Below are 55,274 nucleotides of genomic sequence, written 5' to 3'. Positions count from 1 at the left end.
AAATAGACCTGCAGCATTCCGACATCGCCAAGCTGGCCCCGGCCGATATCACCCTGCAATTTGGCCCTGCGGCCATCGCGCAGGAGATTGACACATGGAAGGACGTGTACGGCATCGAAGAGCGTTACAAGTCGAAGCTTTGTACGGAAAGCGATGGCAAAGCTTGGCTCATGCAGGTGCTGGATGAATGGAGAGAGCTTGGGAAAGATCCTCAAGAGTATCTCAAGACGTTGGCGTTCAACACCCGGAAGCGCCCATTCAGCGACTGCAATTTCCTTAAACAGCCTTTTCTCGATGCCTGTCGAAAGAAAGGGATATTCAATGTGGAGCAAGCTGCATGAGTAGCGCAGGTCTAAACGAGTCTTCCGGTACAACCTGGTTCGTCGGGGCCAGCTTTGGCCATACCGACGACCAGAGTGCTCGCTTCCTCGAAGAGGGCATCTGGGAGGTCCGCAGCCCAAACCAGAAGGAACAAGCCCTGGTGCGATCCATGCGCCCTGGCGAGCGGATCGCCATCAAGGCGGCGTACGTGCGCAAGCGTGGGCTCCCCTTCGATAACCGCCAGCAGCCGGTGTCCGTCATGGGTATCAAGGCCACCGGCGTCATCACCGAGAACCCGCAGGACGGTGAGCGCGTCAAAGTGCAGTGGCACCCCACCGACGGCATGCGAGAGTGGTACTTCTCCACGTACCGCCCCACCATCTGGCGCGTTGTGCCCGGCGAATGGAACGCGGATGCGCTGATCGCGTTTGCGTTCGAAGGCAAGCCGCAAGACATTGAGCGATTCCGCAACGCACCGTATTGGAAGGACCGCTTCGGCACCCTGTTCCAGTGGGCAGACTTCTACGAGGCCATTGCTGAAAAGCTGCTGGCCTACGCAAGCGACCGCACACCCCTCATCCAGGGGATCCACCAGATTGCTCAGCGCGTCCAAGGCCTTGGCTATCTTCAGGACAAATTCCCTGACGGAAGCAACGGCCCGCTGCAGGACATCTGCCCGTTCACGGCGATGGGGACGTTCAACCGAGGCATGACGGACGCCAACCGCAAGCTTATTGCCGCAGAGCTCGCGAAGCTACTTGGTGTCACTGTCCCTGTGCCCGCAACGTTCGAAGGCATCCCCGTGCTCAACAACCAACGGTCCTGGTTCTTCCGCTACGCAGACAAGCGAGGAGCGGGAGACATTGATGCCCTGTGGCGTGTCTTCGCTGCGGGGCAGGCACTGGTTGAAGACGACGGACCAGGCACCCGCGACGAGTTCATAGAGGCCTATGATGCCGCCACTCGGGTCTGGGGTGTGGCGTGGAATCTATCCACTGGTTTGTATTGGGCTGCTCCCTGGGAGTTTCCGACGCTGGACAGCCAGTCGCGGCACTACATCCAGAAGCGCCTCGGCGTCCCGATCACCACACCAACGCCGCAAGCGCCTTGTGATGCGACCACGTATTTGCAACTTGCCGACGACTTACGTACGCGCTTCGCGGAGGACGACTACCCGGTGCACAGCTTCCCGGAGTTATCCCTGGCATCTTGGCAGTTCAAGGACGCAACGCCTCCACTTCAAGAGGATGACGCCACGCCGGGCATGCCCCACGATAACTCCGGCGATGAGCCTGCCGCCGAGGTCCTCCAGTCTCCGGCGCCCATCGTTCCCTACACGCTCGGCGACATCACGCGTGATGGCTGCTTCGTTTCGGAGCCAGAGCTTGAGCTGATGCTGGATCGACTGCGCACCAAGAAGAATCTGATCCTGCAGGGGCCGCCTGGCACCGGCAAAACCTGGCTGGCCAAGCGATTGGCGTTTGCCTTGATGGGGCAAAAGGACGAGAGCAAGGTCAGAGCCGTTCAGTTCCACCCGAATCTTTCGTATGAGGACTTCGTGCGTGGCTGGCGGCCTACTGGCGAGGGCAAGCTGACGCTCGCCGATGGCGTCTTCATGGAGGCCATCAAGGCTGCGAAGAAGGAGCCCGCTGCCAAGTTCGTCGTCGTCATCGAGGAGATCAACCGAGGCAATCCGGCCCAGGTGTTCGGTGAATTGCTGACGCTGTTGGAGGCAGGCAAGCGCACCCCCAGCGAGGCGTTGGAGCTGTGCTACCCGGATGCTGACGGCGTACGGCGGCCGGTTCACATCCCCGAGAACCTTCATGTGATCGGCACCATGAACATCGCTGACCGGTCGTTGGCGCTGGTCGATCTGGCGTTGCGGCGCCGCTTTGCGTTTGTTGGCCTCGAGCCTCGCCTCTGTCCAGCATGGCGAAGCTGGGTGGTATCTGCCTGCGGTGTGGATGAAGCGCTTGCGTCAGACATCGAGCGACGCATGGCCGAGCTGAACGAGCAGATTGCAGCGGATGCACGCTTGGGCAAGCAGTTCCGAATCGGTCACAGCTACGTCACACCTGTGCATCCGCTGGATGCGGGCAGTACCCAGCGATGGTTCCAGCAAGTCGTGGAGACGGAGATCGGCCCGCTGCTGGAAGAGTATTGGTTTGATGCCCCAGAGGAGGCACGTCAGGCCACATCACGGTTGTTGCAGGGCTGGTAATGGGGCTGATCGCTCCACCGGTTTCCCCCGAATCAGGATTCACGCCCGGATTCGTGGGGCGTATTCCGGTCCGGAACCTGTGGCTGTTGATGCTGTATGCGTCCGACCTGTTTCGATCCGGCGGCACAGCCCATGTGAAGGTCGAAGAAAGCCCAGATGAATTGCCCGACCTGGTGGCAGAAGTCTTGGCCCATGCCGTTGAGACTCGGCTGCACCGTCAGCTGAGCCTGGGCTACCGATCTCGGGAACAGTGGCTCAACCGCGTTCGTGGGCGCATCGATGTACTGACCACTGAACGGCGCCAATTGTTGGATCGCGGCTTGGTAGCCTGCCGCTTTGCGGAACTCACCATCGACACGCCACGGAATCGTTTTGTCCGCGCAGCATTGGAGTTCGTTGCCCGCCTGGTCAAGAAGCCCGCTGTCGCCCACCGGTGCCGCTCTCTCGCAGCAGCGATGCGGGCCCGCGGCGTCGCAGGCCAACCGCCGACCCGCGCACAAATGAGCGCTGATCGCTTCGGACGCCATGATGCGGACGATCAGTTCATGGTGGCAGCAGCCCAGCTTGCCTACGACCTGGCGCTACTCACGGAATCCGCCGGTGGCAACGTGCTGGCGATGCCCGGCCGGGAGGAGACCTGGGTTCGTCGTCTTTTTGAGCGCGCCGTTGGCGGCCTGTATGCCGTGGCGCTCAGTCCACTCGGGTGGCATGTGCGTTGCGGCGCCACGCTCCAGTGGCAAATCTCGTCCAAGACGGAAGGTATTGACGACATCTTGCCCGCCATGCGGACCGACGTGATGCTCAACCATGGTGGCTCGGGGCGACGCATTGTCATCGATACCAAGTTCACCTCTATCGTCACGGCGGGGTGGTATCGGGAGCAAAGCCTGCGCAGCAGCTACATCTACCAGATGTATGCCTATCTGAGGTCACAGGCCGGCTGCCGCGATCCACTGGCGGACTCGGCAAGCGGCTTGCTGTTGCACCCATCTGTTGGAACGATGATCGATGAGACGGTCGTCATACAGAGGCACTCGATACGCTTTGCGACCGTGGACTTGGCGTCCATGCCTGCCGAGATTCGTGCGCAGTTGTTGAGGTGCGTTGAAGTGTGATGCAAATGCCAGAGCCGGGTGGGCGTTCAGTCCAGCTTGATCTGGCTCGAATCACATTTGATGGCTGCCCTTCCGCACAGTTGTCACTGCGCACCAAGGCTTCGAGAGTAAAACTGGCGCTCACGTCGAGTCCGCGGCGCAGCAGCTTCCACGATGATCTCCCGTCGAGTGAATGGGTCATGAAGATGCGCCTCCTCGATGTACCTGCCCACGAGTGACCACGCTGGTGATGTCACCTCTCGCTGTCCAGAAGAATGCCTCCAGCGTCCGCTCCTCCTGACAGCCGTCATCTATCCGCAGTCGGTTGGATGACTGAATCCGTCTTCGGCGGACTTCCCACCACGCTCCCACTCCACAACAATCCTCGCGAAAACTAACCCCTTTCGCCCAGGCATCTCCTACCCCCTTCACGCCACCACCAACGGCAACGTCAACCGCGCCTCCACCCCCCCACTGCGCCGGTTCCGCAACAACAACTCCCCCTGCATCGACCGCGCCAACCTCCGCGCAATCGCCAGCCCAAGCCCAGACCCAGGCTTGTCCTCCTGCCCCTGCCGCCCCCGCACCCACGGCGCGAACACCGCATCGATCTGCGCCGGCTTGATCCCCGGCCCCGAATCCACCACCGCCAGCACCAGCCGTTGCGCATCGACGTGCGCGCACACCCGCACGTCGCTGCCATAACGCAGCGCGTTGTCGATCAGGTTCGCCAGCACGCGCCGCAGCGCGAGCGGGCAGGCGACCACCGGCTGGCCGATGCGGCCGTCGAGTGCGATGGCGCGGCCGGCGTCGCGGTAGCCGCGCACGAGGTTGTCGAGCAGGCCGTCGGCATCGACACGCTGCAACGGCTCGGCCACGCTGCGCTGCATGCGCGCGCTGGCGACGCTGGCCTCGACCAGCTCCTGCATCTCGGCGAGATCGCGCTGCATCGCCTCGCGGAGTGCGGGGTCGTCGAGCATCTCGCAGCGCAGGCCCATGCGGGTGAGCGGGGTGCGCAGGTCGTGGGCATAGGCGGCCTGCACGTCGAGGTGCTCGGCCTCGCGCTCGACGCGGCGGCGCCGGCCCTTGTTGATGGCACTCGCCAGGCGCGCGATGGCGCGCGGGCCGCTCTCGGGCAGTTCGGGCATGCGGGCATCGCCGCCGTGCGACTCGAGGGCGCGGGCGATGCGCACGGCGCCGGCGCGGTAGGCCAGGACCTCGAGGCCGAGGCAGGCACCGATCAGCGCGAGCACGACGAGCACCGATACGCCGAGGATCCACAGCAGGCCGTCGTCGATGCTGCAGACCATGGGCGCGAGCGTGGCGGCGTGCGTGTTCTGGCCGAGGGCGGCGAGTGCCAACGCGCGGGCGGCGTACAAGACCAGGCCCTGCGTGCGCGGGATCGCCTTGGCGGGTGTTTCGGATACGAGGGCGATGGGTGTCTGAAGGCTGCGGGTCATCTGTAATCTCCTGTCGCCGACGCACCGGCCGGCATGGAAGCGATGACATCACGCGAGGTGGGCCGCCCACCATCGCACCAGCGTTCGCCCAACCCCTACGAAGGTTTGCCCCGGGCATGCGCGCGGCTGGCGCGAGAAGAGACGATGGCGCGGGCGACGCGCCTCAGCGCCGCGCCTCGGCGTCGTGCAGGGCGTGCCGGATCCAGGCCTCGAGCTCGGCGGCGTCGATCGGCTTTTCGATCAGGCACAGCGCGGTGCTGGCGCGTACGCGCTCGCGCGTGTGCGCCGAGGCATAGGCGGTGATGAACAGCGTGGGTACGCGCAGGCCGTCGCGGTCGAGGCGCTCGAGCAGCTCGATGCCGTCCATGGCCTCCATGCGGATGTCGCACACGAGGCAGCGGGTCTGCCGCTGCAGGCCCGAGGCCAGGAAGTCCGGGGCCGATTCGAACGCGCGCGCCTCCCAGCCGAACGAGCGCACCAGGCTGCTGGTGGCGGCGCGCACGAAGGGGTCGTCGTCGACGATGGAAACGAGATCGATGGCTGACAGGGACAAGAGGCTTCCCGTTCTCTACCGGGCTTGGGACGAAGGCGCAGGACACGCGGGCACGACCCGGGCTTGCAGAATACCGGCGGCACGGCGCGGCGTCATCATCTCTAGGTATGGTGCGCGACGGCCGGCTGCGCGCGCGGCAGTCCCTGCACGACGCCGAGCGCTTCCATCTTGCGCACCAGCTCGGCGACCGAGCGCGATTCCATCTTGCGCATGGCCTGGCCGCGATGGATCTTCGCGGTGATCTCGGCAATGCCCATGCGGTCGGCGATCTGCTTGTTCATGAGGCCCGAGGCCACGTGCTGCACCACCTCGCGCTCGCGCGGCGTGAGCAGGGCCCAGCAGTCGCGCGCGGCCTGGAGCGCGCGGTCGATGTCGATCCGCCTGGCATCGGCATCGAGCGCGGCGGCCACGGCGTCGAGCATGTCCTGGTCGCGAAAGGGCTTGGTGAGGAAGTCGACGGCGCCGGCCTTCATGGCGCGCACGGTCATCGCGATGTCGCCATGGCCGGTCATGAAGATGATCGGCATGTGCGGCCGGCCGGCCTCGCGCAGGGCCTGCTGGAACGCCAGGCCGCTCTGGCCGCGCAGGCGCACGTCGAGCACCAGGCACGAGGGCCCGGGCGCGCGCGGCGCGGCCTGGAACTCCTCGGTGGTGGCGAACGCGCGCACCTCGAGGTCGACCGAGCGCAGCAGGCTGCCGATGGCGGCGCGCACCAGGTCGTCGTCGTCGACGACGAAGACCACGCGCGCGTCGCCGGCCAGCGGGGCGCCCGGGGATCTGGCGGGAAGGTTGTGGGAAGAGGTCATGGGGCGGGGCCGGGTTCGGACAGGGGCAAGGTGAAGACGGCACGCGTGCCCGCGGGCTCGCGCCGCGACAGCGACAAGGTGCCGCCATGCGCGTCGAGGATCGACTTGCAGATCGCCAGGCCCATGCCCATGCCGTCGGCCTTGGTCGTGAACAGCGGCTTCAGCAGGTGCTCGCCCGCTTGGTCGCCGATGCCGGTGCCGGCGTCGTCCACGGCCACGCGCACACGGCCCTCGCCACCCCCACGCTCTCTGCCGCAGCTCAGGCACAGCGGACGCGGGCCCGGCGGCAGCGAAGCCATGGCCTCGGCGCCGTTCATCAGCAGGTTGACCACCACCTGCTGCAGCTGCACGCGGTCGCCATGCACCAGCACGGCGGCCTCCAGGCCGCGCAGCTCGAGCGCCACGCCGAGCGTGTCGAGCGGGCCGGCCACCAGCACGGCGGCTTCGCGCAGCGCCTCGTTGAGGTCGAAGGCCGCGAGCCGCGGCTCGGCATTGCGTGCCTTGGCGCGCAGGGCCTGGATGATGCTGCGGGCGCGCAGCGCGCTCTTGCCGATGTGGGCGAGCATCTCGCGCGCCTCGGCGATGTCGGGCGGGCTGCGGTCGAGCCAGCGCAGCGCGGCGCTCGCGGAGGTGTCGACGGCGGCGATCGGCTGGCCGACCTCGTGCACGATCGAAGCGACCAGCTCGCCCATGGCCTTGAGCCGGGTCGCGCGCTCGAGGTCGGTGAGCGCGCCGCGCAGCTGTTCCTCGGCACGGGCGCGCTGCCGGTTCTGGTCGAGCAGCTCCTCGTACAGGCGCGCGTTCTCGAGCGCGAAGGCGGCCTGCGAGGCGATCACCTCGAGCACCTCGGCCTTGGCCGGCGTGAACACGTGCGAGGCGAGGTTGTTCTCGAGGTAGAGCACGCCGACCAGGCGCGCATGGCGCATCAGCGGCACGCACAGCACCGAACGCGGCCGGCGCCGGCGGATGTAGTCGTCCTGCGCGAGCGAAGCGTTCTCGCGGGCATCGTCGATCACCATGTGCTGCTGGGTGCGCGCGACGGCCTGCACGATGCCGAGCGGCAGAACCTCGGGGCCGAAGGCCGCGGCCTCGTGCGTGACCGCGATCGTGCCGTCGACCACCGAGGCCCGGGCGCGCAGTTGCCAGGCCTCCTCGCGCAGCAGCGCGAGCGTGCCCTGCTCGGCACCGGCGTTCTCGAGCGCGGTGCGCAGCAGGGTGTCGACCAGGCGCTCGGGCACGATCTCGCTGGCCAGCGCGTTCGAGATGCGCAGCACGGCCTGCGCATCGAGCGCCTGCAACCGGCTGCCGGCGCCCACCTGCTCGTCGCTCTCGAACAGGCCCGGGTACTCGGCCTGCAGCAGCCGCACCTTGGCCATGGCGCCCCAGCGCTGCCAGGCGCCGCGCGCATGCCGCAGGTTGCCGTAGGCCGACAGCTCGTCGCCGCGCGCCGCATGGAAGGCACCGGCGCGTTCGGCCGCCAGCGCCTCCACCTGCGTGAAGCCGTGGCGGCGCGCATGCGTCACGGCGCGCGCATAGGCCTCGACCGCGGCCGCGGGATCGCCGTCGATGCGCAGGCGCTCGGCGCGCACCAGTTCATGCCGCGCGAGGAAGTTGCCCGGGCAGGCCAGGGCCCAGGTCTCGAGCTGGGCCAGGTCGCGCCGCAGCGCGGCCTGTTGCGCGGCGTCGCGCTCGGGCAGCGCGAGCAGTGCCAGCGCGCCGTAGAACGGCAGGTCGCCGCTCTCGGCGAAGGTGCGGGCCGAATCGGCGCAGGCCTCGGCGCGGCGGCGCGCCTCGAGTGCCTCGTCGAGCCGGCCGAACAGCAGCGCGGCCTGCAGGCGGTAGACCCAGAACGCGAAGTCCACGAGCGTGGCGGGATCGCCCTCGCGCGGCACGCGCGGCTGTGCCTGCGGGTCGCCGTCGCTGCCGTCCTGCAGTTGCGACAGCAGCTGCTTCTGCGCGAGCAGCGCGTCGATCACGAGCTGGAAGTTGGCGTCGCGCGCAATCGCCAGACCGCGCTCGACCGTGTCGCGCACGTCGCCCAGCAGCTCGCCCGCGAACAGCATGCCCGTGGCCTGATTGCGCCCGCAGTAGATCGCGAAGGTGTGGTCACCGCTCGCCACGGCGAGCTCGTAGGCGCGCCGGATGTAGTCGCGCGCCGCGCGCGCGGGCTGCGACCACGGGACGACCATGGTGCCGAAGGTCATGTAGACCCGGCCGCGGTAGCGTGCGAGGCCGCGCTCGTCGACCAGGTGCAGCGCGAGCGCGCCGAACTCGCGCGCCGTGGCGTAGTCGCCGTAGCGCACGCCGAACACCTGCGTCATGCAGACGTAGCCGTCGGCCGAGGCATCGGCGTGGCCGTGCGCGATGCCCAGCCGCGCCATGTGCAGCAGGATCAGGTCGACCAGGTTCTGGTCGGTGTAGAGCGCGGGCGGAATCAGGTCGGCAAAGATGTCGGTGATGGCGCGGCGCAGCGGATCGGCCACGATCGGCAGTTGCCGGAAGGCGGCCATGCCGTGGCGCTCGATCCAGGTTCGCAGCGCCGCATGCTCGCGGTCCACCGCGGCGGCATCGGGCTGGCGCGGCAGCTCGATGCCGGCCTTGCGCAGGAAGGCCAGGCCGACGTCGAGCGCGCGGTCGAAGCGGCCGAGCGTGGTGTAGAGCGCCGCGCGAAGGCGCGTGAGATCGGCGCCGAAGATGCCCTCGCCCGCGACCTGCTCGAGGGCCGCCAGCCGTGCCTCGGCCAGCTCGAGCGCACCGGTCATGAACTCGGCCTCGCCGCACAGGGCGCGTGCGTGCAGGCCATCTTCGCTCGCGTCGTCCTCGCCCAGGAAGGCCAGTGCGGCGCGGAAGAAGCCGAGCGCCGAGTGATGGGCGGTGGCGGCCTTGGCCTGCCGGCCGGCCTCGAGGTTGAGCCGCGCGAAGGCACGGCGCTCCTCGGGCGCGTCGACGGCCGGGCGCGCGAGGCTGGCCTGCACGGCGAGCGTGAAGCGCTGCGACGGCGCGCCCTGATCCGTGCCCTGGTGCGTGCCCTGATGCGCGAGCTGGCGGCGCACGATCCGCAGGTGCAGGCCCGGACGCTCGCCGGCCGCGAGCGAGAGGTAGGCAGCTTCGCGGATGCGGTCGTGCCAGAACACCCAGTCCTCGCCCTCGCGGTGCACGCTGCCGGCTTCGAGCGCGGGTTCGAGCACCGCATCGAGCGCACGGGCCGACTCGGGGCCGGGCGCCAGGCCCATGGCCACCGCGAGCGACTCGGCCGAGGCGCGGTGGCCAAGGCAGGCCAAGACGCGCAGCGCCGATTGCGCGGACGCGGGCAGCAGCTCGAAGCGGCGCGCCATCAGCTCGGCCACGTTGTCCACGCCCGGGTGCGAGGCGAGGCGCTCGAGGCTCCAGCGCCATGAGGCGCTGTCCGCGTCGTAGACGAGCACGCCGTCGTCGGCCAGCAGGTGCAGCAGGTGGTGCGCGAAGAGCGGATTGCGCCCGGTCTTGTGACCGATGGCGCGCGCCAGTTCGTCGACCTCGCCGGGTGCCTGCTGCAGTGCCTGCGCGATCATCTCGCGCAGCGCGGCTTCGTCGAGCGGGCCGAGTTCGATGCGCGCGGCGCCGGGCACCTGGGCCAGCGGGCCGGCGCGCAGCGGATGGTCCTCGGCCACCTCGCCCGCGCGGTAGGCACCCACCAGCAGCAGGGCCGCGTCCTCGTGCTGGTGCAGCAGGCGCTCGAGCACCTGCAGCGTGCCGGCATCGGCCCATTGCAGGTCGTCGAGCAGGATCACGAGCGGCCGCGCCGAACTCGCGAAGCAGGCGAGCAGCCGCGCCATGCCCTGCAGCACGCGTTCGCGCTCGAGGCCGGGGGCGGCGTCGGGCGCATCGGGTGGCTCGGGCTGCGCGCCGAGCACGACGGCGAGCGCGGGCAGCAGTCCCGCGAGGGTGCGGTCGACCGGCTTGGCCGCGGCGGCGATGCGGCGGCGCCAGAGCGCGAACTCGTCCTCGGCGCAACCGAGCACGAACTGCAGCAGCTGCTCGAGCACGTCGACCACCAGCGCATAGGGCCGGCCGCGGCGCCCCTCCTCGCTCTTGGCCGTGGCCAGCAGCGGCGCGCACGACTGCTGCATGCGCAGCATGGCCTCGCGCAGCAATGTCGACTTGCCGATGCCCGAGTGGCCCGAGACCCAGGCCACGCGCGAGCGCGCATCGAGCGCAACGCCGCGGTAGAGCGCGAGCAGCGCCTCGAGCTCGGCATCGCGGCCCAGCACGCGCGTGAGGCGGGGCAGCCGGCGCAGCGCCGAGTGGGCATCGAGCGCGAAGCGCGGGATGCCGCCGCGCTCGCGCAGCAGGGTGTCGCAGCGGCGCAGATCGGCCAGCGCGCCGGCGGCGTCGGCGTAGCGCTGCTCGGGCGCCTTCTCGAGCAACTTCATGATCAGCAGCGAGAGCTGTTCGGGCACATCGGCCACCAGCTCGCCGGGGGCGCGCGCGGTGCGGGTCGCATGCGCATGGACGCGTGCCGCGGCATTCTCGCCCTGGAACGGCGGGCGGCCCGTCAGCAGTTCGTAGAGCACGCAGCCGAGCGAATAGAGATCGGCGCGCGCGTCCACGCGCAGGTTCATGCGCGCGCCCAGCTCGGGCGCCATGTAGTGGAAGCAGTCCTCGTCCCAGGCGACCTCATCGTGATCGGGCGCGGCCTCGGCGTCCGACATCGTGACGGCATGGCCGAAGCCGGTGAGACAGGCCCGGCCGTCGGGCGCGAGCAGCAGGCGGTCGGGCGTGATCGCGCGGTGCAGCACGCCGGCCGCGTGCATCGCGCCGACGGCGGCGACCAGGCGCAACGCGAGATCGAGGAAGGCGGCCGGGTCGCTGACGCTCACGCCGCTGCCGCGCAGGGTCTCGCCGCCCGGATCGCGCAGCACCAGCAGCGCGCCTTCGCCGTGCGGCATCAGCGCGACGGGGAGCGCGGCCCAGTCGTCGCGCAGCACATGGCGCAAGCCGTACTCGCGCTGCAACAGCGCGGCCGCGGCCGGCGTGGCCTGGCCCCGGCCCGCGACCAGCGAGGTGGGCCCGGCGCCCGCGCGCGCGCGTTCGAGCCGCGGCATGCCGCCGCTGAGCTCGCGAAAGTCCTGGAACCGCATCGCCGGCGGATGGGCCGGCCCTTCGGGTGGATCGGACGCCGCCGCGCTGTCACGTGTCCCGAGTTCCTGATCCTGCATGGTGTGAGCCTCCTGCCGGCTGCTTCCGACTGACGGCTTCGATTGGAACCGCGCTGGCCGCGCGAGAGCGGCGGCTGGCGTTGGCGGGTGTTAGGCGTTGTTAGGCGACGGCGCGGAAGCGGGTTTTTGTCGTCGCGGCATGAAAAGTAATGTGCTCATGGGCGGCCTGGACACACAGGCATACAGAGGCCGGCGGGCCCTCGTGGTGGCGCCCCTAGATTCAGCGCCATCGGCCGATGCCGACCACCCTCCTCCCACTTGTCGATCAAGGAAAGACACCATGAACCCGATCTCCCGCCGCCTCGGCGCCCCCCTCCTCGCCGCCGCCTTCGGCCTCGCCGCCCTGGCGCCGCTGGCCACCTTCGCGCAGCCCGCGCCCGGCGCGCAGCCGCCCAAGCCCACCATCGTGCTGGTGCATGGTGCCTTCGCCGATTCCTCGAGCTGGGACGGCGTGGTGCGCGATCTGCAGAAACGCCACTACCCTGTGATCGCGGCCGCCAATCCGCTGCGCGGTCCGGCTTCCGACGCGGCCTCAGTGGCCGCCGTGGTCGACTCGGTGAAGGGGCCCGTGGTGCTCGTGGGCCACTCGTACGGTGGCTCGGTGATCACGGCGGCCGCCAACGGCAAGCCCAACGTGAAGGCACTGGTCTACGTGGCGGCCTTCGCGCCCGAGGCCGGCGAAACCGCGCTCGGCCTCACGGGGCAGTTCCCGGGCAGCACGCTCGGCCCGACGCTGGCGCCGCCGGTGCCGCTGGCCGACGGCGGCAAGGATCTCTACATCGAGCAGGGCAAGTTCCCCGCGCAGTTCGCCGCCGACGTGCCGCTGGCGCAGGCGCGCCTGATGGCCGTGGGCCAGCGCCCGATTGCCGAGGCCGCGCTCAACGAGCGCGCGCAGACGCCGGCCTGGAAGTCGGTGCCCTCGTGGTTCGTCTACGGCGACCGCGACAAGAACATTCCGCCGGCCGCGATGGCCTTCATGGCCGAGCGCGCGCATGCGAAGAAGACCGTGGTGGTCAAGGGTGCCTCGCATGTGGTGATGACCTCGCAGCCCGCGGCGGTCGCGCGGGTGATCGTCGAGGCCGCGGGCGGTTGAGAAGGAGCACGGCATGAACCACATGAATAACACAAAAGACACTAACGGTGTGAAGACGGCACTGGTCTTCGGCGGGGCACGCGGCATCGGGGCCGCCGCCGTGCAGCGCCTCGCGGCCGACGGCCATGCCGTGGCCTTCACCTACGTGTCGCGCCCCGACAAGGCCCGCGAACTCGTGGCCACGGTGGAGGCCGGCGGCACACAGGCGCTGGCGATCGAGGCAGACAGCGCCGATCCCGCGGCGATCCGGCAGGCCGTGGCGCACGCGGTCGAACGCTTCGGCGCCATCGACGTGCTGGTGGTCAACGCCGGCCTGCTGCGCATGGGCACCATCGACACCGTGAGCCTCGAGGACCTCGACCGCATGCTCGACGTGAACGTGCGCGGCGTCTACCTCGCGATCCAGGCGGCGCTGCCGCACCTGCGCGACGGTGCGCGCGTCATCACGATCGGCAGCAACGTGGCGATTCGCACCGGCCTGGCCGGCGCGAGCGTCTACCAGCTGACGAAGACCGCGGTCGCTGGCCTGGTCAAGGGCGTGGCGCTGGATCTCGCGCCGCGCGGCATCACGGTCAACAACGTGCAGCCCGGTCCGACCGACACCGACATGAATGCCGGTGCGATCGAAGCACTGGCCGGCATGAGCCCGCTCAAGCGGGTCGCGCAGCCGCGCGAGATCGCGGGCCTGATCGCCTACTTGGCGAGCGACGAAGCCCGCTATGTGACCGGCGCGAGCTTCACGATCGACGGCGGGCTCACGCTCTGAAGACCGCGGCGCGACTTCATTCGAGCTGGATGTCGGCGCGCTTAATCAACGCATTCCAGCGCGCCTCCTCCGCCGCGATGTGCGCGCCGACCTGTGCCGTGGTCGCGGGCCGCGACAGCTCGACGCCACCCACGGGCTTGACCTTGCCGTAGAAGGCGTCGCTCGCGACGACCTTGTTGGCGGCGGCATTGAGCTTGGCGAGCACGTCGCTCGGCGTCTTCTTCGGGCCGACGAGCACGAAGTTGACCGTGGCCTTGAAGCCGGGCATGCCCGACTCCTCCATGGTGGGCAGCTCGGGATAGGCCGGGTCGCGCTGGCTGGCGGCCAGGCCGAAGGCCTTGAGCTTGCCGGCGCGCACGTAGTCCATGGTGCCGGTCGGCAGGAAGGCGTAGGTCACGCGGTCGCTCATGAGGTCGAGCTGGACCTGGTTGGCGCCCTTGTAGGGCACGTGCAGGGTCTTGACGCCGAGCTCCTTGTTGAACATCTCGGCCATCAGGTGGATCGGCGTCGAGATGCCCGAGGAGCCATAGGAGTACTTCGACGGGTCGGCCTTGAGCAGCGCCATGAACTCCTTGAGCGTGGTGGCCGGCACGTGGGGCGCGGTCACGAGCATGAAGCCGATGGTCAGCACGTCGGACACCGGCGCGAAGTCGCCCACGCCCTGGTAGGGCAGGCTGGCGCGCAGCGAGGGCGCGACCACGGCCGGCAGGTTGGCGAAGAACAAGGTGTAGCCGTCGGGCGCCGCGCGCGACACGTAGCTGCCGGCGATGGTCTGGTTGGCGCCGGGCTTGTTGTCGACCAGCACCGGCGTGTTGAGCGCGAGCGAGAACTCGCTGGCGAAGGCGCGCGCGACGATGTCGGTGGGGCTGCCCGCCACGAACGGGACCACGAGGGTCACGGGCTTGGCGGGAAAACCCTGGGCCAGCGCCGCGGCGGGCCCGAGGGCCAGCGCGAGCGATCCGGCCAGCCGTCGAAGGAAGGTCTTGCGCGAAATGAAGGGTGGCATGTCGTCTCCGTTGTTCTGCGATGTCCGCGGCGGGCTTGCCCGGGCCCTGCGCAGAATATCGAGCACCCCCGCGGCGTGCGCTCGGGGCGGCGCGCGAAAGTTCAACCCATGAAATTCCGCTGTCCGGGGTCGGGCCGGGGCGCGGGCCGGACGGCTATCGTCCAACGCAGCATGACGACATCCTCGACACCGCGGCTTTCGCCGCCGCTTCCGCCCGGCGCCTGCGACTGCCACACGCACGTCTTCCTCGACGAGCGCGAGTTTCCCTTGCTGCCCGCGCGCCGCTACACGCCGCCGCCGGCATCGATCGAGGCGCTGGCGCAATGGCATGACACGCTCGGCATCGCGCGCGTGGTGATCGTGCAGCCCAGCGTCTACGGGCTCGACAACGCGGCGACGCTGCAGGCATTGCGACAACTGGGCCCGGCGCGGGCACGCGGCGTGGCGGTGATCGACGACGCCACCACCGACACGCAGTTGCGGATGCTGGACGCGGCCGGCGTTCGCGGCGTGCGCGTGAACCTCGAGATCGACCGCGAGGGGGATGCCCGCCGCGCCACCGCGCAGCTCCGGCGCACGGCCGAACGCGTGGCGCCGCTGGGCTGGCATGTGCAGGCCTATGCGAACCTGCCGCTGCTGGCCGGTTGCGCCGCGGCGATCCGCGAACTGCCGGTGCCGGTGGTGCTCGATCACTACGCGGGCGCGCAGGCGGCGGACGGGCCCGACACGGCGGCGCTGGCCGCGGTGCTCGCGCTCGTCGAGGAAGGGAAAGCCTACGTCAAACTCTCGGCGCCCTACCGCTGCAGCACGCTGCCCGGCCATGCCGACATGGAAGCGCTGGCGCGCCGCTTCATCGGCTGCAACCCCGAACGCATGCTGTGGGGCAGCGACTGGCCGCATCCGCAGCCGGGCGCGGCCGCCTCGGCCACCGAGGTCAGCGCGCCGCACGCGGTCGACAACGCCGGCGTGCTCGCGCAGTTGCGGCGGTGGTCGCCGGACGCGCGGACCTTCGATCGCATCCTCGTGGACAACCCGGCGCGGCTCTATGGCTTCGACGGCGACTGAGGAGCGAGCCGCGGTGTCTTCGCTGATCGCGCGCATCGCTCCATCGCAGAATGCATGGTTCGCGCCCGCCGCGCCCCTGTCCGGTGGGCCTCCCCCGCATCTGCCCGAGGAAGCACCGCCCATGGACATCGACCAGCCGACCCTCCAGGACGCACCCAGCGCCACCGAACGCCCCGGCACGCGCAGCCTGGGCCGCGCGATCAAGCTGATGCGCGTGGTCGCCTCGCGGCCGCAGTTCGGCTGGCGGCTGTCCGACCTGGCCATGGCCTGCGAGCTCGACAAGGCGACCGTGCACCGCATGCTCGCCTGCATGGTCGAGGAACGGCTGGTGACGCAGCGCGCGGCCGACCGCCACTACCTGCCGGGTCCGCTGATGCACGAGCTGGGACTGGCGCTGCCCGACCACCTGCTGTTCCAGCGCCGTGCCGAAGTGCTGCTCGAGGCCTTCGCGCGCCGCCTGCGCGGCATCGCGGTGCTGCTGCTGCGCAGCGGCAACGAGCTCGTGTGCAGCGTGCGCCAGGGCCAGCTTCCGCTGACCGGCTCGGTGCTCTACCCGGGCGCGCGCCGGCCGCTGTTCACCACGGCGGGCGGGATCGCGATCCTGCAGACGCTGGACGCGGCGCAGGCGCGCGCGGTGCTGCTCGACAACGTGGCGCAGGAAGTGGCGCGCTGCGGCTCGGGGCGGCTCGCGTCGCTGCAGCGCATGCGCGAACGCTCCGACCGGCACGGCTTCGGCGTGAACCTCGGCGACGTGGTGCCCGGCATCCATGCCTTGGCCTCGCCGGTGCGCGGCGCCGATGGCGAGGCCTTCGCCGCGCTGTGCCTGCTCGGCACGCCCGAGCTCTATGGCGAACGGCACCTGGCGCAGCTGCGCGGCGAACTCGAGGCAGCGGCCGCCGAGCTGGGCACGGAGGCGCGCGCTTTCAATCTCTGAAGCGCGGCGCCCTCCCCTTCGGGCGGCTGGCGGCGCGCTTCGCGTTTTCAACCGATCGAAGAAGGAGCAACGGATGACGCGGATATGCATCGTGGGTGCGGGGGCCGTGGGCGGCTATGTGGGCGCGCACCTGGCCAGGGCGGGCGTGGACACCACGCTGGTCGACGCCTGGCCCGAACACGTGGAGGCCATGCGGCGCGAGGGCCTGAACGTGAGCGGAATGAACGGCATGGACGGCGCGGGCGCGGTGCATGCGAAGGTGCGCGCGCTGCACGTGGGCGAGGTGGCGCAGCTCGCGCGCGAGGCGGCCTTCGACGTCGCCTTCATCGCCGTGAAGTCCTACGACACGGCCTGGGCCACGCAGCTGATCCTGCCGCTGCTGGCGCCCACGGGCTGCGTGGTGTCGCTGCAGAACGGCATCAACGAGGACAGCATCGCGGCCATCGCCGGCTGGGAACGTACGCTGGGCTGCTCGGTGAGCGCGCTGGCGGCGGAGCTGGTGGCGCCGGCCCGCATCGTGCGCAACTCGCCGCTGGGCGACGAGAAGAAATGGGGCATGCGCGTGGGCGAGCTGCATGGCCGCGTGACGCCGCGCGCCGAAGCGATCTCGGCGCTGCTCGCGCATGGCGACACCAGCCGGGTCACGACCAACCTCTGGGGCGAGCGCTGGTCCAAGCTCACGATCAACGCGATGCGCAACGGCGTGTGCGCGCTCACGGGCCTGAGCGGCAAGCAGCGCGACATGAACGAGGTGGCGCGCGAACTCACGATCCGGCTCGGCAGCTCGAGCATCCGCGTGGGCCGCGCGCTGGGCCTCGCGCTCGAGCCGGTGGGCGGGCTCGACCTCGACCTGCTGGCGCGCGCGGAGGAGGACGCCGCGGCGCGCGAGGCGATCACGCGCATGATCCTCGAGGTGGCGAACTCGCGCAGCGATGGCCAGCGGCCCTCGATGGGCCAGGACATCCAGAAGGGCCGGCGCACCGAGACCGAGTACATCAACGGCCTGGTGGCGCGGCGCGGCGAGGAGGTCGGGGTGGATGTGCGCTACCACCGTCGCGTGAACGAGATCATCGGGCGCATCGAGCGCGGCGAGCTGGTGCCGAGCCCGGACCTGCTGGCCGAGGTCATGGGGTGAACCGCATGGCGCGCGCGACGCCGCGTGTTTAGGATCGGTCTCCATCGGCGGCCCGCCGCCCCAAGGAGACCTGCATGCTCGACATCGCCTCGCTCCAGCAACTGCTGGAACCGATCTTCCCCGGCCTGATGGGCGTGCGCCTCACGGTGCTGGAACCTGATCGCGTGGTTGCGCAGATGGAGGTGCGGGCCGACCTCTGCACCGCCGGCGGCATCCTGCACGGCGGCGCCTACATGGCCTTCGCCGACACGCTGGGCGCGGTCGGCACGATCGCGAACCTGCCCGAGGGCAAGCGCACGACCACCACCGATTCGAGCACCAAGTTCATCGCGGGCGCGAAGCTGGGCACGACCGTGACGGGCACCTGCGTGGCGCTGCACCGCGGCCGCACGACGATGGTGTGGCAGACCTCGGTCACCAATGCCGACGGGCGGCTCTGCGCGCTGGTGACGCAGACGCAGCTGGTGCTCGACTGACCGAGGATCAGGCGGCCTTCTTACCGCCCTCGGCCTTCTCGGCCTTCTCGGCCTTCTCGGCCTTCTCGGCCTTCTCGGGCGTCTTGTGCTCGGCCAGGCCCGGCTCGTGGAGCTTCGGGTTCTTCACGTCCTTCATGAGCTTCTCGCCCTCGGTGTCGCGGCCATCGGTGGGCACCGACTCCTCGCTGCCGACCTCGGGTTCCTCGCGCGGAAGCGGCTCGGTGTTCTCTGCGTGCTCGGCGCTGCGGGTGCTGGCTGCCATGGGGACCTCCTTGTGCGGATGAAAGGCCCAGCCTCGCCAGCGGGCACGGCGCGGCACGCCATCCTTCGACGACAGCGCATGCAGGACATTGGCCATGGTCGGCCGGTGCTTCGCTACTTCTTGAGCAGGGTCACGATGCCGGTGACCACCGACACGATCGCGGTCACGATCGGCGTGACCAGCGTGATGAAGTCGCGGATGCGCTCGGTGTACTGGCGCAGCCGCTGCGCCTTGCCCGGCGCGGGAGAACCGTCGGTGAGCGCGCTCGCGAGGCGGTGCGAGAGCCGGTCGATGCCGCGGTTGCGACGATGGAACACCAGCAGGCCGGTGAAGATGCCGGTGATGTGGCTGAACGCGATGCTCGTCACGTAGTAGAGGATCTCGCGCCATTCGCGCGCGCCCTGGGGCATCAGCGGCACGTCGTCGGCATAGGCGATGACCGCCGCCATGCCGAGCACCGACAGCACGGCGATGGCCACGGCCATCAGCAGCTGGTAGGGCAGCCGCACCCTGAACAGCGCGACGAACAGCATGCCCAGGCCCAGCGGCAGGATCACCGAGGCCACGCGCAGGTACAGCTCGTTGAGGTCGAGCAGCACGATGGTGACGGCATGCATCGCAACCAGGCACAGCACGGGCAGCACGAGGAACAGCAGTATCGAGCCGATGCCGGGGCGCTGGGGTTGCGTGGGAGTCGGCGGGATCGTGGGCTCGGCCGCTTCCGGCGCCGCGACCACCGGCGCGGCCGTGGTGGTGCGCGATGCGCTCAACGCGCCCTCGAGTTCCGCAACGCGCCGCGACAGCGCTTCGAGCTCGCGCCGCAGCGGCGCGAAGAAGAACATGTCGCGCCCGCAATGCCGGCATACCAGCGCCTGCTCGGCGATGGGCTCGGCGCAGTAGGGACAGGCGACGGTGCGCGGCGTATCCGGCGCGGACGGCGAGGTGGCGGCAACGCCCATGCGGACTACTGCGCCTTGAACTGGATCAACCTGCTGCTGACACGGCCCTCGGCATCGCCGACCTGCACGCGCAGCTGGTGCTCGCCCGCGGGCACGCGCGCGGCGTCGATCGCGATGCCGGTGTCGCTGATGTAAGGCCGCACGCGCTCGGTGATATCGACCACCGGCTCCTTCATGTACTGCACCTTCACCGTCTTCGGATCGATCGCGACGCCGCCGCGCGGCTTGAAGCCGATCTTCAGCGCGACCGCCTCGCGACCGGCCTCGGTGCTCGGGCTCGCGACCTCGATGCCGGGGCCGCGCGTGAGGCCGGCGCGCTTGTTCTCGAGATAGGCCGAAGGCAGCTTCGCTTCGGCATCGGTGATCAGCTCGAGGCTGGAGGCGGCATGGCAGTACGCCACGCCGCAGAGCAGGAAGACCAGGGTTGTGAACTTTCCTCTGAACATCGATTGCCTCGCCATTCGCCGTTGCCGAAGACCAAAGTCTCGCGCCATCGCAGCGAGCCTCGCGCTACGAAAGCTCGTAGTCGTGGAGCGGCGCCAGTGACCTTAGCTTCGGGGCATCCACCGCGCGAAAGATGCCCTTGCCCACGCTGCTCCATCGACTCCTTCTTTCATTGCTCCTGCTGCCGCTGACCGCCGCGGCCGCGCCACCGTTTCCGCCATTGAGTGCGGCCTATGCGGAAGTCGGCGGCCTCGTGCTCGAATCCGACGAGCTCGAGAAAGCCGGCCGCTTCCGCGACAGCGACGAACGGCTTCGCCGCGCACTGGGGCAGTTGCCGCGTGAGCAGGCGACTTCGCCGTCGATGGAGGCCTTTCTCGCGAAGGACCTGATCCTCGGCCGGCTCGCCGACAACAGCGATGCGCGCGCCGACGATGCCACGCTGCTGGCCTGGCTCGAGCAGCGCGCGGCCTGGCGCGATGCCTTCTGGGGCCGCGAGGCCAATGCGGCGCTGTCGGGACGCAACGCACTCGCGCTGCAGTTGTGCAAGGTCGGCCGCTGCCGCGAAGCGCTCGCGCTGCAGGAGGAGATCTACCGCCTCACCTTGAAATCGGCCGGCCCCACCGCGCGCAACACGCTGGTCGCGCGCCACAACCTCGCGGGCACGCTCGGCGAATCGGGGCGCTACGGCGAGGCGCTGGCGATCGGTGAAGAGTTGGCGGCGGCCGCGCAGGCGCAATGGGGCGCCGACGATCCGACCACGCTGCGCATGCGCAACGCGGTGGCGGTGAGCCTCACCGACCTCGGCCGTTTCGCCGAGGCGCTGAAGCTGCACGAGCAGGTCTACGAAGCGCGCCGCCGCGTGCTGGGCCCGCAGGCACCGGACACGCTGAGTTCGCTGGCCAGCCTGTCGGCCACCTACTCGGCGCTGTACCGCCACCGCGAGGCGCTGGCCTATGCGCAGCGCGTGCACGATCTCACGGCCGCAGCCCATGGCGACACCGATCCGCGCAGCGCGCGGGCCGCGAGCGCCGAGGCCATCGAGCTGCGCCGCATGGGCCGGCTCGGCGCGGCGCACGACAAGGCGCGCACGGCCTGGACGCAACTCGCGGCCGCGCGCGGCGCGGGCCATCCCGACACGCTCTATGCGCTCAACGTCTACGCGAGCGTGCTCGAGGCGCAGGGCCGGCACGAAGAAGCGGCGCAGCGCTCGCGCGAGGCCCTCGACATCCGCGTCGCGCTGATGGGCGAGCAGCATCCGCTGACGCTGGCCGCGATGCACAGCCTGGGCCGCTCGGTGCTGTCGGCCGGCGATGCGAACGAGGCGCTCGCGCTGTTCGAGCGCGCGCACGAGGGCCGGCGCGCGCTGCTGGGCGACGCGCATCCCGAGACGCTGCTGTCGCTGATCGAACGCATGGGTGCTGCGCTAGCGGCCGACCGGCTCGACACGGTGAAGCCACTGATGCCACGGTTCCAGCGCGACGTGGAAGCGCTGCGCGCGCAGCATGGCCTGAGCGTGAAGAGCCGGCGCGCGCTGTTCGAACGCTATGTGGAGGGCTATCGCCACCATGCGCTGGCCAGCGTGCGCGACGGCGAGAACGCGCGGGCTTTCGAGATCGCGGAGCTGTCGAAGGCCCGCACGCTGATCGAGAGCACGGCGCTGCAGCAGGCCAACCGCGGCCGGCTGCTGCCCGCGAAGGAGCAGGAAGCGGTCGACCGCCACGAGGCCGAGCTGGCGCGCATCGACCGCAGCCTCGACGAGACCGGCGCGCAGGTCGACCGCCGCCAGACGCTGGAAGCCGAGCGCAACCGCGTGGTTTTGTCCTATGCCGACCTGCAGCGGCGGTTGCGCGCGCAGCATCCGAAGTACGCGCAGCAGTCGCAGCCGCATCTCGCCTCGCTGGCCGATGCGAAGCGGCTGCTGCCGGCCGACAGCGTGTTCGTGAGCTACCTGCTCGATGGCGATCGCGTGATGGCTTTCGTGGTCGACGGCAGCGGGCTGCTGCTGGCCACCGAACTCGCGCCGCTGCCCGGCCTCGCCGAGAGCATCGATGTCTACCGCAGGCTCGTGGGCGATGCGCTCGGCGAAGGACAGGCGGTGTGGCAGCTCGACCCCGAGCGCTATCGCGTGGCGCCGGCCGCGCAGCCGCCGCAGGAAGGCGCGCAACGCGTGAGCGATGCGGCGCCGATCGGGCAGTGGCTGTCGAAGCGGCTCATCGCGCCGCTGCAGGCGAGCATCGGCACGCGGCGGCGGTTGATCGTCTCGCCCGATGGCGCGCTCGCGATGCTGCCGTTCGAGGCGCTGCCGGTCGATGGCGAGCTGCTCGCGCAGCGTTACAGCGTGGGCTATGTGCAGTCGCTCTCGATGATGGAACTGCTGCAGCGCCGCTCCGCGAGCTACAGCCGCCTGCCACCGCGCAAGGCGATGCTGGCGATCGGCAATCCGGTGTACGAGGGCGAGGCACGGGCGGCGCAGCCTGCGGCCAATCGCGGCGCGGCCATCGGCGACGATGCGTTGCTGTCGGCCCGGGCCTCGGCCGAGAGCGAAGAAGGCATCGGCGCGGCGGTCGAGGAACTGCGCGAGAACAGCTGGGAGAACCTGCCGGGCACGCAGCGCGAAATCGAGAGCATCGCGCGCGTGTTCCGGCATCGCCAGGTCGAGTTGATCAGCGGCGCCGACGCGACCGAGCAGAACCTGCAGCGGCTCGACCGCGGCGGCGAGCTCGCGAAGTACCGGCACCTGCTGTTCTCGGTGCATGGCTACCTGAGCCCGAGCGTGCCGGCACTGAGCGCGCTGGTGCTGGGCCAGGTCGACAACCCACCCTCGGTGGATGGCTATGTCACGGCCGCGGAATGGCCGGGCTACACCCTGCGCAGCGACCTGGTCGTGATGTCGGCCTGCGAGACCGGCATCGGCAAGGTGGTGGCGGGCGACGGCGTGATGGGGCTGCCCTATGCGCTGTACGTGGCGGGCAACGTCAACACGGTGATGACGCTGTGGCCGGTCAGCGACGAGAGCACGGCGCGCTTCATGGAGGCCTTCTTCGCGCGCATCGAGCGCAGGCTGTCGGTGGAACGCGCGCTGGCCGAGACCAAGCGTGCCTTCGCCGAGGGCGAGTACGGCGAACGCCTGCGCCAGCCCGCCTACTGGGCGCCGTTCGTGCTCTACGGCACCTGAGGCGCCGGCTGCAGCGGCACGTGACGCGCCATCGCCTCGGCGGTGGCGCGGTCGCGCGGGAACCACATCTCCACGCGCAGCGAGGCCGGCGTCACGTCCTGCGGCAGCGCGAACACGCTCTGCATGACCTCGAAGGACAGCGCGCCGAACTCGGTGTCGAAGACGAAGCTGAAATACGGCACGCCGACCGCGCGGCCGCGCTCGGGCATGCGGCCCGGATAGCGGCGCTCGAGCGCGCGTGCGAGCCATTCGACGCGCGAGGCGAGCGCGGGCCGGCTCCAGGTTTCGGCGCGCAGTTGCGTGAGCAGCGCGGCGGCCGTGGCCTCGGGTTCGCGGGCGCGCGACAGCAGGCCCTGCGGATGCCCGATGGCCGTGATGATGTCTAGGCCCATGCCACCACCGCCGGCCGTGCGCCAGAGCCCGGGCATCACGACCGACGACAGCCAGCGTGCGCCGCGGTTCTGTTCCACCGTCTTCCAGTCGGCATCGAAGGCCAGGCCCGGATGCGGCAGGTGCGCCTCGAGCGTGCGGCGCACGGCCTCGCGCACGAGCGTGGCTTCGGCGCCCTGCGTGTCCTCGTCGGGCTGCGGCAGCGCGAAGCCGCACTGCAACAACGCTGCGTTGCGCACCGACACCGGCACGCCGAGCTCGGCCATCCACGCGAGGATCAGGCCACGGCTCGGCAGCGCGCGGCCGGATTCGAGGAAGCTGACGTGCCGCTGAGAGACGTCGAGGCGCCCCGCGAGCTCGAGCTGGCTGATGCCGTGCTCGAGGCGCGTGCGGCGCAGGATCAGCGCGATGCTCACGCGGTCGGCCGCTCGCCCATCGCGGAGATCGTGCCTTGCGCGACGGCCACCAGCTTCTCGCCGCCTTCGGCATCGAGCGCGAAGATCTCGCAGGCACATACGGCCTGGCGCTTGCCGCCATGCAGCACGCGGGCGCGCGCGAGCAGCGTGTCGCCCTGCGCGGGGCGCACATAGTTGATCTTGTACTCGGCGGTGACGACCGCATCGGACAGCGCGCTGCCGCCCGCGAAGGTCAGCGCGTTGTCGGCCAGGTAGCTGAGCACGCCGCCATGGGCGAAGCCGTGCTGCTGCCTCAGCTCGGGCCGCAGCGCGAGTCGCAGCTCGGTGAGCGCGGGGCCGAAGGCCAGGATCTCGGTGCCGAGCAGCACGCTGAAGGGCTGGGCCTGCAGCACCGCGCGTGCATGGGCCAGCTGCTTGGGCTCGCTCATGGCGCGGGCTTCTTCGGGGCCATCTGCGCGGGGTCGTAGAAGAACTGCTCCGACGCGATGCGCTCGCCCGACCAGCGCTGCCAGGCGATCTCCTCGATACGGCTGCTGCTGCCGTCGAGCCAGTCGAACTCGAAGATCCAGCGGATCGCGACATGGTCGCCCTGCACGAACGCCGGGCGCACGCACTGCGAACGGACCGCGGACGCGCGGGCCAGCGTGGCGCGCTCGCGCGCGATGTTGGCGGCCAGCCCCGCGCGCGGCGGCGACTGGTTCTCCTGCATGGTCGAGTCCTCAGTATAGAACTCGGCGAGGGCTTCGGCATGGAAGTTGGACTCCACGCGCGCGATGAATTTCTCGAGGGTTTCTGCTGTGGGCATGGGAAGGGCTTTCGAATCCGGGAGGGGCGCGAGGCCGCGACGGGCCGGCCGACGTCGGCCATCATGCGACGCGACGGCCGGGTTGTCGATGACCTCCGACGTAGTCGGAGGCCCTCCCGCTGCAACTCAGGCCGTGGCTGATCCGGGCGTCGTGCGTCGCGCGACGCGACGCAGATCGTGCGTGTTGAGACGTCGAACCTGCGTTGCCTGCGCTTGGTCCATTCCCTGTGCAGCCTGGTGCAAGAAGCGCTTCATCGCCTTGTGAAGGCCCGAAGCGGACCAGGGGCTGGGCCGGGACACCCCGGGGGAGAAGCGCGCCAGCACCGCGATACCGTGATTGCTTCGCGCGTTGACATGCGGCTCCAGTCCGTGACGCGCCAGTTCCTGCTCCAGTTCGTACACATGCTCAGCCGCAATCGGGAGTCGCTTGGCCACGCGTGCAGAATCCCTCACCTCGAGCAGCCAGGGTTCTGTTCGGTGGGCACCTCCCTCGCCTCCGGGCGGCACCAAGTCTTCGCAGCGCAGTGCCGTCACCTCACCGAGCCGCAGGCCGGTGGCGCGGATCCAGCGCAGCGCTCGGCGGAGCCGGCGCGCCGCCTCGTCGTCGCTATGCAGTTCCAACTCCCGATCAAGGTGATCCCATGGCATCGGATCTGCCCGATCAACTTGCGCTACCACTGGCGGAGTCGCGGGCAAGGCGTGTGCCGCAAAGGGGCTGTGCGTGAGATATCCCCGTTTCACAAGGTGGGCGAACAGGCCACGCAAGATCACCAGGGCCTGCCGCTGTGCCGCGGGAGAGAGTCCACCTTCAAAGGGTCGCCATAACGGTGACCAGCGTTGATGGTGACGCGGACCGCACCATTCGGCAGGCGGTGATACAAGAAATCTCTGGTAGGCAGGCACATCCTCAGCCGTGAGCGACGATAGGGGCTTGCCTCGCTCGAGCGTAGCCCACAAAAGCATACGCTCGGCCTCCTTACGATAGGACCGTTGCGTGGCGCTGAGCACCGACGGCAGGGACGAAGTGACCGCCCCCAGAGAAGCGCTGCGACTGCCAAGCCACTCGACGATGGCCTCGACATCGTTGCGTGCAGACGGGTTGCTATCGGCTGCAACTGCTCTGCGGAACGCCCCTTGGCTGCCATCCAAGGCGGGTGGCAGGAGCAGCTTCTCCAAAGGTCGAAGTTCCAGCGCAGGCGGCACCACCGCATGGAGTTCATTCAGCGCCAGTTGTGATCTTTTGCGCAAGGCGTGTCGCCCCACGCGCAGGCCCAGCGCTTGCTCATTCGCCTGTAGCCACTCCACCACGCGTGCCGCCTTGTGCGCGCCGATACCGGGCACCCTGACCCACCAGCGCGCGCCGCTCTGATTAACGCGCTCGACCAGCTCTTGCAGCGTGCGCAATTGAGCCCTTTCCAGCCGGCCCGCCAGCAAGGGATGCAGCCACGCGCTGACGGGATCGTTGGGTCGTGGATCTTCAGCTGTCAGATCCTCGAGCCAGCGCAAGGCTTCCAGTTGGCGCTGCACGACCCGGGCCCGGCGCGAGCTCGCGCCGCCCTGCGCGGCGCCGTCGCTGGCACCCGCTTTCGGATGAGCCGCCTCGTACGCCTCGATCTGCTCGGCATGGGAGAAGTCTTCCAGCCCCTGCTCGCGCGCGAAATCCTCCAGGGTCGGGAAACTGGGTGCGCTGGCGAAGCGCTCTGGGTCCAACAGGATCAGCCGCGCAGTACCAGGGCGGCGCTCGCGCCGCGCAGCGGCCGCGAAAGCATCGCGCATCCACACGATGGTGCGCCGGACATTGCGCATGTCAGCCGACTCCACCTCGAGCCGCAGATACCGATCCCAGCTCGCTCTAGCGTCGAGACCTTGGATCAACGCGCGCATGAACGCGAAGTGCGCGCGTTGCAGGCGTTGACGGTGGGTTTTCATGTGAAATATCGGAGACGGGACGATCACGACGCCGCGGCACGTCCCGCCGGACCACGCGCGCAACCCCGCCGCATCGGATGCTCTACCCTGACTGATTCTAGCTGGCGTCCCGCGGCGTACCCGGCCGGCAAGGCGCTCCACAGGTCTTCACCCCCTTCCGCGCTCATCGCGAAAAGAAGCGATCGATCATCGCGACATCGATCGCGCGTCCGATTCGATCGAGAACGTCCGGCGGCGGCTGGATCCGACCGAGTTCTAGGCGAGAGATCATTGGGCGAGACACGCCGGCGCGTCGTGCCAACTGTCTTTCGGAAAGGCACGCCGCATTCCGAAGATCGAACAAGTTCTTACCGCTGCGCATATCCCATCGGTCTCGTTGCAAGCTCAATGGATCCCGAATTTTCAGGGGGCTTTGTGCGTCCCCGGGGTGCGAGGAAACACACGACGACCATTCATCCGCTCCAGGACCTAGCTGGCGGCCAAGCCATGTCACGTCGATCCACTGTCGCATGACGTCTTCATGACTTCAAGCTCGAGGCGACAGGCCTCATCGATGATCAACGAATAGAGCGCTTGCAGAAAGCCGCCACGAATGCCATGGTCCGCGGCGAACGCAGACGCGAGTCGCTGGACGCGATCCATCCGCCAAGGCTCCAAGAGTGACATACCGTGCTTGCGCTTGTGGAGACCAATGCGAGTGCTGCAGTCCAACCGCTGCCGGAGTGCGTGGAGCAGACGTTCGTCGATGCCATCGAGCTGATCATGAAGCGCATTCAGTCTCGCGAGCGCTTGGTCGGGGCTGGCGCTCACTGTCCGACTGTCGAGCGCATAGAACGAAGATGGGGGTTGCATGAGTCCGATGGAAGAAATTCTTGGACCCCATCCTTGTCGCTTCCGTGATCGACCGCAAGGCTTGCATGAGATGCAAAATCATGTCGCTCTGACCTGAACGCGCGGCAAGCTCGAAACCGCGCCGGGCAACGATACAAGTCAGTCGGAGCCGTGCGCCTTTCGTGTGACGCAATTGTGGTCGTGGGCTATGGCACCGTGGTGGCCTCTCCCGCCACGGAAAACTGGTGCTCTTCTCGCCAGGAGACGGTCCGTGGCAGCGCTACCGTTTTGATCTGCACACGGCGAGCAACGTTGGCAGCCGTCACCGCTCCGCGATGCACGCCTGTCTGCGGTGCCAGATCTGGTAGTTCTCAAAGTCTGTGCGCTTTCATCTAATCCTTCAAGGCAAACTCAGTGAAAGCGAATCATGCATATCGTGGCAGGCAACGCGAACTCTTTGTCGAATAGCGCATTCGCGGCGATGGCACACTACCGCTATCGCGTATTTGTCGAAAAGCTTCATTGGGAGCTTGAGAACGATGGCGTCACCGAACTCGACCAGTTCGATCGTCCTGACACCATGTACGTGATGGCGCGCGAGCGAGATGCTCGTCTGAAAGGTGTAGCCAGACTTCTACCCACCAATCAACCTTACCTGCTGAATGACGTTTTCCCGGAGCTGCTTGACGGCCATCCGCCCCCGAACAGCGAGAAGGTATGGGAGCTGTCAAGATTCTCAGTCATCGATCTCGACGCTCCCCGCCTCGAAAGCCAAGCCTCACACGACGCCCCCGAACGCGCCCTGGCACTGCTGGACGTCGTGATGCGTATGGCAGCTTTCGGCGGCGCGGACGAACTCGTCACCGTTTCGCCCCTCGGCGTCGAGCGCATTCTTCGTCGAGCCGGTGTCGTCTCACATCGCATGGGCAGGCCAGTTTGTCTGAACCAGCACTTCCTGTACGCATGCAGGATCGAAATCGCGCCTTCGATCCGCAGGCGGGCGGGCCATTGACCTTTTCGATGAACCCTCACGAGCGGCCTTGGCATGTCAGCCGCTACCTTGCTTCAAGGCGACAGCAAGGCTGCCGAAAAGCATTGTGGCACTGCGGTCCAATCTCATATCAGCAGTCGGAGACGAACCAAACACGCTACCGCCGCAGCCTTGTTCGCAACCCGCAACTTTCGGATTGCGTTCTTTACGTGATAGTTGACCGTATTGGGCGAAACGCCGAGCAAGATAGCAACTTCGTCCGACGTCTTCCCGTCTGCCGTCCAACGCAAAACATCCAGTTCCCGAGCCGTGAGAGCCGGGCACAGCCGTCGCTCGCTCGGCCACAGTGCCTCCGAAAGGTGCTGGTGTGCCGCATCCGACAACCATTGCACCTGCGCGCCTCGTGCCGATACTTCCGCTGCGGAGAGCGGCTCATGCGAGCGTGCCAGCGTAAGCATTCCGACACTCCCGGTGGCATCAAATGACGACTGGGCCCAACCCGCAAGCAATCCTGCCTCGCGGGCCTCCGTCCAGAGCTGCGGGACATCCTTGAATACATCCTGTCGCCAGATCAACGGCGCGCGCGAGCGAACGCCGTGCGCTACGGTCGGGTCGATTGAGAGATAGTCTTGCTCACGATAGCGTTGCTGCCAAGCCGGCGCATAGTTGTTGACCATCAACGTCTTGGGATGAGCGAAAGAGTTGAAGACCCGAAATCCATAGGCACAGTGCTCGAACCCCAAGCATCGCGCACCACGGGCAATCGCTTCAAATTTGGACTCGACTCCCGTTGCGCGTTGCAACGCATCGTCAATCTCCAGAAAAAAGTTGTTTGTTCGAATGAGACAGTCGCTCCGTCGGGGTTTTGAGAGCCGCAGCGCATTGCCATGGCGGTGACCCAGAAACGGTAGGTAGGATTTTTTCTTCACTGCCGGACTTTCATTCAACAAATGTCTACGTCCGTCGGCCTTTGCTTCACCAGAGCATGAATGCAGAAAACCAAACCGGTAGCAGCCAGTCTAAGAACAGACTTCTTTCGTCACACCGACAAATATTCCATCCTTCCCGCCACGGAAGCGTGCTCGCGGCCATTTCGAAACGACGGCGTCTAGGATCGAGCAAGGGCACCAAGTCTGAGTGTCTCGACGCCCCCAATACCTCCATTCACCCTTGATGGCGCAAATCTGTTTGATCGTTGTCGACGGATTCGAACTGTTCGATGTCGCGGCTGCGATACAGGTCTTCGAGGCAGCCAACACGGCTCACGCCGAGATCTACGGGAGATCGTTCTATGACATCCACATCTTTGCTCCGGCAGCAACTCCGGTTCGTGGCGCTAGCAGCACCATCCTGAACATCAGCGCACTGCCGGCAGATTTCGGCGAGAATGTTCACACCGCGCTGGTGATCGGTGGCACTGCATTGCACATGTTGTCCGCATCTTCGACGCATACGAGCCGTGCGCGTGATTGGATCCTTCAGCATCGATCGAAGATCGATCGCATTGCCTCGGTCGGAACCGTTGGTTTCACGGTGGCCGACGCCGCACACCGAAGGGCCGGGCGACCAGACGTGCGTCGCCTGTGGGATGCCGTGGCGGCCTCCGCAGGCATGAAGCTCGCACTCAAGCTGGTGGCGGACGACCTCGGGCAGCCTATCGCCATCAAGGTGACCGAACAGATCGGCGCCTCCTGGGAGCCGATCTCCGCACCGTTCCGCTTTCGCAGTGGCTTTCCCGCACGCGCCACCGGGGACAGTCGTGTCATTGCCCTGCACGCCTGGATGGACGAAAACCTCCACGAACGCCTGTCCGTGGAGACACTGGCGGAACGGGTGGCGATGACACCAAGAACCTTTGGTCGCTTTTACCTCCGAACCACCGGCATCACGCCGGCGCGCGCGGTCGAGTTACTTCGTCTAAGTCGGGCTTGCGACGAGATCGAGACAACGCCGATGTCATTCAAGGCCATAGCCTTGCGTTGCGGCTTCTCGACAGAAGAAGTGATGCGTCGAGCATTCTTGCGGGTTCTCAAGATGTCGCCGAGTGACTATCGCCGGCAGTACCGGGCCGGTACGCAGCAAGGTAGCCAGGACTGACCAGCAATCAGCAGTAGTCTCTCAGGGCTGCGGAAGGTCGTCAGGCCAAATGAGACGCAAGGACAAGATCCTCGCGCCGAATCGATCGTCACTCAGTTGGCAAACTGCTCGCTGCCGACGATCCCGATCTTGACGACGCCGAGACGCTGAGCGCTGGCCATGACGCCTGCCACATGCTTGTACGGAACACTCTTGCTGGGGCGCAAATGGACCTCGGGTTGATCGGGCTGCGCGGCAATCGTCGCCAGACGTTGCTCGAGATCAGCGCGGCCAGACACGACCTCTCCGTTCCATCCGATTGTTCCGTCGGCTTCGACTTCGATGCGGACCTCCTTTGTGACAATCGGCGGGTGCGGATCGTTGCTGGGGACCGGCATGTTCATCTTCACGGCGTGTGTCTGGATGGGGATCGTGATGATGAACATGATCAACAACACCAACATGACGTCGATCAGCGGTGTCGTGTTGATGTCGACGATGATCTCTTCATCACCATCGCCGCTATTCGCACTCATTGCCATTTTTTCTCCTACCGGCTCGCGCTGCCCGCAGGCGGCTCGGTGATGAATCCAACCTTGTGGATGCCTGCCCGTCGACAGGCGGCCACCAGTCGCCCGACTGCCTCATAAGGAACTTCTGCGTCACCGCGAATGTGGACCTCGGGTTGCGGCTCCTTGACTGCCATGATCTTCAATCGGGCGACCAAGGCTTCCACGTCGGGCATCCGTTCCACGCCCCAGTAGAGATCACCGCCACGGCTGACAGCAAGCACGATGTTTTCCGGCTTGGTCTGCGTCGGAACGTTACGTTCCTTGGGGAGTTCGAGCTTGATGGATTGCGTCACAACCGGAATGGTGATGAGAAAAATGATCAGCAATACCAACATCACATCGACCAAAGGGGTCGTGTTGATGCTCGAGTTCAATGCCTCGTCATTCCCATCGGCACTGACGTTCATTCCCATTTCGCAGGCTCCGTCGTGATGACAGGCGACTGAGCGCCCGCCTGTCCGTAGGCGCGCAGCAGGTAGGCAGGCACAAGCACGACCAGGCTCATCGCTTGGCTCCGATCAGTACATTGTGAAGATCTCCGCTGAAGTTGCGCACCCGCTCCATCGCGCTCTTGTTGCGTCGGATCAGCCAGTTGTAGCCCATCACTGCGGGAACGGCGACCGCCAGCCCGATGGCAGTCATGATCAACGCCTCCCCGACCGGACCTGCCACCTTGTCAATCGATGCCTGGCCTGAGATACCGATCGCCGTGAGTGCGTTATAGATGCCCCAGACCGTGCCAAACAGACCCACGAAGGGCGCAGTGGAACCGACCGTCGCAAGAAAGGCAAGCCCATCCTGCAGCCTGCTCTGCACCTTCTCCACGGCACGCTGGATGCTCATCGTCACCCATGTATGCAGATCGATCTGTTCAACCAACGTGCCCTCATGGTGCTGACTGGCCGTCAGGCCCTGTTCGGCGATGTAGCGAAAGGCGCTTCCATTTCGCAGCGTTTGCGCTCCGGCTTGCACACTGCCAGCCTTCCAAAACGACTTGCTGGCCGCGCTGGCGGCATTCAGCAGCTTTTGCTGCTCGTAAAGCTTGACGAAGATGATGCACCAGCTTCCGATGCTCATGAGCACCATGATGATCAACGTCCCTTTCGCGACGAAATCACCCTGCGCCCAAAGGGCGTTCAGTCCATAGGGATTCTCTATCGCATGCGCGGACGGCGCTGCACCTCGACCTTGATCCTGGCTCTCATCGGTCGTTGACGAGGGGACGTTCGCGTAGGTGCTCGCAACTGCCGGCGCACTGGCCGCTGGCGCTATCGGACTTGGCACCGGCTGGGCTGACGCTGTAAGTGCGCCGACCATCAAGGTGACAGACATAGCAGCGAGCCGGACGCTGCGAATGAAATTGATGAGGGACATGAGTGCTTCTCCATTAGAAAATTTGACAAAACGTGCATCACTGGCACGTGGATCGCGCGTGGCCATGCGCCCCGCACGAACAGACCTGTCGCGGCAGACGCGGCGAGCGCGCGACGGCGAGGCGGCTCTTACTCGAGCTTCCACACGTACTCGACGGTGGCGACCGCACCGCCTATCGGTTGCCCCTCCGAATCGGTGCCCGGCTTGAAGGGACACCGGCTCAACACCTCCACCGCCGCCGCATCCAACGAACGATGCTCCCGGGTCGGTCCCGAGGGCCTGTCGATCTCCGCTTTCGCCACGCGACCAGACGCGTCGATCGTGAATCGAATGCGCGTGGTCCCTGTGGCCTCTGCTCTCAATGCCGCTCTCGGGTACTCCGGCTTCTCGCAAGAAGACACGTCGATGCGCGCCGGTGTGCCCAAGGGTCGAGGCACAGACGGCGGCGCTGGCGGCGCGATGACCACGGGCGCGGGGGGCGGCGGCACCGAAGAGGCCGTGATCGACGGCTGCGCATCTGCAGGCGGCGCGACATTGAGCTCCGGCGGGGGCACATAGCTCGGTGGCGGCGGCGCGGCCTTGCGTGGAGGCGGAGGCTTTCGGGGCGTTTCTTTGGGCGGCGGGGGCGGCGGCGGCGGGGGGGGCGGTGCCTTGGGCTCCTCCAGGATGCTGACTTCCACGGGTGCCTTCACGACTTCCACGACCCGGCGCGCCAGTCCGCTCACCAGCGCCCAGCCCAAGAGCAGATGCAGTCCGACCACCACGAAGAAGCCGACCGCCTTGCTTGCAGGTCTTCGGTTTTCACTGAAATCCATGGATCAATTTCCTAGCCGGGGATCTGCCAAGCAGATGTCGGCAAAGTGCGAGGCGACGCAACCGCGGCGTCGGCAAGTCAGAGCGTTGAGCAACCCGTTCATGCGAACCTCGAGGGTGAGAACGCCTTCGCCTCCGTGTAAGGCCGCTTGGACTCGATAAGGTCCGCCAGAAGGCGTGCCCCGGCCGGCCCCAACGTGAATCCATGGTGCCCATGACCAAAGTTGAACCACAGGCCGCGATGGCGATGCGCCCGCCCGATGACCGGCTTCATGTCCGCGCAACATGGCCGCGCGCCGACCCAGGGCTCGTCTTCGACGGGAATACCTAAGCTCAGCAGCTCGCGGGCCTCGGCTTCAGCACCGGCGAGCTGACGTGGCGTCGGATGCGCATCGATGCGCGCGATCTCTGCGCCCGTTGTGATGCGCAGGCCTCGACGCTGCGAAGACATCACGTAGCCGCGTTCGGCGTCCAGGGTCGGAACGAGCACGCCATCTCCCCCGATGTAGTGCCGGTGGTAGCCGCGCTTGACGAACAGCGGCAACCGATAGCCCAGTGGTTTGATCAGCGAATCGGACCAGGGGCCGAGCGCAACCACCACGTGCCGTGCATGCAAGATGCCGCCATCGAGACGAGCCTCCCAACCGATCGATCGCTCCCTCAAGGCGATCGCGTCGGCACGGATGATGTGGCCGCCTCGTCGCTCGAACGCCTTGGCATAGCGTTCGACCAGTGCCCCTGGATCGCTCACGCTCCACGACTGCACCCAGTGAACGGCGCCGGCAACCGGCATGCGCAGCGCCGGCTCGGCCAAGGCCATCGCATGGGTGTCAAGTGCGTCAAAGGCGATGCCGTACTCCAGCTTCAGGCGCTCGGCCTGGGCGACTGCTTCCTCGAAGGCGCGCGGACTTCGGTACATCAAGCGAAGGCCCTTGCGGCGTACCAGATCTTCCGCGCGGGCAAGCGCCACAAAGCGGCCGTGCTCGTTCGTGACATGCTTGATGAGCCCCGCGTACTCGCGACTGATGCGGCGATGCTTCGACGGGGCAGAATTCCGCCAATAGCGCACCAACTGGGGTAGAGCGGCCAACAGGTCCATGAAGTGATAGTTGATGTCCAGGCCCCGTCCGAGGGCGGCACCGACCAGCGCCTTCAGATCGCGCGGGAACGTATAGGGTTCGACAGCCTCGCGTTGGATGACTCCCGCATTGCCATAGCTGGTCTCGCGCCCGACCGGCGAGCGATCGACCAGCGTCACTGAATGTCCGCGCAGCGTCAGTTCCAGGGCCGTACAGGTGCCGACCATGCCGGCGCCCAGGACCACGATTTCATCTGGCATCGGACATGGCTTCGGTTTCGAGCCGCGTTGCGGCGGTCACCGTGATTTCGATGCGTGCGCCGGGCACCAGCAACTGTGCCACCACCGTCGTGCGCGTCGGATACGGCGTCTGAAAATGCTTTCGGTACGTCGCATTGAACTCAGCGAAGTCCTCCGCGCGTGCGAGATGGACGGTGACCTGTACGACGTCGGCCAAGCTCAGGCCAACGGTGCGAAGCGAGGCATCGATGCGCTCAAGCGTCAGATTGGTTTGTGGCGCGATGCCATCGGGAATCGGTCCAGCGTCCGGGATCGGGAGCTCGCCGGAGAGGAAGACCAGTCCATTCGTACTGCGAATCTTGGAGAACGGAAGTTGGTTGTCGGTACGGTTCATCGTGTGCGCTGCGCCGTGCTTTGGCGCAGATAACTTCTGTGAAGTGAAAGGTTGGAAGACTTGTCGAGAGCCGGGGGAGCGCCTGCGAGCGATCGAGAGCCGGCCTTGCTAGAGCAACTCGCGCAGCGCGCCAAGCAACCGAGCGATCTGTTCAGGCGTGTGATCCGCGAAGGCAGCGCAACGCAACACGCCCATCGGTCCGGCGCCCACGTAGGTGGAATAGGCCACGAAAATGCCCTGTTCCCAGAGTGCGCGCTGGATCCGCTGCATCTGCAGACCATCCCCGTGCACAAAGGCGGCAATGGGTCCGGCGTTGTCCTCGACCTTCAGACCCAGGCCCCGCAGGCCCGCCTTGAGCGACCGCGCGTTCTCACGCAAGCGCAGAAGGAGTTCGGGGCGTCTGCGAATCAGGCGCAGGCTCTCCGCGGTCATAGCGGCGCCCGCGGAGCAGCCCAGCACCGCGCCACGCGCCACCGGGGTGCGCCACAGCTGCGCGATGGTTTGCGCATCACCAAGCGCAAACCCTCCGTGCGCGCCCAACGCCTTGGCAGTCGAGCCGCCGATCACCAGCCGGTCGAAGGGAAGCTGCGCGAGTTCTGCGCTCCCCCTTCCCTGCGGACCGATCGTTCCGAAGGCGTGAGACTCGTCAACCACCAGCCACCCGTTGAAAGGGGCGATCAGCTCCGCATACGCCGACAGTGGCGCAATGGCTCCCGTCGTCGCGAACACTCCGTCCGTGGCGACGAGTGGCCGCTGACCGCGCTCGAGTGTGTTTCCGAGCATGCGCGCCAGGTCTTGCACATCGCGATGCGCAAACGAATGGATTGGCTTGCCGGCCGCGTGGGCTCCTTCCCGCAGGCTGTAGTGGGCGGATTCGTCGATGTAGACAACATCACAGTCGGGCGCCAGTCCGGTGAGCGCGACAAGCCCGAACAGGTAGCCCGTTCCGAAATACATCGCAGCTTCCGTACCGAAGAACCGACGCGCTTCGGCCTCCGCTTGCTGGTTCGCGCCTGAACTGAAGCCATAGTGGCGCGGCAGGTGTGTGCTCGCACCAAACTGCCGCAGCGCAGCGCAGCCGATCTCGACGAGTTCCGGCGCGCCTCCCAGCCCGAGGTAAGCCGAGCCGCCGAAACAAAGCAGTTGCCGCCCGTCGACCATCATCGATGCGCCACTCGGCGATTCGACAAGACAAGGCGGTGATCCGCCGCTAGCCAAGGAGATCGTGGTGTTCATGCCAGATGCGGGGACGGGTTGTCCGTCGCGGGGAAGAAGTGCATGTGCCGATGGCGGTACGGGAGTCGTGCGAAGTCCATCGACAGCGCCGCACCGGTTTCAATGACGTGCCGATCCGTCGACAGCTTCGAGAACTCCCCGTAGTAGTGATGGCTCGACTTCACCGCGATGACCCGGGCTTCATGCAGAGGAACGCCCAACCCGGTGAAGGCGGATGGCGACAGCGTTTGTTGCCGCCGGCTGCTCAGGACGATGTCCGTGGCATTGACGCGGATCCAGGCGGCGCGACCCAGCGGATCACGAATACCCCCGACGCACTGCACGTGATCGGGCGCGAGCCCTCGAACGATTGCGACCACCTCGAGAGGTTGTCCCGATACCGCTCCGCTCTTTCCGCCCAGGCTCAACCGCAAGCGCGTCCCGATCCCCGAATCGAAGCATGCCTGGACACTTTGCGGGTCGACCAGCATCCCCAGCGCGCTGCGAAGCTGCGTGCGCTCCAAGAGTTCGGCCAGCAGCACGGTGTGGTCGCCCGGCGCCCCGCCGCCCGGGTTGTCGCCTGCGTCCGCCAGCAGCCGGGGCGCTAGGCCCTGCGCGTCGAGACCTTCGAGCGCCTGGCTGACCGACTCCAGACGAGGCAGCATCGCATGGCGGATCCGATAAAGCGCCTGCGCAAGTTCTGTGGCCTGGGCCATTGCGAAGGCGGCGTCGCCGTCCGCCACCACCAGCACCTTCGTTCCCGCATCCGCCACATCGCCCCATGGGAAACCATGCACCAGGCTCACCGAAAGGACGCCCGGACGTTTCTCGACCTCGCTCATCTTGTCCACCAGGCCGCGCATCGGCTCGATGGTCGTGGGGTAGAAGCCGACCATGCGGCAATCCGCGACGGCCATCACCGGACGGGTGACACCGCTTGCCGCGGCCCGGCAGGCGTCGAACAGCTCCGCGGCCCGGGCTTCGTAGTCCGTGTGGGGGTACTCGCGCATGAGGATGATGACGTCCGCATGCTGGGTCATGGTGGACGTCATGTGGCAGTGCGGGTCGAGCTCCACGCCAATCACGCATCGGGGACCCACGAGTTCGCGTACGGCGCGGATCAGGTCTCCCTCACAGTCGTCCTCGCCTTCGGCCACCATTGCGCCATGAAGGAACAGCAGCACCATGTCCAGCGGCATCGCCGCGCGCGCTGCGCTAAGGATTTCTCCGCGCAACTGCGCGTAAGCTTCGGCCCTGACCCGCCCCGCCGGTTGAGCGATGGCATACACGCCTTCGATCACCTCGTCGCCATAGCGGCGCGCGCGAAGGCGCCACTGTTCCACGATCGGGCCGACGTCGCCCAGCGCTCGCGCGGGTGTCGGTCCTCGAATGATGCCCAGTTCCTCGAACGACGCGAGGGTCGTGGGGTGCTCCGAGAATGTGTTGGTCTCCGTGACCAACGCGGATGTGAAGATCTTCATGAAAAAGAGCCTGTCTTAAAGCGCACGCAAGCGCGGTGCGAGCAAAGCGACGATTACTAGCGCGAGCACGAGTACTGATGCCGGCGCCGCCAGCCAGAGCAAAGCCAAGCGCTGTAGGGACGACGCATCGGGCGCCGCGCCCAGGGTTCCAACCCAGCCGAGCCCGATCCCCACAACGATGCCACCCAGTGATTGACCAAACTTCTCGGCGGAAAAGAGAACACCGAGGTATAGCCCGAGGCTTTCACCTTGCGCGGACGACTGTGTAGCGGTCTCCATCGCCAGTGTGGTGATTACTACCGTGAGCCCTCCACAAGCGACGCCGAACAGAACGGCTCCAGCAACCATCGGCGTGAGCGTGCGCGGTCCGGCAGTGAGGCAGACGACGCCGACGAGCGCCAAGAAGAGCGCGCCGCCAAGGATGCGAGCCGGGGCAACGCGACGCGCGACCCACGGAGCCACGGCAACGCCCGCCAACAGCGCGACAAAGATCGGCGTAAGAAGCAACGAGAGGCTTTCAGGACCTGCCTTGAGCAAATGCTTGTTGGCGTAGGGCAAAGCGCTGAGGAGCGCCGTCGAACTCGTGCCAAGTAGCAAAAGAACTAGCGCGACGCCATAGAACGCCTTGTTACGCAGCGTCGCGCGCAAAGCCTTCGGCAGCGACGGAGGCCGCTCGCGCTCGATCCCGGTGCGCATCGGGACCCTCCGCACGACGAGCCAGCAGACACCCAAAGCGACGAAAGCACCGGCGGCCAGCACCAGCGCGGCGACGAGGTAGCCGCCATGAAACTCGCTAAAGTGCGCAACGATCTGTGGCGCCAGTACAGTCACCAAGAGTCCTGCAATGGTCTGCCCAAGTGCACGGGATGACATCAAGGTGCTCCGGTGCTCCATGCCGTCGCACATATCACTCGCAATCGCTGTGTGGGCCACAGTGAAGACAGTAAGCAGCAACGATTGCAGGATCAAGATGGACCCCAGCACAAAGATCCTTATCGGCAGCGGAAAAGCCCACGTAGGCACAAAAAGCAGTACCAAAATGAAGGGGAGCGAGAAGGCACTGAAGGCAATCAAGTGACTTCGACTGCCCGCGGCACGCGCGGCGTTGTCACTTCGTCGCCCAATCCATGGGTCGAGCAGCAGATCAGCAAGCTTGGGAATCGCCAATAGCACGCCTGCCAGCGCGGGCGGTACCTTTGCAAACTCTGTCAGGTAGAACAGGAAAAGCAGAGGCACCACGCCAGAACTCAAGGTAGAGCCGAACGCCCCGGCACCAAATCCCGCCAGGGCTATGCGCGAGGGCGCGGGCATCTCAGCCATGGGAGCAATCCCTTGTGAACCGCAGCTGTCGAGTGCGTGCGGTATCCAACAATAGCTCGCGCTCCCCGTCCTTACCGGTCACCAGGCGCAGCGTGCCGTGCAAGGGTAATGCCGGATCCTCGCTGACCATCAGACAGGTATCGGCAAGCAACGGCTCCAACTTGTAGGTGCTGCGTCCATACAGTCCCGCGATGCGCATCAACCCAGGGCGGCTGTCCTCAATCACGGCCTCGCCACCGAGTTCCCTGCTGCACCACTTGCCCGCGAAGGCCTCGAGAACCTTCCGATCCTTCCCGGCGTTTTCGAGGCGATCACAGCGATAGCGCCGGCCTTGTTCGATCACGTCGATCGCGACAACCCTGTCAGCGTCGTTGCGCACCAGCTCGACCGTCAGGGCAATCACCGACAACAGATTCACCTGCAAGACGTCCGACGTCGATTGAGTCAAGGGGAGCGGAAGCCCGAAACTGCGCAGGACCAAGGTGTCCCCCTGCTTTGCAATGGCAAAGTGGCGGCCGTTCAAGGCACAGTGAAAGTCACCGCACAGCGCATCCGCAGAATCTGCGCTCACTGGTTCCTCCGCTGCTTCTAGTTCGTCCTCGAGCATCACGCTCAACAATCGCTGTGCAATCTCTACCGCAGTGACGTCGCTGCGGTTGCTCATGACCACGATCTGGACACCGTAGTCAGGTGCCGCGATCATCTGACATGTTCCGCCCACCACGCCGCCGGCATGATGAAGAATCTGCACGCCTCGCCATGTCTCACGAATGAGCCCAAAGCCGTAAGGGTGGAGGTATCCGTTGTTCAGTTCGGTTGGTGCCATCAACTCGTGTGAGAGCCGCTGCGGCCAGATCCTGGGCGTGATGAGGTGGCTCAGCCAGCGCTGCATATCATCCAAGGTGGACGCAATGCCACCTTCTCCGAGAATGACCGAGGGAAAGATCCCCTTCGAGAATCCGCCCTCGGCTCTCGCGATGTGCGAGGTCGCGCTTCCAAGCAGCGGATCAAGATCTGTACACCACAAGAAGGAATCGTTCATCGACAACGGCTCAAATAGCCGTTCACGCAGGCCTTCAGCCAAGGAGACCCCAAGCACGCGCTCGAGCACCTTGGACAGCATGCGGTAGCCCCCGTTGTTGTACATGAGCTGTTCGCCAGGCTTGAAGTTTTCTTCCTGCTGTCGGCACTGATAGTCGAAGGCCCCTTCGCTGGGCACAACGGTCATCCCGTTGGACAACAAGGAGAGGTCCAAATAGTCGCGCGTGCCCCCCGTGTGATTCATGAACTGCCGAAGTGTGCGGATTCCTTGAGTCGCTGGAAGCTCAGGCAGCCAGCGCCCGACGGGCTCATCGATCGAGAGCAAACCTTCATCACGAAGCAGCAGCGCGAGCGCTGAGGCGAAATGCTTGCTCGTCGAGCCGATGCGCATCTTCGTGGAGGGCGTGTTGATCAGGCCCGAGTCCAGGCTGGCCATGCCATAGCCGCGACGCAGAAGCGTCTTCCCATAGTGCTGGACGCTGGCCACCAGGCCGGGGGCGTCGTTGCGGTGAAGTTCGGAAAGCACGGCTTCCAGCTTTTCGGTGCGATGGAGGGTCATGGTTCTATTCGGTCCTAAAATGAATGATCAATCATTGTTTTTTCTGTGCAGCATGCCCAAACGAGATGAGAGCCACATGGCGTCGGTGCGTAAGCAAATCCTGGACGCCGCCCGCGTCGTGTTCGAACGCAAGGGAGTCGCTGACGCATCGATGGCCGAAATCAGCACGCAAGCGGGCCTTTCGATCGGCTCGATCTACGTTCACTTTCGTGCGAAGGAGGATGTCCTGCTTCAATTGATCGAAGCGGCGGATGTCAATGCCTCGCCCTTCGAGCAGTGCAGCAGTGCGGGAGAACTGCTGGGTCTTGTGGAAAGCCTGCTCAAAGCCCAGGAGCGCCCGGATGCCAGCAACCAGACGGCCCGCACGGCGCTCGAAGTCGCCGCGATCACGCGACGCAATCCGGACGTTCAGGCCGTTGTCACAAGAAACTTCAAGAGCTTGCGTCGCGCCCTGCTCGAGGCGGTGGCGCGCATCGGCCAGGCATCCGGTCATGCCGACGACGGCGAGATGCTTGCCATCGGAGAGTCGATCCTGGCGCTGCTGATCGCGGCCCAAGCCCAGATGCTGATCGGTGTTCCTACCAATGCTGAAGCCAAACTCAAGGCGGCGCGACTGCTGATCAAGTTGCTGCACGGCGCCCCCGTGCGGGTGAAGCGGTAGCCCACAACGGCTGCTCACTCGTATCGATGACAAAGGCTGCATCGTCAAAATCGATGTAGCCATCCGCGTAGGCTGCCGCCGGCGTGGTGTCTGAAGCCATCAGCAAGGGCGAGTCGAGGTCGACCAGGTCGGCCCACTGCGCTGCGATGAACGCCGGCTGGATGGCACGCGATCGTCCTCCCATGCACCCGACCATCACTTTCATGCCGCGCTCACGCGCTGCGTGAACGAGCAGCAAGGCAGCGCTCAAACCACCGCATTTGTCGAGCTTGATGTTCGCAACTTGGTATCTCTGCGCGACATCGTCCAGGTCTTCGATGGTCTGCAGAGATTCATCCGCGGCGATCGGAATCGGCGAGAAGTAGCCCTGCAGTTCGTGATCGTTCGCGGCGGGCAACGGCTGCTCGATGAGCACTACCCGGCAAGCGAGCAAGGCGCCCATCATTCGCTCAAGGTGGGCCATCGACCACCCTTCGTTCGCATCGACGGAGAGTGCCGCGTCCGGCCGTGCAGAGCGTACTGCATTGATCCGTTCGATATCGAGCTCGTGCCCATCGAGCTTGAGCTTGAGAGCCTTGGCTGCCGAGTGCGACCGCGCTGCCAACGCCATGCATTGAGGCTCGTCCACCCCAAGCGTCACCATGGTGGGGAGTGGACGCAGCGAGGGCAGAAATGCCATGCGATAGGCGGGTTCCCCCCGTTGCGCGGCCATGAGCTGCCAGAGCACCCAATCGAGTGCGTTGCGTGCGCCACCCGCGGGCATCTTCTGGACCTCGCGCCAGGCACCAAGGAGGTCCTGCGGCAGCCAGTCGCGCATGGCCTCGATGTCTTGTTTCATCCGCAGCCCGTCCTCGCCGCGGTAGAACACGCCAGCGGCCTCGGCGCGCGCCACATGGCGCCCATGGCGCCCATGGCGCCCTTCCACGCCGAGGACACACTGCCCCGGCAGCACGCGCCCGGCAATGGCCAACGGCTGCTTGAAAAGGATGTCCTGCGCGGACGCGTGTATTTCCATCGCGTCTCGCCGCTCAGGAGAAGTCCATGGAGAACTGCAGCCCGATCGTGCGCGGGGTGATAAGGTTCACCCGCGCCGGTCCGCCCGCAGTGCTCAGGGTGGTATCGGCTGCAGTCTGCCCGCGGCGATTGGTCAAGTTACGCACAAACAGACCCACATTGACCTTGCCCACCTGCACGCCGCCGCGCAGGTCGATCGCCGTGTACGCCGGCAACCTGTATTGAGGGATCCCAGGGGAGGACTTGAAGCTGTTCAAACGGTCGCCGGTATAGCGCAGGGTCGCACCGAAGTACGCTGGGTAGCCGCTGACGCTGAAGTTGTAGTCGGCCTGCACGGCGGCCGAGACCCGCGCCGTGTTGGGCAGTCGCTCCCCAGCCCTTCCACCCAGATCGGGGCTGTCGTCGACGAGCTTCGCGTCGATCACGCTGAGCGATGTGGCCAATCGCAGCGAGTCGATCGGCGCCGCGCGCAGCGTCCATTCAAGACCGCGCGAACGCGCACGCCCCGCATTTCCTATGCCGGAAAAGCCCGCGCTCGACGTGAACACCTGCATGTCCTTCCAGTCGATCTGGTAGAGCGCCACCTCCGTCGACAGGCGGCCCGGTATCACGTCGCCTTTCCAGCCCAGTTCATAGCTCCACAGGCTGTCGGACTTGAAGGAGGAGTTGGTGAGCGGTGCTCCGGTCAGGGGATTCACGATGAGTGGCAGCGGTCCCCCTGGCCGGTATCCACTGGCAGCGCGTACGTAGATCGCTTGATGTTCGGCCGGACGCCATCTTCCTGTGAGCAGCCAGGTCGTCACACCCTCCGATGACTGCGACGCAGGCTGGGGTTTTGGCGCGAAGATGCCGCTGAACTGCTGATCCAAGCGCTGGCTGTTGCGGCTGTGGCGTACCCCCATGGTGACGTCGGCATCTGGCGTGATGTAGTAGGTGCCGGTGCCGAAGATGGCGGTTTCACGGAAGGTCGATGGAAACTTGGCATCTGCCAGAACCGGATTCGTCGGCTGCGCAAACGCGTTGAACGGGCTGAGATGCTGCGTCTTGGAGCCAGTCTCGTCGGTATAGAAGAAGCCCCCCAGCCATTCAAACTGCCGACTGCGCGGCGAGGTCAGTCGCACCTCCTGCGTGAACTTCCGGTTGTTGAACCCATAGTCCATGCCATACGCACTGTTGACGATTCCTTGCGGCGCGAGCAGCGGCACGTAAAGTGCAGAGGTGTCAACGCGGCCCGCGCTCGAGGTACGCTGCCATCCGGTGATCGCATCGAGCGTGGCCCACTTCAGATCGACTTTGAGTGCTGCAGAGACGAGGTCGTTGCGAACCTCGGATGGCTCGCTCAACATGAGCCGCTTGGTCCGTGCGCCGAAGAGGGGGCGACCTGTCGCGATGTCGGTGTCCTGGGTCGACGCTCCGTCGCGCTCCTGGTTCTGGGTCAGCGCGGTCAGCCGAACAGTCACGTCCTTCGAAGGCGTGAGGAGCAAAGCGACGCGAGCACCGTCCGTCTTCGAAGCGTCCACCAGGCGTCCGGAGCGATTGACGTCACGGATGAATCCGCCGTCCGAACGCTGATAAACGGTCGCCCGAAGCCCGGCGACGCCGTCGCTCAGCGGCGCGTTCAACATACCTCGCATGACGTGACCGGTCTTGCCGCCCTGCACACCGGAAGCTTCCGCGGTCACTTGGCCGCTGAACGCGCTCGAATCCGGCTCTACAGCCACATACTTGATCAGCCCCCCCATGGCGCCGGCGCCATAGAGCGTTCCCTGTGGTCCGCGAAGCGACTCGACGCTCGCGAGATCGAACAGGCCGAGATCGAGCGAGGAAGATCCCCCGCCTGCATAGGCGGAGCTCGAGCCGAATGGAACGTCATCCACGTACATGCCGACCGTCGCCCCAACTTGCGAGCCTGTCGAAATGCCGCGCATGGTGATCTGGCTTCCGCCCGTGCCGCCCCCCGACTGGTTGTGATTCATGCCGGGCAGCAATGCAGCCAGGTCACTCAGTGACTGGTAGCCACCACGCTCCATGTCCTCGCCTTTGAGCACATCCGCCGTCAACGGAACCTCCCTTGCCGGCTCTCTGCGTCGCTGCGCGGTGACGCTGATGGACTCGATCGATTTGGGCGCAGCGGACTCGGAGGTGGACACGGCAGGCGGCGCATCTGACTGCGCACTGGCGTACAGATGCACGCTGCCACAAGCAATGGCGATGGTGGCTCGCAGCCACGCAGGGCGCCGAGGTGCGCCAGAGTGATCCCGAAGAACTAACATTTGTCTCCTATCAAAATGAATGAGGATTCGTTTTTTTTGAATTGTGCGGTTTTTCTCTTTCAGGTGCAAGTGGTAGTTCAAAAGGCTCTGCATGCGCGCGGATCAGCGCGGGTGCGACTGCTTTGACGGCGGCGAGACGACGGACAGAACCGCCAGACTTGGTGTATGTGTGCAAACAACTCAGGTCGCCCGGGGACAGCTGCGGCGCGTTGTGCTCGACGGCGATACGAACAACACCTCGCGCACGGCACTTCGCGCTTCTTCACGCATGCCTGCGTCCGGGGCCGGGACCTGCCGTTCTTCATCGACAGCCGTCGTATCGTGCAAGACACAGTTGGCGCCACAGCCATGGAGCAGTCGCACGCGAAAAGCCATGCCCTGCTCGTGAGCCGCGGGGCACCGAGCGCCTCGAATGGGCGTCTCGCAGTCGAGCCGGGCCCGAGCGAACGCGTGGACCGTCCCTACCCGCTGTTGGTGGGACCGACGTTCAAGCGACACACGGATGTCCCCTTGTACGGGCCACGAAAGCACCATCAAGTTTTCCGCCGATGTACCGATAACATGAATAGCTTGGAAATCAAATGAGGCATCGTTTCCCTCTCGGGACGCAGTATTGGACCCGCGGCAGACACCCATGTCTGTGTACCGTGGTCGACCAACTCACCGTCTTAAATCTCGCCGGCCACGTCGTCTCGACGCACTACGCCACGCAGCACGAGTTCCTCGGTCAAAAGATCAGGGATCACAATGTGATGGACGCAACGATCGCTCGGGGACTTCTCCCCGAGTACCAGCAGCTGCTGACCGCCTCGCCGGCGGCACTTGAAGCAAGGCACACGGCACGCCCGCCTGGCTGCGTCCACTTGTGCGAGGACGTCGAGGCAAACAGCTGAGCGGTGTCGATGAGCTCGGCGCTGATGGATGCACCTGCTCATGAACGACGAACAGGTCTCCGAACGCCAGCGTGCGTGATCCGGCGAGGATGGCGGCGCTCGGAACGCATGCGACAAGATCAGGACGGAGGCCTTCGAGGACAACGCGCCATCCGAGAACCGCTCCCGCGCGCTCGCAAGCTCACAGGCCGTCCCGGGGGCGACAAAAAAGCTTCCAGCCTTCCCCCCGGCATCGGGACCCGCCAGGGTCAGAGGAACGTCGTGACCAGCACCATCAACGCTATCGCAATGATGTATGCCGCCATCAACCACTGGAAACGATGGCCGACCCAAAAACTCTGCTCAGCGAAACGATCAGGCAGCCGCTCTTCCTCGGGGCGATCTTGCCCGACGGGCGAATCCAGACGCTCGCTTGTCTGCCGAGCGATCAGCAATGGGAACCCGGTGCCTCGGCATGCGCTGCAGATGACCACCCCTTCCGTAAAGCAGGAAGGGCAGGGAACTTCATCGCCGTCGTGCGTTCGGTACAGGCCGCTGCCGTGGCAGCTCCGACAAGCCACGACCCCGGCGGTGCATATCGGACAAGAAGAGGGAATGTCGATTTTGTTTTGAGTTACCGAAGCGGCGTCGGGTGACATGAGGATTCCAGAATCCGGAACCTGTAATACGCTTGGTGGCCGCGATCGGATGACCATTGTTTAAGTAAAAACCATTCAAACTCGATCTTGGTGGCTATAGCCATCAGCGAGCACAACACGCCCCCTAAAAAGCGGAGGAGGAACGGGGAAATCTATGGTTGCGTGCCCGGCCGCGAAGTTGCAGTTTCCCCCGGCACCTGAAAGCCGAGCGCTCAACATCCCCTGCCCCCTCTAGGAGCGGTCGCTCATCTCTTGAAGAAACACGCGCTTCCAGTCTTCGATCGTTGACTCGGAGACCACCGAGGCATGGGCCGCGATGCTGAGTGCCAAGCTCGGGGCGCCGCTCGCACTAGGCACTGCAGTGCCCATGCCGAAGCCGTCCTTCACCACGGTGCCCTGACTCAAAGCGAAGCCGGTCTTGCGCGCCATGCGCACGGCACTGCGCACGCTCTGGGGATTCAAGCGGGGATAAGGCTTCAGACCGGGAGCGATCAGGTCGATGATCTGCTCGCTGTGTTCCTTGTCCAACGCAGCCAGCAATGCGGTGGCACCCGCACCCACCCCAAGCAAGCGTCGCTGGCCTACTTCCACAGGCACGAAACGCATGAGCGCCTGACTGTCTGCCTTGGCGAGGCAGACCGCTTCGACGCCGCTTCGACGCATCAGGTACGCGGTGGCGCCCGTTCGACGTGAAATCGCGTTAAGCACGGGCCGCCAGTGCGCTACCTCGAGCATGCTGGCGGACGGCGCGAGGCTCAATTCGTGGACCAACTCCCCCAAACGGTAGCGCTTGTCCCGCCCGGGCGCGCTCGCAAGCCGTTCCTCAATCAGGCAGCGCAGGATGCGGTGCGCGGTGGAGCGGGCCAGGCCGCAATCGGCCGCCACCTCCGCCAGCGTCACGCCTTCGGCGCCGGCTTTGCCAAGGGAGCGCAGCACCGCGGCGGCCCGGCGTATCGCCTGCGTGCCGCTGGGAGGATCCGATTCGGGAGAAGTGCCCATGATGTGGAACAGCGGTTGCCGTGATTTCCCTTGCCGGCAGGCGAAGGGCTGGATGTCATCGAACGCATGCGCCAAATTCGATGCTCGATTATTCCATCATGTGGTTGATCTCGATTCCCCCGAAGCCGCAACAGGAGCACGACCATGGGCTACCCGATTTCCTTCACGCCTTCCCGCCGCCGGCGCAACCTGGTTGCGGCCGCCACGGTTGCCGCGCTGGCAGGCATCGCCCCGTGGCCCGCCTTGGCGCAAGGCGCTTTTCCGGACAAGCCGGTGCGCATCATCGTGCCGTTCGGCGCCGGCGGATCCGACTCGCTGGCTCGTGCACTCGGCGAGCGACTCGGCGCGCAACTCAAGCAACCCGTGATCGTCGAGAACAAGCCCGGCGCGGCGGCATTGATCGGCACCGAATACGCGGCCGCCCAGCCCGCCGACGGCTACACCATTCTGTTCCTGGGCGGCGGCAGCCTGACGCCCGTGCTGGTCAAGGACCTGAAGTTCAACCTGCTGCGCGCCATGCGGCCCGTCGTGTGCGTGGCGCGCGGCGGCATGACGCTCATGGTCCCGGGCACGCTGCCGGTGAACAGTTTCCGCGAGTTCGTCGACTACGCGAAGAAGAACCCCGACAAGGTCAACTTCAGCTACACCGCGGGCAGCATCCTGCTGGCGGGCGAGATGCTGAAGTCGCGCGCGGGCTTCGGCGCGACGCCCATCCCGTACAAGGGGTCCACCCAGGTCGCGACGGCGCTGATCGCCGGCGAGATCCAGATGGGCATCGACGTGCCGCTCTTCTACGTCGGCATGATCAAGGAAGGCCGCATCAAGGCACTGGCGCACGGCGCGTCCGAGCGCTCGCCCTCCCTGCCGGACGTGCCCACGCTGGCGGAAGTCGGTGTGCCCGACCTCAGCTTCGCCTTCTCGTTCGGCTTCTGGGCGCCGGCCGCCACGCCGAAGCCCATCGTCGACCGGCTGAACGTCGCGTTCAACGAGGTGCTGAAGGAGCCCGACATCCGCGCCCGGCTCGCGCAGGCCGGCGTGATTCCGGTCGGCGGGCCGCCGGAAGTCCATTCCAGCCAGGTGATGGCCGAGCAGCAGATGTGGGCGCAGGCCGCCGCGGCGATCGGCTACAAGCCGGAGTAGGCGCATGTTCTCCTTGTCAGGCAAGACCGTCGTCGTCACTGGCGGCGGGCGCGGCATCGGCCGGGGCATCTCGCTGGCGGTGGCGCGCTGCGGCGCCAACGTGGTGCTGAGCGGCCGCTCGATGCAGGCCTTGGCCGCCACCCGGCTCGAACTGGAAAAACTCGGCGCGCGGGCACACGCCGTGGCCGCGGACGTGACGCGCGCCGACGACATCGCGCGCCTCGTGACCGAAGCGGAAAGCCGCTTCGGCGCCATCGATGGCTGGGTCAACAACGCCGGCAGCGCGGCGCCGGGCGACACCGGCCCGTTGCTGGAGGTGCGCGAGGACCAATGGGACCGCGTGGTCGACCTGAACCTCAAGTGGACCTTCTTCGCGGCGCAGGCGGCCGCTCGCGCGATGCCGCGCGGCGGTTCCATCGTGAACATCACCTCGCGCAGCGCCTCGCATCCCAATCCCAACACCGGGCACTACGGCGCGGCCAAGGCAGCGGTCGAGAACCTCACGCTCACCATGGCCGCCGAATGGGGGCACCGGGGCATCCGCGTCAATGCCGTGGCGCCCGGCGTGGTGATGACCGAGGAACTGGCGAAAGTGTTCGACTCCGAGAGCCGCATCCGCCGCCAGGTGGAGACGGTGCCGCTGCGGCGCCTCGGCACGCCCGACGACATCGGCCCGCTCTGCGCCTACCTCCTGTCGGACGAGGCGTCGTGGACCACCGGCGCCCTCATCGCGGTCAACGGCGGCAGCCCCGTGCCCATGGGCTACCTGAGCTATCTCCACAAGGTGAACAACGCGTGAATTTCGAATGGACACCCGAACAGCGGGCCTTGCGCGAGCGCGTGCGCGCGCTGCTGGCGCGCGAACTGCCGCCCGACTGGGAACACATCAGCCGCCATGGCCCGGGCTCGCCGGCGCAGACGGCGTTTTCGCTGGCGTTCTGCCCCAAGCTCGCGGCCGAGGGCCTGCTGGTGCCGCATTGGCCGGCCGCGCATGGCGGACGCGATGCGCCGGCATGGGAGCACTTCATCATCGGCGAGGAACTGTTCGCCGCGGGCGAGCCGCGCGGGCCGCAATACATGAACGCCAACTTCATCGGCGCCACGCTGATGAAATTCGGAACGCCGCAGCAACAAGCCCGCTACCTGCCCGACATGGCCGCGGGCCGCGCGGTGTGGTGCCAGGGATTCTCCGAACCCTCGGCCGGTTCCGACCTCGCCGCGCTGGCCACGCGCGCGGTGCCGCGCGGCGGCGAGTACGTCATCAACGGCAGCAAGGTGTGGACCTCCTATGCCGGCATGGCGCAGACCTGTTTCCTGCTGGCGCGCACCGGCGCGGGCAAGGGCGGCATCGCCATCTTCCTGGTGCCCATGGACACGCCGGGCATCACCGTGCGCCCGATCCCGTCGCTGATCGGCCATGGCGACATCCACGAAGTCTTCTTCGACGACGTGGTGGTGCCCGCGGCGGCGCGCCTTGGCGAAGAAGGGCAGGCCTGGGCCATCATCGGCTATGCGCTCTCGCTGGAGCGCGTGGGCCTGGCCCGCTACGCGTTCTCGCGCCGCGTGCTGGACCGGATGGTCGGCGAGCTGACTGCGCAAGACCGGTTCGCCGACAGCGCCGTCCGGGCCCAGGCCGCGCAGGCCCTGGCCGCGTGCGAGGCGGCGCGCCTGCTGGTCTACCGCGTGGTCGACGAGCGCGCGCGCGGGCTGCCCCCCAGCGCCGTCTCCAACCTGGCGCGCGTCGCCGTCGTCAAGGCCGACCATGCCGTGTCGGACTTCGCGCTCGCGCATTTCGGCGATGCGCTGTGCGGCGACCGCTGGCCGCTCGTGCTGGCGCACCACGAACGCGCCATCGCCGCCGGCATCGCTTCGGGCGCGGCCGAAATCCAGCTCAACCTGGTGGCGAACGATTGGCTGCGGCTGCCGCGCGAATCCCGCCTGGAGCGCTCATGAACCTTCAATTCAACCCCGATCAGGTGGCGCTGCTGGATGCGGTCGAACGCATCGCGCTGGAGCACGAGACGCGGGCGCTGTCCCACGCCAGCCACTTCGAGTGCTCCGCGTCGCTGCAGGCCGACCTGGAAGCGACCGGTCTCCTCGACGCCGCGGCCCTGGAGGAACTCGGCCCGGTGGCCGCGGTGGCGATGGTCCATCGGCTCGCCAAACTGCCGCAGTGCGTGGAACTGCTCGCGGCCGCGCTGGTGCGCCCGTTGCTCGCGCCCGCGCTGCCCGGCCCCTGCGCGCTCGTCTGGGAGCGCCGCGACCGGCCCGCGCGCTGGCTTCCCGGCGCGCGCTCGGTGCTCTGCGTTCGCGGCGACGCGGTCGAGCACGCCGTGCTCGCCGACGCCGATGTCATGGCCGTGGACAGCCCCTTCGGCTATCCGGTGGGCCGCCTGGTCGCGCCGGATGCGCTCGCATGGCGCGCGCTCGACCTGGACGCGGCCGAGCTGCGCCGGCTCTGGCGGCTGGGGGTCGCGGCCGAACTCGCCGGCTGCCTCGAAGCCGGCCTGAACGCCGTGGTCGCGCATGTGAGCGAGCGTCGCCAGTTCGGGCGCCCGCTGGGCGCGCTGCAGGCGATCCGGCACCGCCTGGCCGCGGCCGCGGTGCAGGTGGAGGCCGCGCGCTGGCTCGCGCTGCAGGCGGCGCGCAGCGGCAGCGATGCCGACGCCGCCTGCGCGCTGGCGCACGCGCAGGAGTGCACGCCCGCCATCACCTACGACCTGCACCAGTTCATGGGCGCCATGGGCCTCACGCTCGAACACCCGCTGCACCGTTGGACCACGCGGGCCAAGATGCTGCGCTCGGACCTGGGCGGCGCGCAGGCGCAGCAACTGGCCCTGGCAGCCCTGGCCTGGAATCTGGAGGAAACCGCATGAACGATACCCGCCCACGCATGCCGCTCAGCGGCGTCAAAGTGCTCGACCTGAGCCGCATCCTGGCGGGCCCGCTGGCCGCGCAGGCCCTGGCGGACCTCGGCGCGGAAGTCATCAAGGTCGAGCGCCCCGGCAACGGCGACGAGGCGCGCCGCTGGGGCCCTCCGTTCCTGAAGGACCGCGAGGGCAACGACACGCGCGAATCGCCCATGTACCTGTCCGCCAACCGCAACAAGCAGTCGATCACCATCGACATCGCCAGTGCGCAGGGGCAGGACCTGGTCCGGCGACTGGCGGCGCGCTCCGACGTCCTGCTCGAGAACTTCAAGGTCGGCGACCTCGCCCGCTACCACCTGGACCATGCGTCCTTGCGCGCGCTGAATCCGCGTCTCATCTACTGCTCGGTGACCGGCTTCGGCCAGACCGGTCCCAAGAGTCACCTGCCGGGCTACGACACCGTGTTCCAGGCCATGAGCGGGATGATGAGCGTGACCGGCTTGCCCGACGGTGTGCCCGGTGGCGGCCCGATGAAGACCGGCCCCAGCCTCGCCGACTTCATCGCCGGGCAGTACGCTGCCTCAGGGGTATTGGCCGCGCTGTACGAGCGCGATGGGCCTCAAGGCACGGGCATCGGGCGGCACATCGACATCGCTTTGCTCGACTGCACCATCGCCGCCCAGACGCATTCGGTCATGACGTACCTGGCGGCCGGCGTGGTCCCGCCGCGCCGCGGCACCGAAGGCAACGGCGGCCTGCCTTCGCAGGCGTTCGAATGCGCCGACGGCGGCATCATCGTTATCTGCGGCAGCGAGGCGCAGTACCGGGCATTCTGCGGCGTGCTGGAGCAGCCGCAGTTGGCCGACGATCCTCGCTTCGTCACCAATTCGGCGCGCCTGGGGCACCGCCGCGAACTGGCCGATGTGTTCAACGCGCTCACCCGGCAATGGCGTGCCGGCGAGCTGCTGGCGGCGCTGGAAAAGGCGGGCATCCCCAGCGGCCCGATCCATCGTTATCCGGAAGTGTTCGCCGATCCGCAGGTGGTGCACCGCGGCGTGACGCAGCGCGTGCCGCACCCCACGGCGGGAGAAGTCACGCTGTGCGTCAGCCCGATCCGCTTCACCGGGACCACGGCGCCGCAGCCCACCGCGCCGCCGACGATCGGCGAGCACACCGATCGCATCCTGCGCGAGGTGCTAGAGATGGCGCCCGAAGCGATCGCATCGCTGCGCGAGCAGCGCGTCGTTTGAGAAGGCATCGATGACGCACAGCTTCGAAACCCTTCTTTGCGACGTGTCAGACGCAGGCGTCGCGACGCTCACGCTGAACCGTCCCGCATCGCTCAACGCCATCAACCGGTTGATGGCCGATGAAATGACGGATGCGCTGGAACGCCTCGCCGCCGACCCCAGCGTGCGGGTGCTGATCTTGCGCGGCGCGGCTCATGCGTTTTGTGCAGGCGGCGACGTGCGCGACATGGCAGGACAAGGCATCCGTCAAGCAAGCGAAGCCCTCGAAGGCATGAGCCGGTACCGCCGGCTCGTGCTCGCACTGCACGGTTTTCCGCGACCGGTGATCGCCGCCGTGGACGGCGTGGCCTTCGGCGCCGGCATGAGCCTCGCACTTCTGGCCGACATGGTCCTGCTGAGTGATCGCGCGAGGCTCTGCATGGTGTTCCAGCGTGTCGGCCTGATTCCTGACTGTGCCGCGCTCTTCACACTTCCGCGTCTCGTGGGCCTGCAGCGAGCGAAGGCCCTCACCCTATCGGCGCGCGAGATCGGTGCGACCGAAGCGCACGCCATGGGCCTGGCACTCGAAGTCCTGCCTTGGCAAACACTGCATGCAAGGGCGGACGAAGTAGCCGCCGCACTGGCCACCGGTTCGCCTACCGCGCTGTTGCTGACCAAGGAGGCATTGGACGCATCACTCCAAAGTGATTTGCCGACGATGCTGGCGATGGAAGCGAGTGCGCAAGCCATTGCCCTGGCAAGCGAAGAACACCGGATCGCGGTGCAGGCCTTCGTGCGCAAGAAAGGGCAGTAAAGCGAATGGCCAGCGAGACCCGCTGAGAAAGCGGAGTCGTTATGCCTGAACGTCGAAAGAGAGCCTTCGGCGAGCTTGCATGGCGACCATCGCGCTGGGCAAAGCTTCTCGAGCGACACCCGCGCTTGCTGTTCGACGAACCTTGCGAGTTGGCCTGACGCGGGCGCAATCTGCAGCCTCGACCCTCAATTGCAGAAGGACACAGAACGCCACGAATTCGTTCGCATGCCGACGAACGGCCCCTGGCAGAATCGCAACATGCTTCTTCCAGCTCCCCTAGGTTCTCAGCGCGCACAAGGACTTGCTGCCCAGTTGGGCTGCACGGTGGGCGAGTTCGCATCGTCGGATGGTCAGCCGGAGGCCGCGTTGCTGGGCAGCGTGGCCAGTCTTGCCGACATGCTCCTCGAGTTTGGCGCACGCTTCGATCCCGACGAGAAGGTATATGTGTTCCGCAACTGGCCGACGCTCGAGGCTGCTCTGAGGCACATCGTCGATTCGCGAAAATCGAGCTAAGGTGCTGGTGTTGCGGGATCAACGCCAGGTGCAAAGGCATAAATCTCGATGGACTTGGCGTACTGTCGACGTTCAGGGCTGGAAATCCGTTGCGGGCGAAGCCGCGAATGCTGGCTGACAGATCGATGGCCTGCCGCACGTCGCGCTGGGGCGGCATGTAGGGTAGATGGCGTGCACAGTTCATTGACCGCGCGGGTGGTAAGGGCAGAAACCGGCGCCCTTCGCTTTCCTCTCGGTTAAGCGGTGATCAAACTCGGTTCAGAGGCTCTATCGGCTTCAGGTCGCTCGCCGATCATTTTTGCGGAGACGCGCCATCAGTCTTGCGAAGTCCGCGCAGGTTCATCGCGGCTAAGCAGACTTGGAGCGCAATCAGCGCCCAAGCGCTTGAATAAAGGCCCCAGACACCCCACAGCGCGTTACTTGCTAGAAATACCCAAAATCCAATGTTGCGCTTACTCTTCACGTTCGATGCAACAAGCCAGGCGGCGCCGACCGAGGCGACGAATGCGGGCCATTGCAGCCAGGAAAGCCAGTCCATTGCGCTTAGCTCGCGGAAAACGTTGGCGGGTCTGCGGCCGCTGACCGGCTTCCTATCCAGGCGAGGCACTGTTCTCGTAACAGGTCGATCGATGCAAGCGCATTGCGCTGCGGCTCGAAGACTGGCAACTCGCAATAGCGTTCGCCCTCGCGACGAATTTGCGCAATTCCGGAGAAGGTGGCGAGCGCGGGCGCCGGCATGAGTCTGTAATGAAACTCCCATTCCTGATAGCGCTCGGAATGCGAGAGCGCATCGCGCTCGTCACCGCGCACAGCGGGCGTCTTTGGCTGCTTTCGTACAACGAAGGAGTGGAAGGGCCGTGGCTGATGCATATATGACATGTCGGATGAGCAGATACGGGGGGCGCCGGATCAGGACTCGGAATGGGACTTCGTTTGATCCCAAGATGCAGAAGAGCGTAGTCAACGGCTTTTGCAACGTTTGTCGGAAAAGATGCCGACAAGCGCGAGCCGGGTCCAGCAAGCGTCGACCATCGCAGAAGTATCGCTGGACGTCCTAGACGAGACCGCGCGTTTCTTTCCATGTCGCGGATGTGCCGCGCCAAAATTTAGATGAACACCGCAGCTATGGGCTGAGGATAAGCTGCAGAACGTGATCTACCAAGGCGATTGAAAGAGGCCAAAGGCGACGATGCGACCGCTCTGCTCGTTGGAGGAATTTCGATTTTTCGTTGCTGCGCATCTCCGCCGTGCGGGTGCCCCTACGGGCACCATCCACAGGTTCTAGCGAAGAAGCAGCGTGACGACCTGCGGCGTGCTTTTCGCCAAGCCCCGATAGGGAACCGTGTTGAAGTCGAATCGCAGTTTGGTAACTCGGAACGGGTGTTCGACCCTGGCTGGGATGCTGGCCTTCACCTTCTCCATGTGCTCGGTCACGAACCCAGGTTGGATCAAGCACCCTGCATGCCCGCGTTGTCACATGTCAGGCCGACCTTGCGGCGCGGCGCGCTCGCGCATGCCCGGGTAGCCCGAGTCGCCGAAAGCCGTGTTCGGCGATCTGGTTCAAGAACTCAGGCACTTCCTGTCCGTCACCTCATCGCGCAGTTGAACGCTCTCCAAGCCGGCCGTAGCCCGGGATGCTTCATCGAAGGTCACGGAGTTTGAGAGGGTGGACAGAAACGGCGACGCGCGAATGCATGAAGCTGGGCCTGAGCATGAACATCGTGAAGCTGCCCTCGA

The 55,274-nt window shown here is 66.5% G+C and carries 52 protein-coding genes and 1 pseudogene (1 of these 53 running past the window's edge); 21 read left to right on the top strand and 32 right to left on the bottom strand.

The genetic code is table 11. From position 1 onward, the window contains the following. The 3 genes in view from ACODT0_RS26250 to mcrC are tightly spaced (each overlapping or abutting the next) and all read left to right on the top strand, a layout consistent with a single transcriptional unit that may run on beyond the window. Positions 1-341, top strand: the 3' portion of a protein-coding gene (locus ACODT0_RS26250; RefSeq protein ID WP_489042677.1) for an HNH endonuclease. The gene continues 748 nt to the left of window position 1, outside the view; only the last 341 of its 1,089 coding nucleotides appear in the window; the start codon falls outside the window, past its left edge; the stop codon is at positions 339-341. Then, positions 338-2,542: an McrB family protein gene (locus tag ACODT0_RS26245; RefSeq protein ID WP_489042676.1), complete on the top strand. Its 2,205-nt coding sequence runs from the start codon at positions 338-340 to the stop codon at positions 2,540-2,542. Before ACODT0_RS26250 ends, ACODT0_RS26245 begins: the two co-directional genes overlap by 4 nt. Then, on the top strand, positions 2,542-3,657 hold the full coding sequence (gene mcrC, locus ACODT0_RS26240) for a 5-methylcytosine-specific restriction endonuclease system specificity protein McrC (protein ID WP_489042675.1): 1,116 nt from the start codon (positions 2,542-2,544) through the stop codon (positions 3,655-3,657). Before ACODT0_RS26245 ends, mcrC begins: the two co-directional genes overlap by 1 nt. A gap of 407 nt (positions 3,658-4,064) precedes the next feature. On the opposite strand, the gene ACODT0_RS26235 is transcribed toward mcrC, so the two are convergent. The 4 genes from ACODT0_RS26235 to ACODT0_RS26220 all read right to left on the bottom strand — a co-directional run bounded on the left by ACODT0_RS26235 (position 4,065) and on the right by ACODT0_RS26220 (position 11,575). Continuing rightward, a complete protein-coding gene (locus ACODT0_RS26235) occupies positions 4,065-5,096 on the bottom strand; it encodes an ATP-binding protein (RefSeq protein ID WP_489042674.1) in 1,032 nt (343 codons plus the stop codon). Between the two features lie 163 nt (positions 5,097-5,259). After that, positions 5,260-5,649, bottom strand: coding sequence for a response regulator transcription factor (locus ACODT0_RS26230; protein WP_489042673.1), 390 nt, complete (start codon positions 5,647-5,649; stop codon positions 5,260-5,262). A 101-nt stretch (positions 5,650-5,750) separates the two neighbouring features. Continuing rightward, positions 5,751-6,455: a response regulator transcription factor gene (locus tag ACODT0_RS26225; RefSeq protein WP_489042672.1), complete on the bottom strand. Its 705-nt coding sequence runs from the start codon at positions 6,453-6,455 to the stop codon at positions 5,751-5,753. After that, a complete protein-coding gene (locus tag ACODT0_RS26220; protein ID WP_489042707.1) occupies positions 6,452-11,575 on the bottom strand; it encodes a trifunctional serine/threonine-protein kinase/ATP-binding protein/sensor histidine kinase in 5,124 nt (1,707 codons plus the stop codon). The genes ACODT0_RS26225 and ACODT0_RS26220 overlap by 4 nt, the downstream gene beginning before the upstream one ends. A 358-nt stretch (positions 11,576-11,933) precedes the next feature. Here ACODT0_RS26220 and ACODT0_RS26215 point away from each other — a divergent pair, with 358 nt between their 5' ends. Continuing rightward, entirely contained in the window at positions 11,934-12,746 is an 813-nt protein-coding gene (locus ACODT0_RS26215) for an alpha/beta fold hydrolase (protein ID WP_489042671.1), read from the top strand. 13 nt (positions 12,747-12,759) lie between these two features. After that, positions 12,760-13,512 (top strand): SDR family oxidoreductase, encoded by a 753-nt coding sequence (locus ACODT0_RS26210; protein ID WP_489042670.1) that lies wholly within the window; start codon positions 12,760-12,762, stop codon positions 13,510-13,512. 16 nt (positions 13,513-13,528) lie between these two features. Here ACODT0_RS26210 and ACODT0_RS26205 read toward each other — a convergent pair whose 3' ends face one another. Then, positions 13,529-14,518: a Bug family tripartite tricarboxylate transporter substrate binding protein gene (locus ACODT0_RS26205; RefSeq protein ID WP_296724369.1), complete on the bottom strand. Its 990-nt coding sequence runs from the start codon at positions 14,516-14,518 to the stop codon at positions 13,529-13,531. 171 nt (positions 14,519-14,689) lie between these two features. Here ACODT0_RS26205 and ACODT0_RS26200 point away from each other — a divergent pair, with 171 nt between their 5' ends. The 4 genes from ACODT0_RS26200 to ACODT0_RS26185 all read left to right on the top strand — a co-directional run bounded on the left by ACODT0_RS26200 (position 14,690) and on the right by ACODT0_RS26185 (position 18,128). Continuing rightward, a complete protein-coding gene (locus tag ACODT0_RS26200; protein WP_489042669.1) occupies positions 14,690-15,583 on the top strand; it encodes an amidohydrolase family protein in 894 nt (297 codons plus the stop codon). Between the two features lie 121 nt (positions 15,584-15,704). Further along, entirely contained in the window at positions 15,705-16,517 is an 813-nt protein-coding gene (locus ACODT0_RS26195) for an IclR family transcriptional regulator (RefSeq protein WP_261216331.1), read from the top strand. Between the two features lie 73 nt (positions 16,518-16,590). Continuing rightward, positions 16,591-17,652 carry a ketopantoate reductase family protein gene (locus tag ACODT0_RS26190; protein ID WP_489042668.1) on the top strand — a complete coding sequence of 354 codons (1,062 nt, stop codon included), beginning with the start codon at positions 16,591-16,593 and terminating at the stop codon, positions 17,650-17,652. Between the two features lie 74 nt (positions 17,653-17,726). Next, complete coding sequence (locus ACODT0_RS26185) at positions 17,727-18,128, top strand: PaaI family thioesterase (RefSeq protein ID WP_296779269.1); 402 nt, start codon at positions 17,727-17,729, stop codon at positions 18,126-18,128. Between the two features lie 7 nt (positions 18,129-18,135). Here ACODT0_RS26185 and ACODT0_RS26180 read toward each other — a convergent pair whose 3' ends face one another. The 3 genes from ACODT0_RS26180 to ACODT0_RS26170 form a co-directional block, all read right to left on the bottom strand. Continuing rightward, positions 18,136-18,390 carry a hypothetical protein gene (locus tag ACODT0_RS26180; protein ID WP_489042667.1) on the bottom strand — a complete coding sequence of 85 codons (255 nt, stop codon included), beginning with the start codon at positions 18,388-18,390 and terminating at the stop codon, positions 18,136-18,138. A 113-nt stretch (positions 18,391-18,503) separates the two neighbouring features. Beyond that, positions 18,504-19,349 carry a zinc ribbon domain-containing protein gene (locus ACODT0_RS26175; protein ID WP_489042666.1) on the bottom strand — a complete coding sequence of 282 codons (846 nt, stop codon included), beginning with the start codon at positions 19,347-19,349 and terminating at the stop codon, positions 18,504-18,506. 5 nt (positions 19,350-19,354) lie between these two features. After that, the gene (locus ACODT0_RS26170; protein ID WP_489042665.1) at positions 19,355-19,795 is read right to left on the bottom strand and encodes a hypothetical protein; all 441 of its coding nucleotides are present in this window, start codon (positions 19,793-19,795) and stop codon (positions 19,355-19,357) included. A 137-nt stretch (positions 19,796-19,932) separates the two neighbouring features. Here ACODT0_RS26170 and ACODT0_RS26165 point away from each other — a divergent pair, with 137 nt between their 5' ends. Further along, the gene (locus ACODT0_RS26165; protein ID WP_489042664.1) at positions 19,933-22,968 is read left to right on the top strand and encodes a CHAT domain-containing tetratricopeptide repeat protein; all 3,036 of its coding nucleotides are present in this window, start codon (positions 19,933-19,935) and stop codon (positions 22,966-22,968) included. On the opposite strand, the gene ACODT0_RS26160 is transcribed toward ACODT0_RS26165, so the two are convergent. From ACODT0_RS26160 to ACODT0_RS26135, 6 genes are all read right to left on the bottom strand, one after another. After that, positions 22,956-23,774 (bottom strand): MmyB family transcriptional regulator, encoded by an 819-nt coding sequence (locus tag ACODT0_RS26160; protein WP_489042663.1) that lies wholly within the window; start codon positions 23,772-23,774, stop codon positions 22,956-22,958. The genes ACODT0_RS26165 and ACODT0_RS26160 overlap by 13 nt on opposite strands. Next, positions 23,771-24,202, bottom strand: coding sequence for a PaaI family thioesterase (locus ACODT0_RS26155; RefSeq protein ID WP_489042662.1), 432 nt, complete (start codon positions 24,200-24,202; stop codon positions 23,771-23,773). Before ACODT0_RS26155 ends, ACODT0_RS26160 begins: the two co-directional genes overlap by 4 nt. Continuing rightward, positions 24,199-24,579 carry a nuclear transport factor 2 family protein gene (locus tag ACODT0_RS26150; RefSeq protein ID WP_413765085.1) on the bottom strand — a complete coding sequence of 127 codons (381 nt, stop codon included), beginning with the start codon at positions 24,577-24,579 and terminating at the stop codon, positions 24,199-24,201. The genes ACODT0_RS26155 and ACODT0_RS26150 overlap by 4 nt, the downstream gene beginning before the upstream one ends. Positions 24,580-24,705: 126 nt before the next feature. Beyond that, entirely contained in the window at positions 24,706-26,508 is a 1,803-nt protein-coding gene (locus ACODT0_RS26145; RefSeq protein ID WP_489042661.1) for a phage integrase family protein, read from the bottom strand. A 163-nt stretch (positions 26,509-26,671) separates the two neighbouring features. Continuing rightward, the gene (locus tag ACODT0_RS26140) at positions 26,672-26,869 is read right to left on the bottom strand and encodes a helix-turn-helix domain-containing protein (RefSeq protein WP_489042660.1); all 198 of its coding nucleotides are present in this window, start codon (positions 26,867-26,869) and stop codon (positions 26,672-26,674) included. A gap of 128 nt (positions 26,870-26,997) precedes the next feature. After that, positions 26,998-27,360, bottom strand: a complete 363-nt coding sequence (locus tag ACODT0_RS26135; protein WP_057595955.1) for a chorismate mutase — start codon at positions 27,358-27,360, stop codon at positions 26,998-27,000. 406 nt (positions 27,361-27,766) lie between these two features. Here ACODT0_RS26135 and ACODT0_RS26130 point away from each other — a divergent pair, with 406 nt between their 5' ends. Next, positions 27,767-28,351, top strand: coding sequence for an acyl-homoserine-lactone synthase (locus ACODT0_RS26130; RefSeq protein WP_489042659.1), 585 nt, complete (start codon positions 27,767-27,769; stop codon positions 28,349-28,351). Positions 28,352-28,455: 104 nt separating this feature from the next. Here the strand turns inward: ACODT0_RS26130 and ACODT0_RS26125 are convergent, their stop codons facing one another. Then, positions 28,456-29,259: an autoinducer binding domain-containing protein gene (locus ACODT0_RS26125; protein ID WP_489042658.1), complete on the bottom strand. Its 804-nt coding sequence runs from the start codon at positions 29,257-29,259 to the stop codon at positions 28,456-28,458. 244 nt (positions 29,260-29,503) lie between these two features. Here ACODT0_RS26125 and ACODT0_RS26120 point away from each other — a divergent pair, with 244 nt between their 5' ends. Next, entirely contained in the window at positions 29,504-30,427 is a 924-nt protein-coding gene (locus ACODT0_RS26120; protein ID WP_489042706.1) for a GlxA family transcriptional regulator, read from the top strand. Between the two features lie 92 nt (positions 30,428-30,519). Here the strand turns inward: ACODT0_RS26120 and ACODT0_RS26115 are convergent, their stop codons facing one another. The 10 genes from ACODT0_RS26115 to ACODT0_RS26070 all read right to left on the bottom strand — a co-directional run bounded on the left by ACODT0_RS26115 (position 30,520) and on the right by ACODT0_RS26070 (position 40,493). After that, positions 30,520-30,948, bottom strand: coding sequence for an ExbD/TolR family protein (locus ACODT0_RS26115; RefSeq protein ID WP_261216319.1), 429 nt, complete (start codon positions 30,946-30,948; stop codon positions 30,520-30,522). A gap of 8 nt (positions 30,949-30,956) precedes the next feature. Further along, positions 30,957-31,391, bottom strand: coding sequence for an ExbD/TolR family protein (locus tag ACODT0_RS26110; RefSeq protein ID WP_057595951.1), 435 nt, complete (start codon positions 31,389-31,391; stop codon positions 30,957-30,959). A gap of 88 nt (positions 31,392-31,479) precedes the next feature. Beyond that, a complete protein-coding gene (locus tag ACODT0_RS26105) occupies positions 31,480-32,352 on the bottom strand; it encodes a MotA/TolQ/ExbB proton channel family protein (protein WP_489042657.1) in 873 nt (290 codons plus the stop codon). Between the two features lie 128 nt (positions 32,353-32,480). Continuing rightward, positions 32,481-33,167 carry an energy transducer TonB gene (locus tag ACODT0_RS26100; protein ID WP_422098395.1) on the bottom strand — a complete coding sequence of 229 codons (687 nt, stop codon included), beginning with the start codon at positions 33,165-33,167 and terminating at the stop codon, positions 32,481-32,483. A 98-nt stretch (positions 33,168-33,265) separates the two neighbouring features. Continuing rightward, positions 33,266-34,504, bottom strand: coding sequence for an NAD(P)/FAD-dependent oxidoreductase (locus tag ACODT0_RS26095; protein WP_489042656.1), 1,239 nt, complete (start codon positions 34,502-34,504; stop codon positions 33,266-33,268). After that, positions 34,494-34,877, bottom strand: a complete 384-nt coding sequence (locus tag ACODT0_RS26090; RefSeq protein WP_489042655.1) for a RidA family protein — start codon at positions 34,875-34,877, stop codon at positions 34,494-34,496. The genes ACODT0_RS26095 and ACODT0_RS26090 overlap by 11 nt, the downstream gene beginning before the upstream one ends. A 108-nt stretch (positions 34,878-34,985) precedes the next feature. Continuing rightward, positions 34,986-36,113 (bottom strand): aminotransferase class I/II-fold pyridoxal phosphate-dependent enzyme, encoded by a 1,128-nt coding sequence (locus ACODT0_RS26085; RefSeq protein WP_489042654.1) that lies wholly within the window; start codon positions 36,111-36,113, stop codon positions 34,986-34,988. Continuing rightward, positions 36,110-37,573: a M81 family metallopeptidase gene (locus tag ACODT0_RS26080; protein ID WP_489042653.1), complete on the bottom strand. Its 1,464-nt coding sequence runs from the start codon at positions 37,571-37,573 to the stop codon at positions 36,110-36,112. The genes ACODT0_RS26085 and ACODT0_RS26080 overlap by 4 nt, the downstream gene beginning before the upstream one ends. Positions 37,574-37,588: 15 nt before the next feature. After that, positions 37,589-38,893 carry an MFS transporter gene (locus ACODT0_RS26075; protein ID WP_422098398.1) on the bottom strand — a complete coding sequence of 435 codons (1,305 nt, stop codon included), beginning with the start codon at positions 38,891-38,893 and terminating at the stop codon, positions 37,589-37,591. Then, the gene (locus tag ACODT0_RS26070; protein ID WP_489042652.1) at positions 38,886-40,493 is read right to left on the bottom strand and encodes a serine hydrolase domain-containing protein; all 1,608 of its coding nucleotides are present in this window, start codon (positions 40,491-40,493) and stop codon (positions 38,886-38,888) included. Before ACODT0_RS26070 ends, ACODT0_RS26075 begins: the two co-directional genes overlap by 8 nt. Before the next feature lie 19 nt (positions 40,494-40,512). Between ACODT0_RS26070 and ACODT0_RS26065 the strand changes: the two genes are divergently transcribed. Further along, a complete protein-coding gene (locus ACODT0_RS26065; RefSeq protein WP_479668843.1) occupies positions 40,513-41,154 on the top strand; it encodes a TetR/AcrR family transcriptional regulator in 642 nt (213 codons plus the stop codon). On the opposite strand, the gene ACODT0_RS26060 is transcribed toward ACODT0_RS26065, so the two are convergent. After that, a complete protein-coding gene (locus ACODT0_RS26060) occupies positions 41,114-42,169 on the bottom strand; it encodes an enolase C-terminal domain-like protein (protein WP_489042651.1) in 1,056 nt (351 codons plus the stop codon). The genes ACODT0_RS26065 and ACODT0_RS26060 overlap by 41 nt on opposite strands. A 13-nt stretch (positions 42,170-42,182) precedes the next feature. Next, positions 42,183-44,534, bottom strand: a complete 2,352-nt coding sequence (locus ACODT0_RS26055; RefSeq protein WP_489042650.1) for a TonB-dependent receptor — start codon at positions 44,532-44,534, stop codon at positions 42,183-42,185. Positions 44,535-45,088: 554 nt separating this feature from the next. On the opposite strand from ACODT0_RS26055, the gene ACODT0_RS26050 reads away from it, so the two are divergent. After that, positions 45,089-45,334: a hypothetical protein gene (locus ACODT0_RS26050; protein WP_489042649.1), complete on the top strand. Its 246-nt coding sequence runs from the start codon at positions 45,089-45,091 to the stop codon at positions 45,332-45,334. A gap of 248 nt (positions 45,335-45,582) precedes the next feature. Here ACODT0_RS26050 and ACODT0_RS26045 read toward each other — a convergent pair whose 3' ends face one another. Together ACODT0_RS26045 and ACODT0_RS26040 are read right to left on the bottom strand one after the other, a co-directional pair. Continuing rightward, the gene (locus tag ACODT0_RS26045) at positions 45,583-45,972 is read right to left on the bottom strand and encodes a hypothetical protein (RefSeq protein WP_489042648.1); all 390 of its coding nucleotides are present in this window, start codon (positions 45,970-45,972) and stop codon (positions 45,583-45,585) included. Positions 45,973-46,203: 231 nt separating this feature from the next. After that, a complete protein-coding gene (locus tag ACODT0_RS26040) occupies positions 46,204-47,046 on the bottom strand; it encodes an IclR family transcriptional regulator (protein ID WP_489042647.1) in 843 nt (280 codons plus the stop codon). Between the two features lie 69 nt (positions 47,047-47,115). On the opposite strand from ACODT0_RS26040, the gene ACODT0_RS26035 reads away from it, so the two are divergent. The 7 genes from ACODT0_RS26035 (at position 47,116) to ACODT0_RS26005 (ending at position 53,537) form a co-directional block, all read left to right on the top strand. Next, entirely contained in the window at positions 47,116-48,111 is a 996-nt protein-coding gene (locus tag ACODT0_RS26035) for a Bug family tripartite tricarboxylate transporter substrate binding protein (protein ID WP_479668838.1), read from the top strand. 4 nt (positions 48,112-48,115) lie between these two features. Then, positions 48,116-48,910, top strand: a complete 795-nt coding sequence (locus ACODT0_RS26030) for an SDR family NAD(P)-dependent oxidoreductase (protein ID WP_261216303.1) — start codon at positions 48,116-48,118, stop codon at positions 48,908-48,910. Continuing rightward, entirely contained in the window at positions 48,907-50,064 is a 1,158-nt protein-coding gene (locus ACODT0_RS26025) for an acyl-CoA dehydrogenase family protein (RefSeq protein WP_261216302.1), read from the top strand. Before ACODT0_RS26030 ends, ACODT0_RS26025 begins: the two co-directional genes overlap by 4 nt. Next, entirely contained in the window at positions 50,061-50,987 is a 927-nt protein-coding gene (locus tag ACODT0_RS26020) for an acyl-CoA dehydrogenase family protein (protein WP_479668837.1), read from the top strand. The genes ACODT0_RS26025 and ACODT0_RS26020 overlap by 4 nt, the downstream gene beginning before the upstream one ends. Further along, on the top strand, positions 50,984-52,231 hold the full coding sequence (locus tag ACODT0_RS26015; protein WP_489042646.1) for a CaiB/BaiF CoA transferase family protein: 1,248 nt from the start codon (positions 50,984-50,986) through the stop codon (positions 52,229-52,231). The genes ACODT0_RS26020 and ACODT0_RS26015 overlap by 4 nt, the downstream gene beginning before the upstream one ends. Positions 52,232-52,241: 10 nt before the next feature. After that, positions 52,242-53,024 carry an enoyl-CoA hydratase/isomerase family protein gene (locus ACODT0_RS26010; RefSeq protein ID WP_057595896.1) on the top strand — a complete coding sequence of 261 codons (783 nt, stop codon included), beginning with the start codon at positions 52,242-52,244 and terminating at the stop codon, positions 53,022-53,024. A 225-nt stretch (positions 53,025-53,249) separates the two neighbouring features. Then, positions 53,250-53,537 carry a hypothetical protein gene (locus tag ACODT0_RS26005; RefSeq protein WP_172705470.1) on the top strand — a complete coding sequence of 96 codons (288 nt, stop codon included), beginning with the start codon at positions 53,250-53,252 and terminating at the stop codon, positions 53,535-53,537. A gap of 292 nt (positions 53,538-53,829) precedes the next feature. Here the strand turns inward: ACODT0_RS26005 and ACODT0_RS26000 are convergent, their stop codons facing one another. The 3 genes and pseudogenes from ACODT0_RS26000 to ACODT0_RS25990 form a co-directional block, all read right to left on the bottom strand. After that, positions 53,830-54,075 (bottom strand): hypothetical protein, encoded by a 246-nt coding sequence (locus tag ACODT0_RS26000; RefSeq protein WP_082322217.1) that lies wholly within the window; start codon positions 54,073-54,075, stop codon positions 53,830-53,832. A 5-nt stretch (positions 54,076-54,080) separates the two neighbouring features. Then, positions 54,081-54,347, bottom strand: coding sequence for a hypothetical protein (locus ACODT0_RS25995; RefSeq protein WP_489042645.1), 267 nt, complete (start codon positions 54,345-54,347; stop codon positions 54,081-54,083). A gap of 471 nt (positions 54,348-54,818) precedes the next feature. Then, a pseudogene (locus tag ACODT0_RS25990) lies at positions 54,819-54,965 on the bottom strand (IS5/IS1182 family transposase); the annotation flags it as partial. Positions 54,966-55,274 lie beyond the last annotated feature (309 nt).

The sequence above is a fragment of the Variovorax sp. FG153 genome (assembly GCF_057809595.1).
Note: the sequence above shows the minus strand (reverse complement) of the source record. Positions and strands in the feature narration are given on the sequence as shown.

What these genes read in the sequence shown, in the direction of transcription:
- ACODT0_RS26245 (WP_489042676.1), top strand. Translation starts at nt 338, where the DNA reads ATGAGTAGCGCAGGTCTAAACGAGTCTTCCGGTACAACCTGGTTCGTC.
- mcrC (WP_489042675.1), top strand. Translation starts at nt 2,542, where the DNA reads ATGGGGCTGATCGCTCCACCGGTTTCCCCCGAATCAGGATTCACGCCC.
- ACODT0_RS26235 (WP_489042674.1), bottom strand. Translation starts at nt 5,096, where the DNA reads ATGACCCGCAGCCTTCAGACACCCATCGCCCTCGTATCCGAAACACCC.
- ACODT0_RS26225 (WP_489042672.1), bottom strand. Translation starts at nt 6,455, where the DNA reads ATGACCTCTTCCCACAACCTTCCCGCCAGATCCCCGGGCGCCCCGCTG.
- ACODT0_RS26220 (WP_489042707.1), bottom strand. Translation starts at nt 11,575, where the DNA reads ATGCGGTTCCAGGACTTTCGCGAGCTCAGCGGCGGCATGCCGCGGCTC.
- ACODT0_RS26215 (WP_489042671.1), top strand. Translation starts at nt 11,934, where the DNA reads ATGAACCCGATCTCCCGCCGCCTCGGCGCCCCCCTCCTCGCCGCCGCC.
- ACODT0_RS26210 (WP_489042670.1), top strand. Translation starts at nt 12,760, where the DNA reads ATGAACCACATGAATAACACAAAAGACACTAACGGTGTGAAGACGGCA.
- ACODT0_RS26205 (WP_296724369.1), bottom strand. Translation starts at nt 14,518, where the DNA reads ATGCCACCCTTCATTTCGCGCAAGACCTTCCTTCGACGGCTGGCCGGA.
- ACODT0_RS26200 (WP_489042669.1), top strand. Translation starts at nt 14,690, where the DNA reads ATGACGACATCCTCGACACCGCGGCTTTCGCCGCCGCTTCCGCCCGGC.
- ACODT0_RS26195 (WP_261216331.1), top strand. Translation starts at nt 15,705, where the DNA reads ATGGACATCGACCAGCCGACCCTCCAGGACGCACCCAGCGCCACCGAA.
- ACODT0_RS26190 (WP_489042668.1), top strand. Translation starts at nt 16,591, where the DNA reads ATGACGCGGATATGCATCGTGGGTGCGGGGGCCGTGGGCGGCTATGTG.
- ACODT0_RS26185 (WP_296779269.1), top strand. Translation starts at nt 17,727, where the DNA reads ATGCTCGACATCGCCTCGCTCCAGCAACTGCTGGAACCGATCTTCCCC.
- ACODT0_RS26180 (WP_489042667.1), bottom strand. Translation starts at nt 18,390, where the DNA reads ATGGCAGCCAGCACCCGCAGCGCCGAGCACGCAGAGAACACCGAGCCG.
- ACODT0_RS26175 (WP_489042666.1), bottom strand. Translation starts at nt 19,349, where the DNA reads ATGGGCGTTGCCGCCACCTCGCCGTCCGCGCCGGATACGCCGCGCACC.
- ACODT0_RS26170 (WP_489042665.1), bottom strand. Translation starts at nt 19,795, where the DNA reads ATGTTCAGAGGAAAGTTCACAACCCTGGTCTTCCTGCTCTGCGGCGTG.
- ACODT0_RS26155 (WP_489042662.1), bottom strand. Translation starts at nt 24,202, where the DNA reads ATGAGCGAGCCCAAGCAGCTGGCCCATGCACGCGCGGTGCTGCAGGCC.
- ACODT0_RS26150 (WP_413765085.1), bottom strand. Translation starts at nt 24,579, where the DNA reads ATGCCCACAGCAGAAACCCTCGAGAAATTCATCGCGCGCGTGGAGTCC.
- ACODT0_RS26145 (WP_489042661.1), bottom strand. Translation starts at nt 26,508, where the DNA reads ATGAAAACCCACCGTCAACGCCTGCAACGCGCGCACTTCGCGTTCATG.
- ACODT0_RS26140 (WP_489042660.1), bottom strand. Translation starts at nt 26,869, where the DNA reads ATGCGCAGCGGTAAGAACTTGTTCGATCTTCGGAATGCGGCGTGCCTT.
- ACODT0_RS26135 (WP_057595955.1), bottom strand. Translation starts at nt 27,360, where the DNA reads ATGCAACCCCCATCTTCGTTCTATGCGCTCGACAGTCGGACAGTGAGC.
- ACODT0_RS26130 (WP_489042659.1), top strand. Translation starts at nt 27,767, where the DNA reads ATGCATATCGTGGCAGGCAACGCGAACTCTTTGTCGAATAGCGCATTC.
- ACODT0_RS26120 (WP_489042706.1), top strand. Translation starts at nt 29,504, where the DNA reads ATGGCGCAAATCTGTTTGATCGTTGTCGACGGATTCGAACTGTTCGAT.
- ACODT0_RS26115 (WP_261216319.1), bottom strand. Translation starts at nt 30,948, where the DNA reads ATGGCAATGAGTGCGAATAGCGGCGATGGTGATGAAGAGATCATCGTC.
- ACODT0_RS26110 (WP_057595951.1), bottom strand. Translation starts at nt 31,391, where the DNA reads ATGGGAATGAACGTCAGTGCCGATGGGAATGACGAGGCATTGAACTCG.
- ACODT0_RS26105 (WP_489042657.1), bottom strand. Translation starts at nt 32,352, where the DNA reads ATGTCCCTCATCAATTTCATTCGCAGCGTCCGGCTCGCTGCTATGTCT.
- ACODT0_RS26100 (WP_422098395.1), bottom strand. Translation starts at nt 33,167, where the DNA reads ATGGATTTCAGTGAAAACCGAAGACCTGCAAGCAAGGCGGTCGGCTTC.
- ACODT0_RS26095 (WP_489042656.1), bottom strand. Translation starts at nt 34,504, where the DNA reads ATGCCAGATGAAATCGTGGTCCTGGGCGCCGGCATGGTCGGCACCTGT.
- ACODT0_RS26090 (WP_489042655.1), bottom strand. Translation starts at nt 34,877, where the DNA reads ATGAACCGTACCGACAACCAACTTCCGTTCTCCAAGATTCGCAGTACG.
- ACODT0_RS26085 (WP_489042654.1), bottom strand. Translation starts at nt 36,113, where the DNA reads ATGAACACCACGATCTCCTTGGCTAGCGGCGGATCACCGCCTTGTCTT.
- ACODT0_RS26080 (WP_489042653.1), bottom strand. Translation starts at nt 37,573, where the DNA reads ATGAAGATCTTCACATCCGCGTTGGTCACGGAGACCAACACATTCTCG.
- ACODT0_RS26075 (WP_422098398.1), bottom strand. Translation starts at nt 38,893, where the DNA reads ATGGCTGAGATGCCCGCGCCCTCGCGCATAGCCCTGGCGGGATTTGGT.
- ACODT0_RS26070 (WP_489042652.1), bottom strand. Translation starts at nt 40,493, where the DNA reads ATGACCCTCCATCGCACCGAAAAGCTGGAAGCCGTGCTTTCCGAACTT.
- ACODT0_RS26065 (WP_479668843.1), top strand. Translation starts at nt 40,513, where the DNA reads ATGAATGATCAATCATTGTTTTTTCTGTGCAGCATGCCCAAACGAGAT.
- ACODT0_RS26060 (WP_489042651.1), bottom strand. Translation starts at nt 42,169, where the DNA reads ATGGAAATACACGCGTCCGCGCAGGACATCCTTTTCAAGCAGCCGTTG.
- ACODT0_RS26055 (WP_489042650.1), bottom strand. Translation starts at nt 44,534, where the DNA reads ATGCAGAGCCTTTTGAACTACCACTTGCACCTGAAAGAGAAAAACCGC.
- ACODT0_RS26045 (WP_489042648.1), bottom strand. Translation starts at nt 45,972, where the DNA reads ATGTCACCCGACGCCGCTTCGGTAACTCAAAACAAAATCGACATTCCC.
- ACODT0_RS26035 (WP_479668838.1), top strand. Translation starts at nt 47,116, where the DNA reads ATGGGCTACCCGATTTCCTTCACGCCTTCCCGCCGCCGGCGCAACCTG.
- ACODT0_RS26030 (WP_261216303.1), top strand. Translation starts at nt 48,116, where the DNA reads ATGTTCTCCTTGTCAGGCAAGACCGTCGTCGTCACTGGCGGCGGGCGC.
- ACODT0_RS26020 (WP_479668837.1), top strand. Translation starts at nt 50,061, where the DNA reads ATGAACCTTCAATTCAACCCCGATCAGGTGGCGCTGCTGGATGCGGTC.
- ACODT0_RS26015 (WP_489042646.1), top strand. Translation starts at nt 50,984, where the DNA reads ATGAACGATACCCGCCCACGCATGCCGCTCAGCGGCGTCAAAGTGCTC.
- ACODT0_RS26010 (WP_057595896.1), top strand. Translation starts at nt 52,242, where the DNA reads ATGACGCACAGCTTCGAAACCCTTCTTTGCGACGTGTCAGACGCAGGC.
- ACODT0_RS26005 (WP_172705470.1), top strand. Translation starts at nt 53,250, where the DNA reads ATGCCGACGAACGGCCCCTGGCAGAATCGCAACATGCTTCTTCCAGCT.
- ACODT0_RS26000 (WP_082322217.1), bottom strand. Translation starts at nt 54,075, where the DNA reads ATGGACTGGCTTTCCTGGCTGCAATGGCCCGCATTCGTCGCCTCGGTC.